Genomic DNA, 57,671 nt, shown 5'->3' on the forward strand with positions numbered 1-57,671 from the left:
ATCTTCTGGGGCGCAGACGAATGCTAGGCATCGGAATCGGATTGTTCTCTTTAACCTCATTCTTTGCAGGCATAGCGCCAACGGCTGAATTCCTGCTTATCTCGCGGGCTCTGCAAGGATTTGCCGCCGCACTCGCCACGCCTGCCGCGCTTGCCTTGCTGTCGGCTACCTTTGTGGAAGCGAAGGAACGCTCCCGGGCCATTTCCATGTACAGCGCCGTATCTGCCGCAGGAGGAAGCATCGGCCTCATTCTTGGCGGATTTTTCACCGATTTTGTCTCCTGGCGCTTCGGCATGTTTATTAATGTACCCATCGGAATTGTTTTGCTGTACCTGGTTTACAAGTTTATTCAACCTACTAGCATCAGATCCGGCCGCTTTGATATAGGCGGTGCGCTGACCTCCGTTATCGGCATGACCTCATTGGTCTACGGTTTGGTTCAAGCGGCGGATTACGGCTGGGGTAATCCTGCAACTTGGATTCCGCTTGCTGCCGGAATTATCCTGTTGGCGGTATTTGTTCTTATTGAAACCAGGGCGGCTGAGCCGATTATCCCTCTGCGGTTATTTGCGAACCGCCAGCGTTCCGGGGCTTACTTGGGAAGATTTCTGATGGTAGGCGGGAACTTCTCTCTCTTTTTCTTCATCCCGCAATATTTGCAAAATGCCCTCGGATTCAGCTCCTTTGAAGCAGGTCTTGCCTTCCTGCCGTTTACCGTTGCGCAGTTCGGAATGATGTACATTATTCCGGGGCTGGTTCGACGGTTTGGCAATATCAAAGTACTGTCTGCCGGGTTAATCATCGCGATTATCGGTACGCTTCTGTTAAGCCGGATGGTCTCCGCGCAGACGCCGTTCTTTCCGGATCTATTTATCCTTCTCGCTATCATGGGCATCGGTGCCGGAATGGTCTTTCAGCCGCTTACGGCGATGGGTCTGACCGGTGTGCAGCCGCAAGACAGCGGCGCGGCTTCGGGTCTGGTCAATGTCGCCCATCAAAGCGGTGCTTCCTTGGGCCTTGCGGTTCTCATTACGGTCTTTAATGCCTCGATCCGCGGGAAACACCCTTCCGTATCGGAGTTTGCGCATGCGGTCTCGAACTCCATCTTGGGATCCGTCTTCTTTATCGTATCGGCCTTGCTGGTGACGTTTATCTGCTTTGCATCCGTTCGGCAGGTGACCCGCAAACGGGCTCTGCAAGCCAATAAATAAGAACAGCAAAAAGGCTGCCTATCCAAGTAGGCAGCCCTTTTTGGCTAAGTATTTACTAACGACGGAAGTTAGTGGATGCGCCGCCGAGGCTTTGCTCAGCGATTTCAACCAAACGGCGAGTAATCGATCCGCCGATTTTTCCGGCATTATAAGTTGTAATATCACCGTTATAACCATCACGCGATAAGGAAATACCGAGCTCTGAAGCCACTTCGAATTTGATTTGATCCAAAGCCTGCGCTGCTTGTGGTACCACTAAAGTATTGCTGTTGCTTCTAGACATTGAAAAGCCCTCCTAATGTGTTGGTTTGTGATGTAATTTTTGGTGCTGAAATTAATTTCTCCAACCGCAACCACATTATGCAAGGTGCCGGAAAACTTTATGAATAGCGGAGCCACACGTTCATTTCGCCGGGCTCCCGGTTGCCCCACAAATAGTAAGGAATCGCTTTGAAACGAACGGATTCTTTCTGCTTGGTAAGCGGCTTATAAGGCTGTCCATCTGCCCAGCCGGCATAATCAATCACAACTCCGTTCCCTTCCACAACGACGCAGCCTCCAAGCAGGTCCGAAGCTTTTCTTGCTGACAGCTCCGGTTCTTCCGCAAGCGACAGGGATGCCAGCGGTTTACCGTTGTCCGCCTCTTCCACGCAGTAGACGAGCGGACCGCGTTGAATGGCGGCTTTTCCGGCATCCGCTCGGATTAACGGATTCGCAGCAATCAGATGCGTCTCGATTGGCAGCAGCCATTCCACCTGATCACCGTCTTGCCATACGCGGTATACGTTAGCATAACCTTTATCAACATGGTAACGGACCGGCTCTCCGTTGACCTTTAACACCGGCTCTTTCGAATTGAACCAATTCGGAATGCGAAGCGCCAGCATAAACGGAATATCGCCTTTATCCTCTTGCATTGACACTTTAAATTTAACCTGGCCGTTCCACGGGAGTTCCGAGGTCTGGCTCAGAACAATTTTCCGGCCTGACGCCTCGAATGCCGCCTCGCTTCCGATAAACAGATGGACATGAACGCTTGAGCCATCTTCCGACACATCGTAAATGTACTCGTCGAGCGAACCAAGCAAACGAGCTACGTTGGGCGGGCAGCAGGAGCACCCGAACCATTTCTGCCTAACCGGCTTCACATGGAACTTATCCGGGCTCTTAGCGCTTGCTTCCGGCCACACTTCAAGCGGATTCACATAGAAGAAATGCTTGCCGTCCTTCGCCATGCTTCCGAGCACGTTATTGTACAAAGCCCGCTCCATCACGTCGGCATACTCGCTTTTGGCCTCCAACTGAAGCATCCGCCGTGCCCAGAAGATCAAGCCGATTGACGCGCAAGTCTCCGCGTAGACAATGTCGTTCGGAAGATCGTGGTCGAACGTAAAAGCCTCCCCGAGATGCGTCGCGCCAATCCCCCCGGTAATGTACATTTGCTTGCCAGTCGTATTCGCCCACAGCCGCTCGCATGCTTCGCGTAGCTTGACGTCACCGGTTATGCGGGCCAGATCCGCCATTGCCGTATACAGGTATACCGCGCGGACGGCATGTCCAACGGCAACCGGCTGCTCGCGAACCGGAAGACGGCTCTGGTAAACCTCGAGATTAGGTTCCCCTTGCGCCCAGATCGTTGTCCGGCCGCGGCGTTCCCATTCTTCGATAAAATAATTGGGCTTGCTGCCGCGTTCGTCGATAAAATACAAGCTCAAGTTCAGATAACGCTCTTCTCCGGTAGCCTGATACAGCTTAACTAAAGCTAGTTCAACCTCCGGATGGCCGCAATAGGCCCGCATCTGCCCCGGTTCCGTACCAAACAGGCTTGCGATAAGGTCTGCAAAACGGCAGGAAATGTCGAGCAGCTTGCGCTTGCCTGTTGCCCGGTAATAAGCAACAGCCGCTTCGAACAAATGACCCGCGCAATACAGCTCATGCGCTTCATATAGGTTAGACCACTCTCTGCCCGGCTCTTGAATCGTAAAATAAGTGTTCAAATATCCGTTCTCATGCTGGGCTTGTCCGATCAGCTCGATGGCTTCATCCGCAATTTTCTCCAGCTCCGGATCGGGCTTACGTTCAAGCGAATAGGCAACCGCCTCCAGCCATTTGTAGAGATCGCTGTCCTGAAAAATCCATCCGCCGAACTCGCCCTTCTCAAGCCCTGCGGCAATCCGGAAATTACGGATCGAATAGCTGGGCTCCGCGTCTTCAATCCGGTCGTTCAACGCCTCCCATTGATAAGGGATGACCGTTTTGCGTACAAGCTCCGTATATTCATTCCAAAAATCATCCTTGATGCTTATCTGCGTGTCCTTCATCATAATCCTCCTTCAGATAATTACCTAATTGCTAAAAACGATAAAAATTGACTCCTTGTAAGTTCGAGTATATGCTTTATTTGTCTGATTCAATAGGAACGGAATGAACTTTTTCTTATACAAAATGACACAGTCAAGGAAGTGAATCGCATTGAGCTTCGTAGAGCTGCAAACTCCACCTCTCCCTTATTACTGGGAGTCTGGCCGCTCCGAGTTTCGAGAAGGCGACCGGCATCCCAACCGCAGAAACTTCGGTATATTCGACCTGATTATTGTGGCGGAAGGAGAGTTATTTATTGGGGAGAACGGACAGGAATGGGCGCTTGGAAAAGGAGATACCTTACTTTTGCTGCCGGACGGAGAGCACTATTCGGTGAAGCCTTGCGAACAGCATACCGTTTTTTACTGGGTTCATTTCGAGCATCTGATCTGGCAATCGCATGCCCATGAAGGAGCTTCGGCGCAATCTTTCTTGAATCCTCACCCCATCCGGATCCCGAAGCATATTTCCCTTAATGATCCCGAGAATGCCTTCAAGCTGATGCGTCAGCTGTTGAATCTGACCGTCGGGGATTCCTTTTGGGAGGAACAAAGCTTGCTGGCACAGCTTCTCGCGCTGCTCGAAAACGAAAGCTTGAACAAAACCAGCACGCCGGCTACGCGTCTCGCGGAAAAAGCGGCCTTTTATCTGCAGCAGAATTTCCAAAAAGACATTACAAACGAGCTTCTTGCCGAAGAATTCCACTTCCACCCCAATTACATCGTCCGCTGCATGAAGAAGCGATACGGAATGACGCCAAGCCATTACTTGCTTGAATTCCGGCTGGACCGGGCGAAGAAGCTGCTCGTTTCCTCCGAATGGTCGATAGAACGAATTGCCGAAGAGGTTGGTTTCCGGTATGCGCCTTATTTCACGGCCTGCTTCAAGCGAAGAGAAGGCATTTCCCCGCTTCGTTACCGCAAATCGGTCCTGCAATAACAAAAAAAGCCGATAAATTATCGGCTTTCTCTTGGCTTAAGCAAGTTGATTATTCGTTCATAGTCGTAAATATTAAAGGTTTTAAAGGCTAATTTATGTTTACTATTGCTTTCTGCGAAATGAAAGATGACATAATCACCATCCCTCTCGAAATCTGTCGAAAGACTATTCTTGCTGATTTCCTTGATGAGCACGGCTTCCGACTCTGCCTGGAACAACGATTTTTTCATGACTTTAACAACGGCATCCGAAATTACAAAGAATCCTCTGAAACGCACATCGTCTATCAGGATCGTCAGATCCTTTATTTTGGTGTCCGTTACTTCAGCAATGGAATCCTCTTCGATTCGAGAAGAAGGTCCTGCATTCTGCGGGATATGATTCGCGTCAAATCTATTCACCAGCTTCTGAAGCAGATTAACGATTTCCGATAAACCTATGAAAATAAAGCCTGCTGTAACTCCCGACAGCCACCAATATAAGGCAATGATCATGTGGAATCCATCATGATCAATCCCTATAATAAGGCCTGCTATAAACCCAATGACGAGCAGCAGTATTCCGATTCCCATCAAACATGTAGAAATAATATTTCTCATTTGTCTATGACCCCTCGTTAGTAAAAAATTTCCTATTGGAATCATAGCAAAATTTAGTAGATTGGACTAGTTATTTCTTCCCAGTCTCTTTAAGTTTGTATATTTATCTATACACTCTTGTAATTTCTTTATTAAACCAGTGAATATAACCACAACGCTCACAGGTCAATATATTCGCAGAACGGTTAGCGAAATCAAGGTTAAGGAAACTCATAAACGCTGTGTTTAATTGCGCATAGCTTTGTTTGAATTTATTATTATGGCAATGCACGCAAAGGACAGTAATTCCGTTAGCGCTATATTCGCCAGGTCCCTTGGCTTCTTTAAGATTTTTGGCAAACAACTTAAAAAATCTTTTCGCACCAGCTATAATCCTTCATCCTCTCTTTGTATTATTTAATTCTTCCTAAACTAACTCCATTCTTTCGAGTAATTAATGTTCCTACAGTAAATCACAGTAAGATTAAATGAATTGTACCACATATTGGAATAGCCCTATCAATCTCGAGGTATTTATTTACATCGAATCCTGCCTGCAACAATTTGCGAAGTACATGCGTCAAAGCTAATGCAACTTGAACGGGGAACATATCCCGACATCCCGAGGAGGTAAAATAAATGAAATTCTATAAATCTATGAAAAAAATCGCGGTGGCTACAGTGGCCGCTGGAACTTTAGTATTGTCTGCCACGGGAGCCGTCCCATCGCAAGCAGCTGCTGCTCAGAGTGCCGCTGCTCCTGTCGATGCACATACGAAAGCGTATGAAACGCTTATGAGCTTCTATAAGCCGGCCCTTAACGGCCAGTTCCCTAATTTCCACGGTTTTACGATTGGTTCAACTACGCATGAGTCGGTTATCAAAGCTATTGGAGAAGCTGAATCTCCAGCAAAGGATTCCGATGGTTTTGATGTATATCATGCCGAAATGGGGCACCCTGGATATGCGATTAGCTACAAGCTAGGTAAAATCAAGGAAATGCGCTACTTCGGAACAAATGTGGAGCGGCAGACTAACTTGGGAGGAATCTCCGTTAAAATGCTGGTTCAACACTGGGGCACTCCGTATGAGTCCGTCCTGATTAAGTCGGGCAAGACCGTACAAAAGAAAATTACTTACGTCCGAGGTAAATACCAACTCGAATTCATCTTTGACGGTACGAGCGGAACAGGCTTAAATCATATTAACCTTGTTAACAAATCCATTAAGTAAACAACACCTTTTCAATAAAAAGGCAGATGGTCACCTAATTGACCATCTGCCTTAATCACTAACTGAGCCTATATCTCACAAGATATAGCGCTCCATTTTATTTGCGTTTTCCAAAGAAAAGTTGACTCACCCGTTTAGAGAATTCTTCAATTCCAAAACTTGCCGTGTCAATCCGGTTATACCAGTTCGTTATCGTTTCCAAGATCCATAAAGGGATCTGTACTCCGCTAATCATAGGATAAAAATGTTTATATGACCATACTAAATGTTCCCACCGATTATCGTTTCCGTCCTTGAGATATTCCGATACGTCAAGAACTTTTCCTCTTCCATCCTGCAGGAGTACATTTTTAAGATGAATATCTCGTGGGTTCATTCCTTGACTTCGAATAAACTCTCGGGCATTTTCTACGTCTTGTATCACTTGCTCTGAAACAGGGATCCCTTGCAGGAGACAATCGTACAATGTAACTCCTTGTTCAAAACTTAACACCAAATAGTTGGATCCGGCACCATAACAATAGGGAAAATAGGGAGAGCCTTGCAAACGTTCATAGATGCCTGCTTCCACGTCTTTTTTTTCTAATGACTGGGCGGTATACACTTTATATGCGTAATTAGGGGTGTCAGAATGATAAAAGACTGCAGCATCCGTTCCAATGCCGATGCAACGCAATTCTTCCGAGAAACGGGCGACGGAAACCGGCTTGTTATTTTCATGTCCAACGACCTCTATGCTCTTTAACGCTTCTTCAGCTTGTCTCCAATCTTTAATCACAACGATCTTCTCCTTCTGATAATGGCATTTCATACGTCATGACTGCGTACAATTCAGAGGAATAAATTTATTAGCTTGCTTCAATCTCATTAGCTTATCGATAATAGTTTTACGTTCATCATACGAAATCTGTTTCAACTATCCTGTTATAAGAAAAAAACCGACTGTGCAATATGCACAGCCGGCTCTTCAACATAGAACTCAATTCATGAAAACATCCTTGTACCAAACCCCTAAAATAAAGAAGATTCCAAACATACACATAAGGACAAAGATCATAATCACCAAAGCTATAAACATCCAAAGACTTGTTCTTAGAATCTTATTTGTTATAGCTTTCACTGTGATCCACCTCATGCAGGAAATGACTAACCCCTATCAAAAGTAGTCCAACCATATTTGATGATCGAATCGTTTGTTTCCCTAAAATGGGTATAAACCCTCCTGCTTCTCATGTTTTCTATCCTTTTCAAAAAACTTTTCCCATACGGATAAACGAAACGTGTCCTCGGCTCCGTAAACAATTCTACGTACATCGGATTTTCGAAAGCATCTCTCCAGCCAACACAGCTTGTAGAATTAATGCTTCGACCTTCACCTTCAAATAATTCTGAGCTATTTAAATAATGGACCCAGTTCCTACTACATTCATTAAAATCGATAAAAACTTCCTCGTGCTGATCATCTATGTAGGATAACCCGTTTGTGGTGATGTTCTTGATTCTGGAATGGTGAATAACGATCAAGTCATCTCCTCCATTCAGTCAGTAACTATATTAAATTACTCCTCAACTAACTTTCCTCTAAAGATAAAGTTGTCGTCGGAAGATATTTCGATACTGGTCTTTCCTAGCTTCTTATTACCTTTGAATGCCGTAAACTTAATTATAGTTTTATATTGCACTTTATTTGCTCCCGTTAAAGGTGACCAGTACATCGTTTCACCTGGCTTAATTTCGGCCTTTTTCCCTTGCGAATTCATTTTTCCATTTGAAGATTTCCAAAATAGCAAATTACCGTCAGAGGAGTGAACTATAATCCGCGTTGCTTCAATATTTGAGACTTTTATCGGGAAACCAGGTACACCGCTCATAAACATCGTGTATTCAGCTAGTGGAAACTCAATCTCTGGCGGATAAAGCTCTTTGCCTTGGGAATCATTTTGAGAGGTAAGAGTTATCCCAATGAAAAGAATTAAGATAAACACACAGACCGCAATAAGAATAGCTAAATCCCTTCGAAATTTAATGCCTTTGTGTGACTGTAAACCATCAAGATTTTTTATTACTTCCATTTCAGTCCATACTCCTATTCGCACCTTGCCATATTAAACGATAACGCCGATAATGCTGAAACCGATAAACAACAATAGCATCCCCGCGCTGAAAAAAAGCGGGTGAAAGCTCCTCTCTTCCGTAACCCTAAAAGCCCTCCTAATGCTGCCACCGCCCAAAGTAACGATTACGGCAGTCAGCAGGACAGCGACTAAATGGGATAAATGAATCCGCCCTACAACGATAAAAACAACGGCGCTGCTGCATACTCCGGCTAAAAACCAATATATATTCTGCCTGTTTGGTCTCAATTAATCAACGCTCCTCACCAAAGAATTTCTTCGTTATTAGCTAAAATATATACGCTTCCAACGATTGGAAAGTTACGTTAACCAGCTCTAAAAATCAAAAAAGACAGCTGGTCTTAATGACCAACTGCCTCATTCTCAGGAATGCAGATCCGATGATTATCAATCGCTTTTCGCCGGTTTCGTCTGCTCTTCCAAGGAATCAGCCTGCTCCACCTTTAACACGTCCAGCATAAACATAAAGATCGGAATACCGATGAGCAGCCCCCAGATGCCCATGTAATGCTCGGACAAAATAAGGATAAAGAACGTGTAAAACATCGGCAGATTTGTTTTGTGCGAATATAATCTTGGATTAAGGAAGTACGTTTCAAGAGCATGAATAAGCAGAACCAGAACGATAACCCAAATGACGGTCTTAAATCCGCCAATCTGGTAGCCGATAATCCCAATTGGCACAAAGGAAACGACTACGCCCGCAACCGGAATAAGACTGAGCAAAAACACCATGATGGTAAGCGCGAACAGGTACGGGAATCCCATAACCCATAAACCGGCTATCGTAAGCGCGGTATTAAATAAGGCAATCATCAGCTGTACTTCAAGCACCTTGCCGAAGGAAGCAATAAACTTGCCGCCAAAATACCGGAATTCGAGATACAGCCAGCCTATTGAGCTTTTGCTGAACTTCTCGGTAAATTGAACGATTTTGCGTCTCTCCAGCAGGAAGAAATAGCTAAGCAAGATAACCAGCAAAATAACTTCCAGCCAGCCGCCAATCATCTTGGCGTAAGCAAGCGCACTGTTCAAAAAGGTTTTGTATTCGATCTTATCAAGCGTATCGACGATCACTTGGGCGATTTGATCGTTTTGGGAGGTCCCTAAAAACTTTTGAACGTTGTTGACAATATCGACAATTTCGTTAATTAGCTTTGGAACGTAATTAACCAGACCGTAAACGAGGCCAACAATAAGCGCGACATACAAAACCGAAGTCACAACAACGGGCGACACCGGAATCACCCTGCGAATTTGCTTGGTCATAAAGCTCTGCAGCCGCATCATTACAAACGTGACCATAAACAGCAGCAGCAGCAAATTCAACATATCGCGGAGACTGTAGAGCAGAACAACAACCAGCAGGATAAACACAATTCTTTTGATAATCGGATGAGTAAAAAAGGTTCTGAGCGTTTCCAAAGATTTCCCCCGCAAAATTGGATTTATTTATTATTCGTTTATAGTTAATAATACCTGTTTTATTTATAAAACGCATCTTTTTATGGTTAACATAAGGTGAAACGGCTACCGCCGTCCTTGGAGAACTCTTAAAATTCCAAAAAAATAAAGCTGCCGGTTTCGGCAGCTTTATTCAAATAAACAAAACAATTTGTTAATCTAACAGCTTATACAAAGCATAAGCCTGCCGTATACGGAAACGGAATCGGGAAAAGTTCCCGGTAGGCTTGCGCTTCAGCGGGCAGTAGTACAGCATCCGTTCCGATACGATCGAATAGGAGTCGGATCAGTTCCTCGTCGTTTAATGTGACGGAAGGTCGCCCAGTAGAATCGGACAATTCCCATCCGCTGTTCTCCATCCTGTTCAACCGGAGGCCGCTCACATCCCCCCGCTTCTCTAGCCAAGGCGATAACTGATCCATTAAAGCTTCACCGCTTAGAATCTTGACGGTACCTGGTTGACCATCCTCGGTTGAAGGAATTGCACTCAACCGCTCATGAATGTCTTTTTCATGCCAAGGTATTGGAATCTCCAAGGATTGCAGGCCGAATCGGTTTACGGCTTCGGCGAACAGCCTTACAACCTTATCGGAATCTCCGGCATACTCAAGAACCGTCCCTTTTGGCTGCGTCTCCGACGTGACGCCAATTACCGCAAAGCTTGTTCCTATCCCCTTGGTTCCTTCTACCAGTACCCGTTGATTCATCCGCATCACGCCTGCCATTGCTTCCGCCTTGAGCAGCGTGCCTAACTCATTGACGCCAACCTGGTAGCGTACCTCCCGGGTTTCCGCAGCCTCCTGCAAGGCAAACAAATCGTCCGGCCGCATCTCCCGGATCTCGCCTTTTGCTTCCGATCCACCCATAAAGGACTCTGCGTGCAGCGCATCCATGCGGTATTTGCTTATTCTTCCGAACAACGCGCAGCCTGCGCGCGTGTACAACGAACGGTCACCGGATACGAGCAGCAAAGATGCACCTGCATCCCGCGTGAATGACTGCACTTGCTCCAACAGCAGGCTCGCGTACCCTTTGCCTCTTGCCGACGGTTCCGTACAAACCGAACCAAGTGAGGCTACGCGCAGCGCAGCCTCGCCAATCCGGATCGTCCATAGGACAACGCCCATAAACGATACCAATTTGCCGTCTTCTTCAAATGCGCCGTAGGATAAGTGCAACGCCGCTTCGGAGAAAAGGAACGGAAACAATTGGCCCATCGACGTCTGATTGCCGTCCCGGAATGTTGCGTCTGACAAGCGGATAGCCTCTTGCATTTCAGCGCCCGTCAATCTTCGGATCTGCACCATTTCCATCCCTCCTTTTCCTCAACATACCTGTTTTTAATGAACTGTAGCCTTGGAAAGAACTTCCGCATCAAATTTCTTCGCCGTTTTACCCGGCAATTCCTTCATTTAACCCACGATGCCCGACTGCTCGAAATTCTCCACAATCCGTTTCTGTACACCGAAGTAAATAATGAGCAAAGGCAGAAGATAGATGATAGCCGCAGCCTGCTTTACCGCATCAAACGCAAATGTTGTAGCACCCGGTACGTCAAACCATGTCCGGACAGCGTATAAAATGTTGTTGACGTTAGCCGGTGCAAATGTTGCCGCAAGCTTAATACTGAGGTACGGACCATCCGGATGGAAGTATCCAGTATAATAAGTATCCCCGTAATTCCATACGAAGGAGAGAATCCCGACCGTCATAATCGCCGGTATCGCATTCGGAATGCCTATCTTCAGAAAAGTCTTATAAAAACCGCAGCCATCGATATAAGCAGCCTCCTCCAATTCCTTCGGCAATCCCTTAAAGAATTGGCGAAAAACGAATACAAACATGCTTTGCTTCACGCCAAAACCTAATAAGGCAATCAGATAAAGAGTATAGGAATGGTTGATCAAGTCGATCGTGCCGCCATTGATAGCCGTGATGATTCCGAAAACATCAAAATGCTTAAAGCTTAAATATTGGGAGATCAAGAGCGATTGAGGCGGTACGACAAACGTCACGATAACGAGAAACATAACGATGTTCTTCCCCCAAAAATCCACCCTGCCAAGAGAATAGCCGGCAATTGCGGAGACGAAGATCTGGATAACCGCTATAATGACCGCATAACCAACGGACTGCAAGAGCGGCATTCCGTTGCCGAATATAAGCCGTATTGCCGCTTTAAAGCTCTGAATGGACAATTCAAGGGGGACCCATATGACATCCGGATTGCCTAGATCCTCCAGATTATTAAACACGGTCGGAAACAGCTTGATGATTGGATAAAGAATCGCAAAGCCTAACCCAACAATTAAAGAGTAAAACAACACATCGAATAGAACACTCCGTATCTTGTTCTTCATGAAATAAGCGTTGAATTCGATCTGCCGCTGTACACGAACTTCACTTTTCGGTATCATACAGCCTCACCACCCTGTTCAGCAGTAACATCATGACAAGCAAATCTAACAAGACATTCACTAAATAAACAACCGATAATGCGGATGCTACCCCGATATTGTTCTTATTAAAGGCAAAATAGTAGATTTCCGTCGAAATCGAAGATTTGAGAAACATATCAACGAAGGTATAGATGAGTGCAAAAACAGAGATGTTCGATAATAAGGGCAGCGTGATCTTCCAAAACACCTCATAGCTGTTCGCCCCTTCAATCTTCGCCACTTCGTACAGCGATTTGTTGATCGACTGTAAGCCGGCAAGAAAGATAAGCGTCTGCACCCCGGTTTGGGAGATCAGCATAAAGATGTTATTGGCAATATCGGATATGAATAACGTGACCTTCATTGGCAGGAACGTGTAGGTAAGAAGGAAATTTAACACAATCCCGTTATCGAACGTATTGGTGACTGCGGCATCCGCCACGTCTCCGCCTGTCGTCACCATAATCAGATCCACGACAACATCCAAACCAAGCACGATCGGCAGGAAAAAGACGACCCTGGCAAGCCCCTGCCCCTTGAATTTCACATTAATAAGGATGGCACAGAACAAGCTGAAAATAACGATGACCGGCGTGTTGATAAAAATACTCGTATTTTCATCCGTAAATACCCGTAAAAACTGGCTGCTGTTACTCGACACCTCGGCGCTAAACAAATTCACGAAATTTTGGAAACCGACGTATTTGAGATTCATCCCTCCCGAGTCGGCAACGCCAACGGAATGAAAGGAATATTTGATCGTGCTGATCAGCGGTGTAAGAAAAAATAAGACGAACCCGATCAGCCACGGCAGTACAAACAGGAAGCCATTGATTTTTCTCCTGTTCTTGTAAGAGATATGAAGTTTTCTGCCTTTGCGCGCCGCGCCTTCCATGGCTAACCTCCTAATGCTTGATGATGTATCCAAGCGCATCCAGGTTGTACCCGGATATCGATACGGGATATTTATTGTAATTCACAACTACCGAAGCTCCCGAAGCGTAAGTCGTTTCGAAGACGTTGTAATCCAGCATGCGATGACCAGCAATCTCCTTCGAACCGATCTCGGACAACCCTTTGCTATAATCGGCGTATACGGTTTTGATGTCTTGAGCGAGCGTTGAATATTCGGTGGAGAAGTAATCGCTGTACTCTGAATTTTTAAGAACATCAACGTTCTCCGCGCTGATCGTAAACTTCGGAATGCTTCCCAGCTCGAACGCCTGAAGCAGGAAGTATTGGCTGCTGTCCGGGGACATGTTCACATTAAGCGTCGTATATTCCGTCAGTCCGTTCATGACCAGCTGCCGGAATGGAATCGAGACGTACATCGTCCCGTAATTGCTGCTCTCCCTCGAGATATTGGCCGCATACTTCGTATAAGGGATTTTATCCATATTCGGATTATCGAGCGCTAACGTCTTGCTTTCCGCCAGTTTCTGCAGATTGTCGTTAACAATGTTGTCAGATACAACCGGATCTATCACGGCACCGGACTTGTAACTGGCATAATAAGTAGAGCCCATGTCATTTACGAAAATATTAGGATAATCCTTGGAGCCCTTAATAAATTTTTGCACCGTATCACTCAGATACAAAGGATTCAGCAGGTATTGCTTCGTGCCGCTTTCGCTAAACATGCCATCCGAATAGTCATATTTCTTAAAGGCAAGAGGTTTGCCGTCAAAACCGTATAAGGCGTTCGTTTTCGGCCAGAAGCCTCCGCTTTTATCGGATACTCTCATAAGGTCGGCATTTATGAATAGCTGGCTGTCTCCGTTTGCAAAATAGTCCATTAACGCTTTGAGGTCTTTCTTGTTGCCGTTAGCGCTAGCGAGCTTCGCTTTATTGGAGATGGAATTATTGAGACCGTTGTTAAACACACCTTTATAGTTCACGATTTTATTGATTCCGTTCAAATCCTTCATAATCGCCAGCAGCTGGTTGTACTTCGTCATCGAATAGCCCTCTTTATAGGGCACGCCAAGCATTCGTTTCTCCAGCGTGAGCGCTCCGATTACATCGAGGAAAAGCTCTGGTTTCGTGTTATAAGTTAACTTAAGATCATATTTCTGAATCAGATAGTTCTGATACGCCTTAGCCATCTCATAGTAGGTCACTTTGCTGCCAAACAGCTTGTAGCGCACCGAGTAATCAACGTTAATTATTCCAGTGGAGGATAGGAAACGAGCATCGTTATCGCTGTACGGCCCGAACACTTTAACCCGCGAATATTGCATGGAATCAAACGAGCTGTACACCTTGTTATACGGCATTCCTCCCGTCGAAGAATCCTTCGTGCCAAGCTGAACCTTAATATGCCCAAGCTCCGCTCCCCGGTCGATAATGCCCATATATCCACGGGACTTCCCTGTGCTGTCGGTGGCGTACATACCGAAGATTGGCATGGTCAGATTTTCAGGAAATTCCGGCATCTCGTAGAGCGTATCGTAATAGGTGTTGTTATACACCGGTCTGTCATATTCCGGATACTTGCCATTAAAGGTATTAAGCTTGAACAACGCTCCGGAACCATCCGGTACGACCATATAGCCATCCTCTTCTTTTTCCGCGGAAGAAAGACCGAAGGCTGGGAGCACCGAGATGTTCTGAACGGTATAGAAGTCATTTCCGCCTTCAATCTCATAGGTCGGAACCTTAACGACGAGATCCCCTTTATCCAATGCCGCTTCCATCGTTACCAGAAATCTTGCAGGCTGCGTAATGGTCACTTGGATGCCGAACTGCTGGCTGTCTGCAATGAGCATCTCCGTCGTATATTCCACCGCTTTAGACAGATTAATCAAATCTTTAACGAGGGAAAGCGGTGGAAGACCCGAGAATTTATTGAAATACAAATCCTTATCTTGATCGAGCTGATACGTAATGTTGAGCGCATCCCGGTACTTCTGTGCTTCGGCCAGGTTGATTTTCCCCTCACCCAGCTTCTCGTCGATCTTATCGAGGAACTCCTTCTTATAGTTGTCGACAGAGATCTTGGCAGGCATATATTCATTCAGGCGGTAGGATTCCGTTTCAAAGAAGTCAAATACGATCCGGACACCGTTATTAATTTTGTCCAGCTTGTATCTACCGCTTTGAATGCTGTATTTGTACGCATCCCACTCATACATGCTGCTGTCTTTCCCAAGAAATTTAATCACAATCGGAGATTTCTCTACATCCCCGCTTTTGGCATCCTGGTACAGACTGTTCCATTCCGTACCTGTTGCCGTATCGACCACTCTCAAATTCAGACTGGCCGTATCGATATACAGCTCTTTGCCTTCATTGCTTGCGAGGAGCACATTCCCCGAATTGCCCGCAAGCTCGCCCGTAGAAGCCGCAAGTCCAGCTTTCTTATACTCAGGTGCAGACTGGCGTTTAATGTTAGCATGCTTAATGAGGGAAGGGCTGTAATAAATTGCCGCAAGGACAAGTACCGCAAGTATTGCTATTAGGATCTCTCTAGCCCCGATCCGTCTTGGTCCTCTTATGGTCACTCCAGTCAGACTTTTGAGCATCTTCAGCATCACCTTTTCATTAATTCAATGAACACGGTATATACGAATCCAATAACCTTGCCTATCAAGGTAAAGTACAGCATAGCGAGAAAAACAATGATAATGGCGGAGCAAAACGATACGAGCAGCGTGATGACGTTCTTTAGAGCCGTAAACTCGTGAACGACACATAACCCGCAAAACAGAAGGAAGCAGAACCACACCGTTCCAATAGCAACAAGAGCATTCAGCAATGCTGCTTCCTCCTGGATGATCGTGTTGCTGAGTATGATTCCTGCGATATCGAAGATAAGTTTCGGTACTAAAGCGTAGCTTATAACGACGTAAATATCGCCTATTGTCCCATTCCCGTCGAACAGAGTGGTAATGCTCCAATTGCTTATCAAGAACAATAGGAACGGAAATAGAGTAGTCAAAAAGATGGTGATGCTGTTCATTTCAAACAAAGGACTATAATTTAAAATAAAACCGGTATACTGATAGCTTAAGATGCCGATTAATCCGCAAAGCAGCATAATGATCGTAGGCAGGCAATAATTTTTCCGCCTTACGAATTTCACATCATAAAAGCCGTCAAACGGATGCATAAGGACATGAAACATATATTTTCCGTCTTCTATCAAATGGGCCATATTGGCGAATCCTACCCTTCCCTAGAGATCAGCTTGTTTATAACCGTTCCTCCTGTTGTATCGATATTCGGAATAGAACAGACCGGCAGCCAGCAGAATAAACGGAATGACGAACCAAATGAAATGGTGTTGAATAAGAAGATTACGATATTCGCTGAAAGCTTTGGAATAGTAACCGCGGCTGTTGCCGAGCTTGAAGTAATACATGGCATCATCGAATTTGTCCTGCATCAAATATTTGCGTCCTACGCCAGTATAGGCAATGTCGTAATTGGCATTTAATTTGAGCGTTTCCTCGAAATCCTTCCCTGCCTCTTCCCATTTTCCGTTAAAATACTGCTTCTCCGCGTCTAGCGCAGACTGGCCGAATGCGGTAGGCTGAAAGATGTAGACGCAGCCGAATTCCTTATCCGCAACGATCAAATTATCTCCGAACCAAGCAATGGCTGTCGGATCTTTAACATTACCCTTTAAATTTCCGGCGGAGTTAAATACATTCATCAGATCTCCCTCGAAATTGTAGAGAAAGATCCTGCCTTTGTTTTTATCTAAAAGGGCATATACGCCGGAATCGGAAACGGCAATGTCGACAAACTGGCTTTTGTTGGCCGTTAATCCGCGTGAATGCAGGTCACCGATAACAGGGAAGTAACCGTTTTGCATGAGCACATTCTCACCCTTCGAATTGAACCGGAACACCATGTTCTGGGCCGAAGGATCAAAGGTGGTTGCGTAAATAAGCCCTTCCGAATCGAAAGTCAAATTGTTGAAGGATGGCGCGAAGGTCTTCTTCATCTTCTGCTTCTGCTGATTCGTCGCGAGTGATTTCCAGAAGAAATCGGTTACGTTCACTTTGGGCTTGTTCAGGCCGAAATACCGTGCGAAGGAACCGTCCCTATTAATCTCGATAATCCCCTCATAGCTTCCTTGAACAACAACGCTGATGAGCCCATCCTTATCAACGATGATTTTGGAAGGCTTAAATTGCGTTGATCCAACCATATTTTGCGGCTTCCCGATAGATCTTTTAAAGGCGTACGTCGCTCCGTCCAGAACGATAATTCTCTCGGATTCCGTATCCGCGATATAAAGCTCCTGATCCGCTTCGCTGAAGAACACGCCTTCCGGCTTGTTTAGCATAAGCTGCTTGCCGGTAAGCTCATCGACGACGATTCTTCCGGTCTCATTTCTAACTACTTTAATAGAAGTGACGAATTTCATGTCCGTACCAAATATATCGATGCGGCTTTCCGTCGTATCCACGAGAAAAATCCGATCCTTGCTTACGAATACGTCGTTGACGCTTCCGATCTTAATCTTGCCGGTATCTTCCGCATCAAGCGTGTTAACCAGTTCGAAGGCCGGCAGGCTTCTCTTCGCATTTCCCCAATAATCATAGGTGTAATTGCTCTCAAACGTATTGGCAGCATGAACTTGGGTCGGTAATAAGAGGCAAAGTATGCTGGTGAAAATGACAGCCCACTTATATCTCATAATGCTGGGCCTTCCTTTCCATTTGTAGATTTTCCCTTATTCTTTAATACCGGAGGTTGCCATCGTCGAAATGACGTTGCTCTGCGAAATAATAAACACGACGACTGGCACGATAAGCATGATGAGCGTAACGGCCGAGGCTACCCCGGTCCTGGCCACCCCTGCATTAATAATCTGCGACAAGGCATAACTGACGGGCTTGAGCTTCTCGCTGTAAATAAAGCCTCCGCCGGTCGTTCCCCATAAGGATTGAAAGGATATTATGATAAGCGTAATCCATGCCGATTTGGATAGCGGCATCATTACTTTCCAATAGACCGTCAGCTCATTGGCCCCGTCCATCTTGGCAGCTTCAATCAGCGCGTCGGGAATATGTACCATAAAGTTTTGCATCAGGAACAGTCCTAGAGTCGAAGCTGCGGAAGGAATAATAATGGCCCAATAGCTGTCGATCATATGCAGCTTGGACATAATGACGTAGTTCGGCAGAGCCGTAACGGTTCCGTTAAACATTAGAGAGTAAACAATCAGTTTGGACATCGTTTTCGAGCCCGGAAACGTATATTTCGCAAGCGGAAAAGCAGCCATTGAACCGATAATTACCGAGCCCGTGGTGCCAAGCGCCGTAAGAAATACCGTATTAAAGATGTACCTCGACATGGGGATCCAGGAATTTCCGATAATGATCGAGAGATCTTGAAAATTGGTTAAGGTTGGGCTTTGCACAAACAGATTAGGCGGGAAAATAAAGATTTCATTCAACGGTTTAAACGCGTTATTAATAATGAAGATAAGCGGCCAGACGCTAAATAATCCGAATATCCCGAGCAATAGGGTGAGCGACATATCCCCGAAGATGCTTCTGTTCCTGCGTTTAAACTTCCTGGACAAGTACGCCTTTCTTATGGCGATTGGAAGACTGCTCACTTCAGGCACCAACCCTTCTTAAAGCTTTCTGAACAATGATGTTGGCAAATACCATGATTAAGAACAAGATGGTTGCAATAGCAGAGGCATATCCCATCTCATATCGGATAAAGCCGTAATCGTAAAGGTGGGTCAAAATCGTGTGGCCGGAGTACTCGACCGACGGGAAGCCTGCAAGCTCCATCGATATTTGCGATACCGACAACGAGCTCGTAATTTGCATCACCGCCCCGAAGAGCAGCTGCGGCTTCATCGACGGGAGAGTAATGAACCAAAGCTCCTGCCAGCGGTTGCTGACCCCGTCGATCTGACCCGCTTCATACAAGGTGCGGTCTACGTTTTGCAAGCCTGCGATGAAGGCCAGGAAGCTGACGCCAAGGCTTAGCCAGAGCTGGACCAGCACCAGAATCGGGAATACATATTCCTTCTTGTCGAACCAAAGAATCGGCTCGTTCAAGAACCCCAGCTTCAATAACCACGCATTAGCGTAACCATACATATCGGATGAGAAAATAAGCTTCCAGATCAGATAAGCATTCCCTGAAATCGACGGGGCATAGAAGACCAGCGTCATAACCGCCCGTACTTTGGGAGAAAGCTCATTGATGAGCCACGAGAATACAAAGCACATTAAGTAACTGACCGGCCCTGTTATAAGCGCGAAGAACAGCGTGTTTTTGACCGCAATGAGAAACACGTCATCGTTAACAATCAGATTGATGTAGTTGCGGAAGCCCACGAACGTTGGCGGTTCCAGCATGTTAAAGGATGTAAAACTGATGACAAAGGACGTAATGACAGGAATGACCGTAAACACTATGAACAGGATGGCAAAAGGCAGGATGAGCAAATACTTGCCTTTATGCTCCTTCCAAATCTGTGCGGCCGTCATTCTTCTCTTCTTACTTGTCTGACTCATCGGCATACTCACAGATTACTCCTCTTTGGATTGATTCTTATTCAGATAAGACAAATGGAACTCCGTTCGTTTCTTGGTTAGCTCCTTGTCTACTTGCTTAATATTCAGGAAGAGCGCCTCCCGCGGATTCTGACCGCTCGTTACGACTGCACGGAATGCATAATCAATCGCTCTCGCCGTCATATAGCCGCCAGGCACTTCGGGCACACCCACCGTGTTCTCGAATTGCTGCGTTAATTGCTCCGAATCGCTCATCGACCAAGGCAGCTGCTTCAGTACGTCAACATTAGCTGTCGGGTATCTTGCTGCTGAGCCCATGACCGCCTCGAGAGCATTGGCATATTGCGTTTGAGTGTCGTTATCCAGCCACCACTGCATAAACTTCCATGCTGCGTCCTTATTCTGCGAAGTATTCATCATAATGCTGTCGACCGTCTCGGAAACAACGGAATGATCGATACTTCCATCCTGCTGCTGCGTTCCAGGCAGCGGAGCAAAGGACCATAGCCCCCGGATTTCCGGAGCAAATACTTCCAGCTGGTTGTAAGTCGTATACGGGGCAATACCGATCGGCATCTGGCCGGTTCTGAACCGGTTCGAGAAGTCGGCGGACACAGGCAGCCTGTAGCTTGTGAAAAATCTGGTAAGCCGGCTGAATGCGTTCATGGCGCTGTCTTCGTATAAACCGCTCTGAATACCGTAATCTTTCCCCGTACCGCTATAGAGATTTCCGCCGTACTGGTACACGATCGACGGGTAGAGAGTCTGGCCGTTCATATAAAAATCGTAATTGTTGGCATGCAGGATCGAAATCGCCTTCTCTACTTCATCCCAAGTCTTCGGAGGCTCTAAGCCGAGCTGGTCCAAAATATCCTTCCGGTAGAACATCATCATAAAAGTCTGCTGCTCGGGCAGACCGTATACACCGTTCTGATAGGTTACGGTACTCATGGCGCTGTCATTGAACTTGCTTGTCATTGCGTCAATCCCGTCCAGCTTGGATAGATCCACCAGCGCATTACGCATGGCGAAATTTACGACCGTAGCTTGAGGCACGGAAAGCGCAACATCGGGTCCGTTGCCTGCCAAGGTTGCGGGAAGAATGACATCCTCCGGAATCAGCTGCAGGTCTATCGGAATATTCGAATTTGGCGTAAAGCTCTGGTCAATCAGATTTTTAATAATTTGAGCCTGATCGCGTCCGGCCGGTATCCATACCTTAAGCGCATCTTTGTCTGAGGATTCGGATACTTTTGTCTCATCGACGAAGAAGGTAGAGAGGAACCTGACGACACCGTTGTAGCCACGATTCCAAATGGAAGGTTTTGCCGCAGGCAGCTTCGCTTCAGGCTTCGATAACGTAAAGCTGTCCAGCAGAAGCGGCATCTCCGATATGGAGGTTACCCATGTCCCCAAGGAGGAGATATTGTTTTCCAGCGTACCCAGCTCATTGATGACGCTTTCAGGTTTGCGGCTTATCCGTTCAGCCTGAACCTGCATCTTCTCGACAATGGCTGTCTTCTCCCCCTTCTCGCCGGTAATCCGCACCAATTCGTCCACTACCGTTTTTAACCGGTCGCTTTCCGACTTGAACGTTTCCGCGTAATTCGGGATTTTGGCCGTAATTTCATAATCGATATATTTGTCCGGCACAAGACCGGTAATTTGTACGGTTTTGCGGTACAGTTCGCTCAGTGCTAGCACACTCTTCTCAACCTCCGAAAGAGGCATGGCGAACTCGCCTAACACGACCTCTAGAGAGATCGAATTTTCCCCTTTTTTCAGTGGAATAAGATACTCCTCCGAACGGTTACCCAGCACATAATTGACGAACCCGGAATGAAACCCGAAAGGCATGGCCATCGCTTCGCGGAAAGGAACCTCCCCGTTAACCTTCAGCTGCCGGTAGGACATAACGCCCCGGTTCATATTCTGTTCCCCTCTGAACGATATCCGGTATAGTCCATCAACAGGTACGGCAACCCGCCAATTAATATAATCGCCCGGTGTTCTCCAGTTAGATCCGCCAATCGTGTTCAGCTTAATTTTGTAAGGATGATAAGGAACAGTGTTAGGGTTGCTGTAATCTGTGGACATGACGATGTCTACGGATGACTTCTCAATATCAAGTGTTTGCTGATCGGTTCTTTCCGCCTGATAGACGAGATTCGCTCCGTCATAAACCTTGTATGTACTCTCCCATTCCTGAATCCTATCGGCGTATGGTTTAATTTCCGGAGCAGCTTTGAGGCTTATGTTGCGAATTTCCATCGGTTCCTTAACCGATTCAAGAGTAAGCGTGTGTGTACCTGAGCTCAGGTAAAATTTATAAGGCTCCAGACTTCTTCGCTGCGAATCGCCGATATAAACAGTCGTTAACTCAGGTTTTTCCACAGCAACAGGCAGAATCTCATTGCCATCTTTCTCAGCAATAGCTTTTCCGCCGCTGTTGTCCCATTTTTTATTGAACGTCAGCTGATTCATGCCATTGAACAGGCTTTTATCGTCAACAAATAACTTTCTTTCTATCTTAGAGTTAGTACCTTCAATAGGAAGATAGGACACGGCAATATTGTAAAAGCCCGCTTCCCGTACGTTCACCTTCCATGTGATCTTCCCGCTGTCACCGGTAATGACCGATTCCGAGACCTTGCTCGCTTCCATGTCGTCTGAAGTTATATAAGATAAAATGTCCAGATTGACTTCGGATGCGGCCAGCTTTCCGCTGTATCCATTACTTGTAAGATAGCTGGCATACGTTTCATCCACATAGTCCGGACTATCCTGCGGTACCGCTGCAGTGCTCGCGTCTACACCAGCTGCTTCTCTAACAGGTATGAAGAAGACCAATATACAGACAATGAGAATACTGCCGGCCAACCATTTCTTCACCCTGATCCCCCCTATGCCTCCGTAATAATTTTTGCAGGTGCTATGACTAGTCATAGCACCTGCAAACTTGAGCTCAATCTGCCGTTTGAAGTTGTTACTCAGCCACCGTTACCTTAATGGCCAGATCTGTCTTATTTCCTGCATAGTCGGTTACCGTGAGCGTTACATCGTATTCCCCTGGAGTAGTCACATCCAGGTTGCCGATATCGGCTGTAATATTGGCTTTAAGGTCAAAGCCGTCTTTGTCTACTGCCTGATCCACGAAATCGTTAGCCCAACTAATGACGGAAGCGTCTTCGTTGACTTTAATTGTTCTGAAGCCTTCCTTCGCTTTAATCGTTGGCGCAGTTTTGTTATCCGGATCGTAGACGATAATAGCGAAGTTGCCTTTGCCTTCGTTACCGGCCGCATCCTTGGCAGATACCGCAAGCCCATTATCGTATTTGCCTACTTCCGCAGGTTTAGCAGCGCTAAAGTCAACGGTCACATTAGTAAACGCAATATCGCCATCGATACCGTCTTTTGCTTTTACATAATCCTCCCACTTCACAGTTGAAAGATCGGTGCCTTTTGCAACCGCAATCGTCTTAAGCGACTCGAAGGTTGGAGGCATGTTATCGACTGTTTTCTCCGAGCTGAGCGTCGTCTCAATGGCATTCATGGAATCCATAATGGTATTCTTCTGAGCGTCGATAGCACCCGCGTATTTCGGCGAACCATTTAGACCATAAAGGGAGTTACCCAGAATCGTATCTGTCCATTGGCCGCCCCATGGCATAATAGTCGCGAATTCATTCGGCTTGCTGCCTGCAATACCTGTGAAAGCCTTCATAATATCTTCGCCCAGCGTTTCATTCGTTACGTCAAAGCCGTAGTTAATCGCTGTATTTTTCGCCTGCTTCGTGAAGAAATCAAGTGCCTTATCGCTGCTCGACAACGTTTTGTAAACGGTCGACCAATAGATCTTATAAGCTTTGAGCGCAAGCTCTGTCTTTTCTTTCGGAACACCCTTCAGAACGGCCATTTGATTGCCAGGGAAAATAACTTGCTCGTACTTCGCATCATCAGCAGCCAAGTCGTCCGGTCTTGGGAAAGGAACAACGCCCATCGACTCCCCGCGTCCGGCAAGCGCCGTACCTGCACCGTTGGACAGCCATGGCACCATGTTCGTAAACACCGTCTCACCGTTGCCAAAGTCGCTGCCATTCCATGTCCAGCCCGGAACCGGAGTGTCATCTCCGTATCTTACGGACATCATCAGTTTCTTCGACATCAGCTCATCAATATATTCAACGGCTTTCTTCGTTTCCGGTGAATCGGCGGTTAATCCGTTTACGCCGTAGACTGCGCCTCCATTAGCGTGGATGGCCTGCAGCGCCGTATATCTGTAGTCCGTTTGGAATGCCTTGATCGGCACATCCGTACGTACTGGCGATTTCTTGTTCGCATAGTATTCATTGACCTTAGTCAAATAATCTTTAAAAGCGGACCAAGTCCATTTGCCTTCTTTCCACAAGTCTGTAGGATAGACGGTTTTACCGTTTTCCTTCAGGGCATCTACCTTATCGAGGTAAGATACGTTATACACGAGAGGCCACGAATTGACGAAATCGAGAATATAGTTCAGGAAGTAATTATGGCCGAACATTTTGTCGCCCATCATCCAAGAGTCATCCGCATCGCTGAAGATGCTTTGATACTCGTCCAAAGGCTGGAAGATGTTTTGTCCGATCAATGTGCCTTGGGAACCGCCCCATAACAAGCACACATCGCAGATTGGAGCATTGGCGAGTACCGATTTGAGGAGCGATTCTCTGACATCGCCAGGGTATTGAATCCATTTAATCTTGACATTTAACTCTTTCTCAACGGCTTCTTCAGCCTTTTGTCTGGCGAGCAGCTGATCTGGAGCCATGCCGGAGGCACCTGTTACAGGGTCCTTCCAGCTAGGGTCATCTCCCGCCTGCCAGTGAGTGCCGAAAATAATTTCTGTCGGCTCACCAGTTGGCGCTTCCGAAGCATCGGCGGTTTGAGTTGTGTTGCTCGACTGCGTAGCTTCACTGTTTGCTGCATTGTTTGTGTTGCTGTTCCCGCTTTTGCACGCACTTAACAAAGTAACAAGAATAAGTACGATAACGATTGCAGAATGACCCTTCCATTTTCTTGCCATACTCTAGACCTCCCGTTAATTGTGTGTTGAGTTAGGAAAAGAAGCTGAATTTACCTTTCTCGATTACAAAGGTTGTGATCGACTCCTTAGGCAGAACATAGTTCCCCGGTCTCTTCACCTCCTTCACAAGCTCAAGATTCGACTGCTCCGATGTTTCATAGATTTTTGTTTGATTCCCTTTAACGTTAGGAAGAGTAACCAACTTCTCCCGATTAGTCGGATTCACCGCTACGATTACGGTTTTATCCTTCTTCGGACTAACGTAAGCGGATACAAGCACATCGCTGTCTTCGCTTTGCGCGTCAATGCGGTGATAGCCTGGTTTAATAAATTTCGAATAATTGCCGAAGCTCCACATCCGTTTGGCCGTACCATACTTTCTGGTAGTAGGATCAACATACACAAGAGCGTCGCGGTAATCCCCCTTGGCTACAGCCAGCCATTGATCCCACTCCACGACATTTAATATCGTCATGTCCTCGTAAATGGTTTTTGCCAGCACCAGGGCTGCTTCCATTCCTGCGGCATTGCCGTTCACCATCTCGCACCATTCGGTCTGGCGGAGCGGCAGCAGGTTATCGAACTGAGAGAAATAGGAGGCGGCGATCTTCTTATCCTTGTCGCTTGACCAATAGGAATGTACGGCGTAAGAATCTAGGGCCTTCGAGAGAACATCGTCAGCCATAATTCTTTTGTACATAGAGAGCGTATAGTTCTGATCATTCCAAGCGCCGGACTCATTAATCATCAACTTGACGGGAAGCTTTCTTCTCTCCAGCTCCAAGGCCACTTTGCTGGAGAGGCTAATCACCTGCTCCGGCTCGTAATGGCTGCCCTCCTGCCCATTCTTCCAATCCCACTGAGGTTCATTAATCGGACTAAGATAAGTAACCGGAATGCCTTCCTTGATAAAAAGCTCGGTAATATCTACGAGATAGTCGGCGAACTGATCCTCGTTCTCGGGCCGCAGGTTTGACTTCCCGGTTTTCTCGCCGGAGGTATAGCCGGAAACGGTGAGTCTAGCAGGCGGACTGTTCGCGTACAGTTCAATGGAAGCCCCGCGTTTAGCCGCTTCTTTCATGGCCTTGATCGCATTGCTGTCTCTATTCAGATCATAGACACCCGGCGACACTTCAATCGTTTCGGTCGTACGCCAAGGATCCGTTGCTATTGCAGGCCCTCCAGCGCCGATATTGTATCGGTAAATATTCAAGCCGATGCCTTTGTTCGAATCGTATAACAGATCCATGATGTCGCTCAGATTATCCCAGCCGCCGACATCCTGTGCCCACCATGCGCCGGAGGCCCCAAATCCGTCTATTGTTTGGTGAATGACGTTATAGTCAAGATTAATATTTTTCCCGGCCGGGACATCTGCAGGGGCATCCTGCGTAACCGAATTATGATTATGTATCATGAGAATGCACGTTACTATAATTACCAATGGAACCAATGTTAGCGCATACTTAAATAATGAGATTCGTATACAATCACCTCTTTACTTAATGGATCCTAATAGCGGGAAATGTGTGCGATGTTGTGAAACCTATTTCATGTAATGGGTTTCATAAACGGCGTGAAGAAAGGAATACTTAATGAAATTTCGATTCTGCTTGCATTGAACTGCCCAGCAGCGCCGTGAAAGTCGAAATCGATACCGTTTAATGAAATGGGTTTCATTAAAGGAGAAGAAGAGATACCTATTGGTGCTTCAAACACGCGCAAGGTAATGTAAGGGCTTTCATCATTTGTTGTTTATTATATTATTCCAGTAACCTATTTATGTCAATAACATCCATGGAAAAATGTGAGAAGTAAATAAGAACCCTACTATCTATCAATGAATATTAACCCGGAAGATTTAGTCATCCGGGTCTTGTTCCATTAAGCTATTGCGAACGGATTTCTTCCCATTACAAATACGAGTAATTTCGATTGATAACCAGCAGATTCACCCGCCATGGCAGCCCGTCGGATGAACGGAAACGAAGCGATAGGCAGCCATCCTTTTTTTGCGTAATCGGAATCATATCCGTCGCATATTTCCCGGCTTTGAGAGGCTTATCCGGCTTCCACTTCAGCTGTCCCGGAATTTCAAGCTCCGTCCAGGAAGGAGCCTCCTCGTCTCCCGTGACAATCAGCAGATCGTATCGCCCTTTTGGCAGCTCGATCCTAAAAACCGCATCGCCTGTTCCGCCAACGAAATCCCTCCTAAGCAGATCAGGTGCTCCACGATCGATTGATGTAATTTGATCCGTCCGCTCCCAGCCCATTCCGCTGTATGTCGTAAAGATCGTATCCGGAGATACTTTTCGAAATGCCTGACCAAGCACCCCCGCAACATGAATTTGGCGAGGCAAGGCTTTGAAATAATTTTTGGCGAGCAGTTCCTCCTTTACGCCAAAATCCAGGCGGTATGCGGCTAGCCGCGATACTCTGCTGTTTCCCGCGTAATAATCGAAGGTAAAATGATCGAGCAGCCGGTAATGCTCCGTGTCCCGGTTTTTCCCCAGAAATACGCGCCGCCTTGTGTGCGCTTCATGAACATGCGGGCTGCTGAAGGCATTGTCACTCCTAATCCCCCTTGTATAAGTCTGCGGCCAATCTGACTTTAAAGTACCACCACCCGCTTGATTAACATAGACGAGATAATCATCGCCTTGAACCGTATCAAAAACTAAACATCCTTGCTCACCGCTATACTTCTCCATCGTCAGGACACGTCCGGACAAGTTCACAACCTTGATATTGTCCTCATCGTCAAACGGATTCCTCAAAACAACCTTTCCGCCGGCTAAGCTTCGTATATGAACCCATTCCGTACGTCCTTCGTTACGTCTGGCACTCACTTCGAAGCCGCCAACAGCCAGCAGTCCACGGAATGAGCAGGCCTCCCATTTGCCATAAATCCGCTCCTCTAACTGATGGTTATACATGTTATTTGACCGTTCCCTTGCCGTGGTTCCTTCCGGAACAGCCGGGAATATTTCGATTACGCCGTCATAGCTTTGCAGCAGCATCTCGTTTACGGCAGCGACAAGCTCGCCGGAGGCCTCCATCATAAACGGATGGTACAACGGTTCGTTGGTTATGTTACAGTAATTCATCCACCTTTCCGTCTCCTCCGCGAACAAGCCGTTGCAACGAAGCGACAAGTCGATCCCTTGCTCGTATAGAAGCCGAAGCGCATCATCTCCTTTGCCTAAACGCGAGGCCGTACAGGACAGCCAGCCGAATTGGAACATGCCGAATTCCGTATTCTCCTCCGCGTAACGAAGCGTATTTTCCGCCTGCTGCCTGAGCAACGGATTCGCATGCCTGTCGATTTCGCCAATCGGATAAATAGGCATTAATAGCGACGGATGCCGCAGAGGAAGATCAGGAGGCGCCCATTCTGAATCGAGCCATACATTCCCGTAACGCGTGGAGTCCGCACCAGGATACGGAGCCAGCCTCCCCGCGATTTCCTCCCATCTTCTCCGCTCTTCTTCCGGCTTGCCAAGCAGCTTGCTTGCTTCTATTGCCATGTGAAATAAATAGCGAACGGATGCCAACGTGCAGGTGGAATTACGCGCAAGCGGTCCTTGCTCCGGCGAAATATCCGGGAAGACGTTGTACAAACCGCTCTCGGCATCAAATAACAATAACCCTTCAAAAAATAGGGCGATCTTTCGAATCAGCGGATACGCCTTTTCCCGCAGAAACGTCTCGTCCACGCTGTACCGGTAATAATCCCATAAAAACTGCGCGCACCACGGCCAAATGCTGTAATACAAGGCATGCGGGTAATCCGCGGCAATCCCGTCCAATCCGTAGAATTGCTTAGCCATCCGTTCAGCGCTGCTAGTATAGGAGAGCAGTCCTTCATTAAACAGGCTGGCCAGCTCCAGATGATTAGCCGTATACAGCGGCCAAAAAGCAGCTTGAATATTAACATCCCAATACCACATGCTGCCCCACTTGGTCGGCTGTTTGATATCCCATAGACCGTTTAGTCCGCAGGCTTGTTCAGGCATGGTACCTCCCCGTCCGCTGCTGCAGGAAAGAGCATAAAGGTTGATTCGGTATAAATTTTCAAGCAGCTTATCCGGAAGCGTAACGGACGAACGCCTCCAGAAGCCCTGCCAATAGGATTGATGCCGTTCTCTCGCCGCGGCTAGTCCGGCAATAGAGTGACGCAAGCGCTCAAGAGCAGCCTGCAGCGGATCCTCTGCCTGCGTCTCCGTAACAACCGTCGTAAGCAAAGTTAGGCTATTCTCGGCAGCATCCAACCGAATTCGAATAGCTCCGGCGCTGTTCACGGTTGTTCCTTTCGCGCCAAGCAGCTTTGTCATTACAACAAAGGAGAAGGGGCGATGACGTTCCTTGTCTTCCCCGTCCGGGTAGAAGGAGCCTATATAATAAAAGGTTGTGTCATCATGCGAATGGTAGGATGCTTTTATATGATCTTCATATCTTCTTAACGGCAGCTCAAGCTCGATTTCGCTTAGCAGAGCGGGGTCCGTTTGATTAATATCCGTGACAATGAAATCCCCATCCTCGGCCACTATCGTAACAACCTCGAGTTTCTTGTCCTCTTTCTCAATTCGCAGCCGGACTTCCGCCTTGATCACGTCAAGCTGCAGTTCGTAATGATCCGGATCCCTCAGCTCTGCTGACGGATAGAGTTTTATCTCTCCGGTCGGATAATGGGAGCTTCCCCCGGGCGGCTTGCCGTATTGCCGGTACATGCTGCTGTCGCTCAGGGCATCTCCATATAGAAAGAACGGCTCTTCTGAAGGGTTGCGGTACATTTCCTGCGCATGCTTCCGAAGCTCGTCAAACGTACGGCCATACTGCAAACGGAAATGTTGTCCCTCCCCTTGCTGGAAGGCCGTGCTGTAACGGTGCAGCTTGCGATAGTACACCTCGTAGTGGTTAAGCGCCATGGTCATCGTCTCATCTTCGTAATAGACCATTCCGCCGAAATGCCCATTGCCAAGCGGCAAGGCTTCGTTCCAGCTGCTTGGCGCATTGTCGTACGTCACCGTTGTCATAGGCTATCCTCCTACCCTTTGATCGCCCCGATCATAACGCCTTTAACGAAATACTTCTGCAGGAACGGATACAAGCAAATTATTGGCAACGTCGACACGATAATCGTCGAGTATTTGATCGTTTCGCCAATGGCGTATTTATCATCGCTGGCCGCACCGGTCATCATCGAATCCGTGCTGTTCGCGATCAGAATGTCGCGGAGCACGAGCTGAAGCGGATACTTCTCTGTGTCGCGCAAATAGACGAGCGCGCTGAAATACGAGTTCCAATGGCCTACCGCATACCATAGAATCATGACGGCGATAACTGGCATGGAAAGCGGAATGACAATCCGGAATAAAATCGTCCATTCGCCAGCCCCGTCCATTCTAGCCGACTCCTCCAGGCTCGCCGGAATCGTCTGGAACGAGGTTCGCATAATAATCAGGTTATACGTGTTGATAGCGACAGGAATAAGCAGCGCCCACATCGTATTCATCATGCCAAGCTTGTTAACGAGCAAATAACTCGGAATCAATCCGCCGTGGAAAACCATCGTGAGCACAATGAGGAACATCAGGAAATGCCGGAAATACAAATTCGGCCTGGACAACACATAGGCGCCGATCGCGGTCATGACGAGGTTAATTGCCGTTCCGAGCAGCACGTATAAGAGCGTATTCTCATATCCTTTCATAATCATCGGGTTGCGGAATACGGCCCTATAGGCGCTTAAATCAAATCCGGCAGGCGCCAGCAGCAGCCCGCGGTTCTGCAGAAAAGCCGTTGCATCGCTAAACGACGCGAACAGTACATACAAGAACGGATAGAGCGTCACCACGCAAAGGCCGATCATCAGAATGACGTTTATCCAGCCGAATACCCTCTCTCCCATCGTTCTTTTCATAGCAAGTCTCCTCTATCACCACAATTTGGTCTCGCTGAATCGCCTGCTGATCTTATTGGCTGCCACAATCAGGATAAAGCTGATTATCGAGTTAAATAAACCGACTGCGGCGGTAAAGCTGTAGCTGGCTTCCAATACCCCTTTACGGTACACATAGGTTGAGATAACGTCTGCCGTTGAATAGGTAAGCGGGTTGTAGAGCAGGAGCACTTTCTCGCTGCCAACGGACATCATATTGCCCATTTGCAGAATCAGCAAAATGATAATCGTCGGCATGATCCCGGGCAGCGTTACGTTTAGCGTTTGTCTCCAGCGCCCCGCTCCGTCGATTCGCGCAGCTTCATACAGCGTTGGGTCAATCCCTGATATCGCGGCCAGGTAAATAATCGATCCCCAGCCCACGCCTTGCCAGACTCCCGAGGAGACGTACAAAAACCGGAACCATCCCTCCTCCTTCAGGAAATCGATCGGCTGGATGCCGAAGGAGGCAAGAAGCTGGTTCACAAGGCCGGTACGGCTAAGAAAATCGACCATCATCCCCGCCACTACAACAATGGAGATGAAATGCGGCAAATACGAAATGGACTGCACGATCCGTTTGAACGAGCTCTTCCGGATCTCATTCAACAGAAGAGCCAAAATTATCGCCGCCGGAAAGCCAAACAGCAGCTCGTAAAGATTGAGCAGAATCGTATTCGTAATTAAACGCCAGAAGTAGATACCGTTAAAAAAGCTTTCAAAATGTTTGAATCCCACCCATGCGCTGCCCCATATGCCATCGGACGGCTGAAAGTCCTTGAACGCGATCTGCAAGCCGTACATGGGGCCGTAATGGAAAATAATATAGTAAGCAAGAACGGGAAGCGCCATTAAATAAACGCCCCAATGCCGCTTCATATCCGTTTTTATCGTGTGCAGCAAAGCTGAATTCCCGACGCATTTGGACATCGATCCTTCCTTCCTCTCTGTTCAAGGTGATGCAATCGCGCTGGTGGAGGCGAGTTCGCTCGCCCCCCAGCCGATTCCGGGATTAACGCTTGGAGAAGCGTTCGAGCGCAGCCTGCTGAATTTGGACGGCATCGTCGATTCCCATGCTCTTAATCTTCTTCACGTAGTTGTCGAATTGGTCGATAGGCTCAACGCCCATAATAAATTTCAACAGCATCTCGTCTTTATAGGTATTGATATCCGTCATAATCGAGGCGAATTTGCTGCTCTCATCCTGCGTTGGCGTCACAAGCGGCATCTTGCGCTCAACCGTTGGCTTGGACCAGATTTCGAGAGCATCCTTCTGCTGCGGGAGAGCGAGATATTGCAATTGGAAATTATCGCTGAGCACAAACGGAGCGCTCCATGTGGCACGGTTATACTTGGCAATGGCCTGCTGGCTGCTGATCCCGTTAGACGGAGTCAATAGATCCTGCTTCAGGACAGCTCTGCCGTTCTCCATGGTATAACTTTCGCCCTCAATGCCGTAGTTGAACAGTAATTCGCCTTGCTCGCCATAGGCATAATCGAGCCATTTAACCGTTTCGATCGGATTTTTATCGCTTGTCGTAATCGCAGCGCCTATTCCGTTAAAGGCAAAATCCTTTTGCCCCCAAATCGGGGTATCCCCGGCGTTTAGCACCGGATAAGGAGCCGCAACAAGCTTGAAGTTAGGATCTTTGTCCTTCATGAGACCGGCATATTTGCCGATTCCGCCGCCGTTATAGGTAGCCGTTGCGCCAAGCAGGTTCGTTGTCATTTTATTGTCCAGCAGCTTGGCATTAGGCGCGGCGAAGTCTTTATCCAGCAGCCCTTCCTTATACCATTTGTTCATTGTCTCCAGGAACGACTTGAATTCCGGCTGAATCGGACCAAACTTCACGGTACCGTTATCCTGGTAGAAGCTGTTGTTAATTCCCCATGCGCCAAGGAATGGAGCGTCTACATTTAACAGGTCTTTGTCCAGATAAAGAGGAATTTCATCCGCCTGCCCATTGCCGTTGGGATCCTTTTCCTTAAACGCTTTCAAAACGTTGTACCAGTCATCGATAGTCTCCGGTTTGCTTAGACCTAGCTTATCGAGCCAATCCTGGCGGATCGCGGGTCCGAAAAACACCCTTACCTTATCGTCGCCGCGGAGGAACGGGAAGGCATAGATACTGCCGTTATCCGTCGTGATTTGCTTCTTCCAGTCCGGATGCTGGTCGAGAAGCTTCTTCAGATTAGGCGCGTATTGATCGATGAGATCGTTAAGCTTGATGATTTTGTTATCCTGTATCGCTTTCTCAGGTCCACCCAAATAATCGTTCCAATTGTATTCAATCACATCCGGAAGCTTGCTGGACACGATCATAAGGTTAAACTGCTCCTTTGCTTGCGCGGGGTCGAGCGGGGGATGCTGGAATTCAACCTTGACGCCCGATTCCTTCTCCCTCTCCTTATACATGCCCATTTCCGCGTAGGTTTTCATTTGTGCTGCGGCCGCGGCATGATTCGCTACCCAATAAGATAGCTGACTGAGCTTTGGCGGCTGCGTTTCCTTGCTTCCTGCCGATTCGGTTCCGCTTGTCTGCTGCTCGGCGTTTCCCTTGCTCCCGTTATTCCCGCTGCTGCATGCCGCAAGCGACACGGCAAGAGCCGATACGGTCAAAATACTGCCGGACCATTTTAAAGTTTTGTTCATGCGTGTGAACACTCCCCCTGAATTAGTGGCCATCGTCTTGCAAGCGCTTACGATTCCAAGTGTACGTGCGGAGGCCGAGGTGCGCCTACGCTCTACTTTTCATCTTCGTTGTATTTTCATAAGATTTCGGCGCAAGCAAAAAACGAGTCAGTTGGATCTTAAAACCGATCAGTACTCGATTTATAAAGGAAAAGACAGTCTCATGGAGACTGTCTTGCTATTCATTCAAGCTAATGGCATCCGGTACAATGGTCTCCCGGTATTTCCCTGGCGTAATTCCCTCAAGCTTTTTGAATCCCCGAATAAAAACAACATCATTGTTGTAGCCGACCAGCTGCGCGATTTGCGCGATCGTCAGATCCTTATTGTCCATCAGCAGCTTTGCGGCCTTCATCCGCTTCTGGGTAATGTAGTCGATCAGGTTTTGGCCCTGATTTTTCTTAAAGAAGGTAGAGATATACGGCGGGGTCATCCGAAAATGCTCGGCGATCATCGCAAGCCCCAGATTTGAATCGCCAATCATCTGCTCCACATAGGCCAGTATGTCCTGAAGCAGCTGGGTGCGATGATCGGAGCGCTCCACGTTGAAGGACCGGGTAAGCGTATCGTACAGCTCCTTTGTCTTGCGCTGCATCCCCTCAGCCGTTGTATAAGTAAACACGGCTTTTATCGGATCGAAGTCCTCGCCAAGCTCCTCCAGCTGATTCATATTGGTGGAGTTCATGATTTTCAGGAACGTACTGATAATATTGAAGAATAAACATTTCCCCATCTCCGGCGTGAAGTGGCTGGACGAGAAATTCATTTCGTAGATTTTGTCCAGCAGCTTGCCGGCATTGTCGGTATCCCCGCTTCTTACGAAGTTCGTCAGCTGAATCTCGATTTCAAGCGGATAGTAATAATGCTGTTTGGTGCTGGCAAGGTCTTGGTAATAAATAATCGCGTTTTTGCCTAAAATCAACCTGTACTCCAACGCGGCCAGTGCTTCCGGATAAGAGTTCCGAATCGCTTTCGGGCCTTCGTGGACGCCTCCGGCCGCGATCGTTATTCCGATTTTGAATCTCTTCGAAAGAATCTCGTAAAGGGATTGCACGATATCGCGAATGACAACTTCCTCGTTCCTCCGCTCCTTATCCAGATTAATCAGGAACGCAAGCCGGTCCCGCTCAAGCTCCACAACATATCCTTTCTGCGGAGACCCGATCAAATCAATGCCAATATTGGTAACCACAAATCTGGCCCTTGCCCACTTTTCTTCGTCCTCGTCCGAGAAAAGATGCACATCTTCGATTTTCACCAGAAATACGGCAAACCGGTCGCTAATAAAGCTCAATTCCATAAGTTGCAGAGACTCTTCATTCTCGGGGGACAGATCCACATCCATATAGCCGTGCAGCAGACGAGACAAGTAATTCGCCCGTATGAACGGTGTCTGCCTGGTCAGCGTATTCCGCAAATGCTTTTCTTCGTGAATGGATCCCTCAAACGTCTGCCTTATGAACTCATATTCATTGTAGAAGGAGCGTCCGTTTATGGCTTTGCCGCGCATAATCGCATGTATGGTGGCATGCAGCGGCTTATAGCTGCGGTATACCCCAACAATAACCGCAAGAAGTCCGGCGATCAGGCATAATAGGAATAATCCAAGCGCCCAGCTTTGAATCTGGTTCACCTGCTTCATGAACACATTATTCGGGGTAATCGATACATAGCGGAAGCCCGCTTTCTGGGAGCTTACGAACGATACCATCTGATCCACTCCCCCCATCTTGTAGGCAAAAGGAGCGTTCGTCTGATCCATTCGCTTCAGCAGGTCAGCCGGGAACAAAGCAGAGCCGGTGCTCATAATCGTCTGTCCGTTGTTACCCAGAATATAGATGTCGCTGTTGCTTGCCGATTCGAGCTGGGCGAACATGGCTTTGATCTCATTCACGTCGATCAGAACGATAAAGTTCCCCAGATGATCCGATGGCGAGCTGACGGGCAGCGTTTGTTCGTACACGATGACATCGCCCGGAATAACCTCGAGACTAGCGAGAGGATTAAGTCCGCGGGAGAGGGAAGTCACCGGCAGATAAGCCGATTGATGCGTGCTTTCCAGCATTCCGGCTTTCCACTGCTCGTAGGATTGATCTTTAAAGGTATAATTTGTTTCGTAAAACGTATGCGAATCGGTAAGCTGATCCGATTTGATAATCGTATCGCTTCGCGAGAAATAGATGAAATAATCAAAAATGAAGCTGCTGGTCATATTCCGGTAACGGGCCAGCTTGTCCCTCATAAATTCGACGAACTGATACCGGTCGGCACTGCTGGGATGCCCTTGTATCTTCAGCATGTAATCCAGCTTGGGATCGAATACAACCTGACGGGCGAGCAAATCCACTTCCGACAATTTATTGTCGAGGGTCAGCCTTAGCTGCTCCAGCATCGCTTCATTGGACCTGTTGGTGCTCTTCTCGAGGCTGGTTTCAACCTTGGTATACAGAAATACCCCCATAGCCAGCGGTATGTGAAGAATGAATAAATTGGAAATGATCATCGTTTGAAGCGCATGGCTTCGATTGCCGAAAAGCCTTTTATACATCCGCAGCTGCAAAGCTAATCACGTCCCATCTTGAATGTGATCACGTACATTTTGCATCGGACAACCATGAGGAAAATCGAGGCATATCGGAGGAAAAAATTTCTTGTCTTACATATTCGACAAGGTTTCGGAAGCTCCTTTATCTAAAGAAACAAAGCCGCTGCATTTTGAAATGCGGCGGCTTTTCTTCTAAGGCGATATTTCGTTAAAAGCAGAATTTCTCCGCTTATTGACGGAACGGAAACGTTTCGTTAATCGGTTGATTCATTGCATTTGCTGCAGGCTGATACGTCTGAAGAATCGTATTGGTTGTCTCTTCCTTCATCGTCGGCACTTGATAATAGCCCATGCGATTCATATATTGCCATACCTCGTAAGCTTGTTCGGCGCAATTCACCGAGCCTTGCTGCAGCATGCGGCGAACCTGAGGATCCGCGCATTCCAAAGCCGCCATCATTTTTTTCGCTGCCGAGTTCTTATGACAGAGCAGCATAGCGGTCGCGATGGCGCGGTCGTCAAACGTGCCTGCGAGATTTGGGCTTTGCGGCGCCGGATGATCCAGACCGTATTTTGGCATTTGATTTTCCATCGTTCTATACGGCGTCGTTTGCCCCGAGCTCTGCTGATTTAACGACTGTACCGCCGTTTGATATTCGCTCAACATCATTTGAGCGTGGCGGTCGAGAATTTGCGACAATTGTTGGTCCGTAACCATGGAACGATATAGTTGAAAGTGGTTAATGCCGTTGATAGCAGAAGTTAAAATTTCATGGATCTCCATCGTTTCGTGAGCGCCTAAATGTGCTGCCATTTCTAAAAATTCCTCCCTTAATTGAATTTGTGACCGGGTTATTATAACCAATATTTCCATGCTCATCCTTGATTGGTTCCGATGTGCAAAAATGAAGATCTTCATTTCTTGTTTAAACTCAAAAATTCCTTTATGGTGTAAGGGAAGGCTGAAGACGGAGCTTTTAGGAAGTTATTAACGACATAGGAGCAATAGATGATCAGAGCTAACGGAGACAAACAATTTCTGCCTTTATACGACGCGCTGGCAAGCGAGGTTAGGTGGAGAATTATGGAGCTGCTCGCCGATGTAGAAATGAACACCAAAGATATTGCCGGCCTCATGCAGCTTAGTCCGTCCATCATATCGATGCATGTCCGCAAGCTAGAACAAGCCGGACTGGTTGGCAGCCGCAGAGTCCGCCGGAATGGCGGAACCCACAAAATATGCTTTCTGACGGAAAGGCATATCGAGATTGAATTGCCTGTCACAAGCAAGCCTCGGCCATTCAGAGAGCAATCCATCCCGGTCGGCCATTATACCGCCTTTGAGGTCTATCCGACCTGCGGGCTTGGAACCCGCGAGATGGAGATTGGCGTCTGGGACGATCCCCGCTATTTTCTCGATCCGGAACGGGTGAACGCCTCTATTCTTTGGTTTGGAAAAGGATACGTGGAGTATAAAACGCCTAACTATTTGCAGCCCGATCAAACGGTCGGCGTCTTGGAGATTTCCATGGAAATCGCTTCGGAAGCACCCGGTCTCAGCGATCATTGGCCTTCCGATATCGCTTTCGCTTTTAACGGAATAGACCTCGGAACCTGGACAAGTCCAGCCGATTTCGGGAGAGCCGCGCGGGGCAGGTACACGCCCGATTGGTGGCATCGCAACGTGAATCAATACGGCTTATGGAAGACAATTCGCGTGGATACGGACGGCACCTTTATGGATAACGAACGAATGTCTGATGTTACTATAGCCGATCTCCGGCTGGCGGAGCCGTTTTGGACGCTTCGTTTTACGGTTGATGAATCCAGTCCTAACGTTGGCGGATTAACGCTTTACGGCGCCGGCTTTGGCAATCACGATAAGGATATCGTTATCCGTGTTTATCCCGAAGACGAGTAGATAAATTCACATGAATATGAATTCAACGAAAATAGTTCGCCGCTTCCCTCTTACACCATTGTACGCATGGCGCTTATGTTGTTTAATTTCCTTATTGGCGCCATTACCCAACATTTGATGAATTAGAGGTAGCGATATGAAATTCAACAACCCGGTTATTAAAGGCTTCTATCCCGACCCAAGCGTATGCAAGGTTGGGGACACTTATTATCTCGTATGCAGCTCCATGCAGTATTTCCCCGGCGTTCCGCTCTTCGAAAGCAAAGATCTCGTGAACTGGCATCAAATCGGCCATTGCCTGACTAGAAAAAGCCAGATTCAGCTGGAAAAAGTCAATAGCTCCGGCGGCGTCTTTGCCCCTACGATCCGCAACCATAACGGACGCTTCTACATGACAACCACCAATGATACCACCCGTCAAAACTTCTACGTGTGGACGGATGACATTTACGGAGAATGGTCCGAACCGGTTTATGTCGATCAAGGCGGCATTGACCCGGATTTATTTTTCGAAGACGGAAAAGCCTATTTCATGAGCAACGGAGCCGATGATTTCGGAGTTGGAGGGATTGCGCAATGTCAGATTGACATTGAAACCGGCCGCAAGCTGACTCCAAGCCGCACGATTTGGCAAGGTACGGGAGGTCGTTTCCTTGAGGCTCCGCATATGTACAACATTAACGGTCTGTACTATCTGGTAGCGGCCGAGGGCGGCACCGAATTCGGGCATATGGTTACTTACGCGCGAAGCGAATCCTTACATGGTCCCTTTGAGGCTTATCCCGACAATCCTGTCCTAACCAATCGCAATTTAGGCGGCTATGAGGTGCAGGCTGTTGGTCATGGAGACCTGATTCAGGATTGTGACGGGAATTGGTGGATGCTTCATCTTGGCTTCCGCCAAAGCGGCCAATGGCTTGCCTACCACCATCTTGGACGGGAAGTCTTCCTTACGCCTGTTACCTTCGGAGAGGATGGCTGGTTCACGGCTGGCCATAACGGCACTACCCTAAGCAGCTTTGAAACCGCTCTGATTTCGGATCAGATTGTTCAAACGGAGAAGACATGTTTTACCTTTGAAAATACGGACTGGGGTATAGATTGGTGTTATCTCCGGACTCCTGAGCCGGACAACTATTTGCTTGAACAGAGCAAGCTGACGCTGAATGGCACGGAGATTTCGCTGGATCAGGCGGACTCCCCGACCTTTATCGGCATCCGTCAAAAGGAATTTATCGCGGATATCTCCTGCGATGTCTCCTTAACCAGCGGAGAAGCGGGCTTAACCCTGTACATGGATGAGAATCATCATTATGATATCGCCATCCGCAAGTATGATGACGGGTATAAGGTAATTCAACGCCTGAATATAGGCGACATAAAGTCAATCGTGCATGATGTGAATTTGAAGCAAATGAATCAGGCGTCACTGCTCATCAAGGCAAGCCATACCCGCTACAGCTTCCATATCGTTACGGACGGCGGGCAGATTGATTTGGGATCGGCACAGACGAAGTATCTCTCTTCGGAAGTCGCCGGTGGATTTACCGGCGTCATTATCGGGCTGTATGCCTTCGGCAAAGACTCTCAAGCAGAGATTTCCAATTTTAAATGTGAGTATCTATATTAAAAATCAAGCCCCACCGGTCGGTGGGGCTTTTTTTGCAAGGTTGTACGCATTATTATTGTTCGCTCCGATACTGCCCCGGCGGCAGCCCCGTTTTCTTACGGAAACTCTTGGAGAAGTGATGAACATCCGCAAATCCGCAATATGCGGCAATTTGTTCCTGGGACAGATCGGTCGTTCGCAGCAATTCGCGGGCATGGCTGATGCGCATGTCAAGCAGGTACTGATGCGGCGTAACGCCATATTGCTCTTTGAACACCGCATTAAATCTTGAAGGGGACAGGTTTGCCCTTTTGGCCATGTCTTCAATGCGGACGTCCTGGTCAATATGCAGGGAAAAGTAGGAAGTAATCCAATTAAGCGTTTGCTGCGAGATGCTCTGCGACGGCCGTTCTGCCAAGTAATCCTCCAGGAGCAGAATCGACAATTCCATCATGCCAGCCTGCGCGCGAAGCTGCATGATCGGGTCGCGGTACTGCCAGTACTCTACGACCCGCAGGAAAGTATCGCGAAATTTCGAACGGTTACGAAGGTTAAGCCTGCATGGGATATCAAGTCCCAGCAAGTCGTCAAGCCGGGGTTGAAGCAAATGCAAATAAGCGGTTAAAACCGTCTGACCCGCCTTCGTAGGAAAGCTTTTCTCCCTCTTGGGATTATAGAACAGATCAAAGTGCGCAAACGGAGTTACCGTATTGCTGAGGCCTTCAAGAGCCGTCAAGCTGTTTGGCTGGATCAGGCAAAATTCTCCCTGCTCGAACAGATAAGGTTTGCCGTCCACCCAAAACCGGCAGCGTCCGTTCTGAATATATACCAGCAAATAATCGAGCAGCCGTCTTTCCGGCATGGACCATGGGGTACGGATTGCAAAATCGGATTCGCGGATAAAAGGCACAACGGGATGATTTGTTATAAATTCGGCAAGCTTGTTCATGAATGACCCCTTAAGCGAAGAAATTGTAGCTCAATTATATCAGATGCGGCGCAAGTATTCTCAGTTGTTTTTGACAAAAAAACCAACCGGTTTTACAAAGAAATTCCCTATTTCCTGCGATACAATGAGAGCGAAATTGACAATCAGAAAGGAGTGGGTACGATCACTTACCGTAAAGCCAATGACGGCTCTTCCTCTGCTCCGCGCATGGAAATTCATCAGGCAAACACACCGGGGTCGCATTACGCAGGATCTGATCCGGACAACCGGGTATATCCAGGCCATCCCCCAATTCGCTCTTACGATTGATTTATCTCATTACGTTCTGGCTGGTGAGTTATCCGCTTTCGATCAGCCCAGCCTTACTTTGATCGTTGCAGCGAACGGCTGTTTAAACGGATCGCAGACAATCTGTGGCAGGAAGTCAAACAGGAACAAGCAACAAAAAAAACTTTAAGGAGGAAATGCAAATGAAGAACGAAGTATCGTACACGCTGGACTCGGAATATGCACTGACCGCGGAACAAATCGCAAGTTATCAGGAGGACGGCCATATCTATCTCAAGAACGTGGCCACGCAGGAAGAAATCGCGGAATATGAGCCGATCATTACGGAATGGGTACAAAAATTGAATTATCATGACAAGCCGGTATCGGAACGCGATACTTACGGAAAAGCTTTCATCCAGGTCGGCAATCTGTGGGAAAAAAGCGAAGCTTGCAGCCTGTTCTCGCTGGCCAAACGTTTCGGCCAAATCGCAGCGGAACTGATGGGCGTGGACGGCGTTCGCATGTACCATGACCAGGCTTTGTTCAAAGAACCTGGCGGCGGCCATACGCCATGGCATCAGGATCAAATCTACTGGCCGTTTGATACGAGCAATACGATTACGATGTGGATGCCTCTGGTGCCGATTCCGCAAGAGGTGGGCACCATGACATTCGCATCCGGCACCCACACACTCGGTTATGTAAGCAAGCAGGAAATTTCCGACGAATCGCATAAAACGCTGGGTCAATATATTGAAGGCAAGCAAATCCCCACGGTTAACTACGGCGCGATGTCCGCGGGCGACGCCACCTTCCATGCAGGCTGGACGATGCACTGCGCCCCGGGCAATCCGACCGACAGCATGCGAAAAGTCATGACGGTCATCTATGTCGCGGACGGTACCCGCATCGCAACTCCGGACAGCAAGCCCAGGGAGAACGATCTGCGCAACTGGCTGCCTGGCTGCAAGCCCGGCGATCTCGCCGCCAGTCCGCTGAACCCGCTTATTTATAGCAATAAAATCTGACAATCGATCGGTTGGATAGAAGGATAGACGGCTTACCTGGACCAATGAAATCCGGTATCAAAACAAGGCGGATGCCCCCGTAGGAGGCATCCGCCTTTAGCTTTTAAACGACTTTTTGTCCATAAGATTCATTATTCATTTTCCGAATTGTTTCACTCGTCCCTCTTCTTACGAGCAGGAAGTAAGCGAGCATGGCCGCAATGCTTGTGATTAAAATAATAATCCCAAGCGGAACAGCCGTATCTTCCCCGGCGATGCCAACAAGCGGGGCAACAACCGCGCCAAGCAGGAATGGAATAACGCCAAGCAGCGCAGCCGCGCTGCCCGCCTGATTAGCCTGACTTTCCATGGCAAGCGGGAATGCTGCCGTTGAGGTAATGCCAATCGAGGCAACAAAGATAAACAGCGGAATAACAAGCGTAAACAGCGGACCTTGAACAAGCGTTACCACTACAACGATGATGCTTGCCAACAAGGCAAGGCAAAGACCAAATAACAACAAGCTGCGTTCAGATACGCGATGCGCGAGACGTCCGACAATTTGGGAGCCGATGATCAGGCTGACCCCGTTAGAGCCGAACAGAAGGGCAAATACGGTCGGCGATACTCCGTAAATATTTTGATAAATAAACGGCGTTCCCGATACATAAGCGAACACCCCCGCGATCATAATGCCTTGTGCCAGCATGTAGCCGACAAACTGGCGATCCCTTAACAGCGAACCGTAGTTGCGCAGCTGCTGCCCGAAATTCGAAGGGCTGCGTCGGTCGACCGGCAGCGTTTCTTTGAGGCTCCATTTTGTCACGGAAAGCAGGTAGATGCCAAGCAGCGCAAGGAAGATAAAGACGCCAATCCAGGAGGTAACCGACAACACTCCGCTTCCGGCAACGGGTGCCACGAGAGGTCCCAAATTACCTACGAGCAAGAGCAGCGAGAAGAATCGGGTAAGCTCGTGACCGCTGTACAGATCGCGAACGATCGCGCGGGAAATAACAATGCCGGCCGAAGCGGCAACGCCTTGAATAAAGCGGAATAGGATCAAAAGAACGATATTCGGCGCGAATGCGCAAGCGAGTGAGGACGCCACGTAAAAGGCCATCGAGATAAGCAGCGGAATACGTCTGCCATAGACATCGCTTAGCGAGCCCATCACAAGCTGGCCGATGCCAAGTCCCAGCAAGCAGGCGGTGAGACTGAACTGAACAAGTGAAGCCGACGAGCCAAGTTGCTCCACGATTTCAGGGAACGCCGGCAGATACATATCAATCGTAAACGGACCTAGCGTCGAAAATAACCCGAGCAGCAAGGCTTGACGAATGAAATTCGATTTTTTGTTTGCATTCATTGCGAGTAAGAATCTCCTATCTCCCTAATGTCTTTTTTTCTCTAACCGTAACAAATGTGATTATACAACCCGGAGTTCACTCCAAGTCAAGAAAAATAAAAGTAAAAAGCAAAGTGTTTAAGCAGCACACGGGGCACAGCCCTAGCGATTATAAGAATCTTAGCTAGCAATAACGACAAAGCCGCCGGTTTAATTAACCAGCGGCTTTTTTAAGGCTGAATCGGCCAAGAAGCTTTTCGATGCCTATACGGCAGCCATGATTGGAGCAATCGTCATGTGGAAATTCGAGAATGGTCAATTTAATATTGCCAACAAAATTGAGTCCATATTCGATACGATTTTTAGTTAACTCACTGCATGGAATAAAGCAAGAAGCTTCCCCGCTGCTTTCTATTAGGAGAAGTTGCGTTTATAATAAGTATAGCGTTTACATTATTTTAGGAGGGTCATTGATGGCTGACATCGGAATGCCCGGCTTTATTCTTCTTATTATAGTTGCATTACTGCTATTCGGACCCAAAAAGCTCCCCGAGCTTGGGCGTGCGCTTGGCCGCACCGTTCGGGAGTTTAAATCCGGCATGCATGGCCTGATGAATGAGGACGAACCAAATACGAAAAAGAACGCAGCAGACTACGAAACTGACCGTCCCAACTCCAAACAGCAACTTCCGGAATGACGGAAGCTGCTGTTTTCTTGTTCAACATAATTGGTCTAATGGCTTAGTTGACAATCTCATAAATACCTATGCAAATTAAGATAACTCCACCGATTACATTGGAATACCTCCCAAGCACGGTATTGGATATTTGTTGCCCGAGATGCGAACCCAATGCAATGGTAATAATCGAGAACGCTCCTACCGAAATCGTTGTTCCCCATGCCGAGACGCCGGTAGCTCCCGCGCCTAATCCGCTGGCAATGCAATTTATCGAAAGAGCAAAACCAAGAGTCCATGTTTCCTTCCACGTTATGATGATATCTCCGTCATGGTCTGCTTTATATGATTTTTGCAGCTTCGCAGGATCAATAGATGCTTTTTTTCTATTAACTCCCGTCAGTGACTTGATTATCGCCCACAGGCCAATGGCCATAATCATGCCGCCGCCAATGGCATTCGCAAAGGTTGGCGACGTATACGTTGCAATGAAATGACCGCATGTTATTGAGATGTAAGCAGATAGCGTTGATAAAGCAGCAATAAGCAAGTTAGAACGAATAGGAATTTTTATACTCCGGGTGCCAAAGGAAAAGCCGATTCCCAAATTGTCAAGATTAGACGCAAGACCGATTCCCAAAATACTAAGCCAATGCAATTTTCTCCCCGTCTCCCCTCTTGCCGACAATAATTAATGATATGCCGGCTTTTCTTTATGGGTTCCTGCCTAGAGCTGGCCGCGGGTAGAGCCGTTCCTCTAAAAAAAGCCCGCTTGCATTACTTGCAAGCGGGCTTGTCGTTTGGAAAATTCAAATAATAGTTACTCGAAAGCCTGGTAATCAAACCAGTCGAAATAAGCCGGAGCGCTGGATCTTGCACCATTGCCTGTCGCATACATCGCAATAAATACGCCGGTGAAACCGCCGGCTACCTCCGTGGCCAGCATTCTGCATTCTCCTTGTCCAAACGGGGTTGGCTCTTCTTCCTCGTTTCTTGCAAAGCCAAAAACGTAATTGGCTTTGTCGGCATATACGCTAAGTACAATCGTGTCAGCCGACCACGGCATCTCGCTTTCTACCTTCCAGAGCGTGCCAAGCCTTCGGCGGAAAATCAGCTTGCGCGCGCCTGCTATTTGCGTGACCGCAATCTCGTAATGGAAGCGTTCGTTCATATACACGGCGATACCCGCTTCTTCCCCATCCCGCTTTGGTGCAAAAGCTAGATGAGTACTTGCCCGGAAGGTAAAATGCTGCTGTCTCCGCCCGACAAAAGACGGAATTCCCGTTTCGTCCAAGGTATCCCCCGAGCCGTATAACGTTAGGCTGCCTTTCTTCCCGGAAAGCGACCAGTTTCTTGGATCCGGCAAGCGAAGGAAATTCCAGCATGGGGCAAGCGACGCGTCTTCAAAGTCGTCTCTTGCCGCAGGCTCCGTCTTGGACTGCAGTGGAAGATTGCCCGCTGGCATGACTGCACCGATCATTCCGTTCTCTCCAATGACAGGCCATGCATCTTCCGTCCATGTAACGGGAGCCAGGAAGGTCTCCCGGCCCAGATAATGATGATTGGGATAACCGGCAGGACGGATGCCAAGGAACACCGCCCACCAGCTTCCATCCGGTGCTTGAATCAGGTCAGCATGCCCCGTCGCCTGAATGGGATTCAGCAGGCTGCGATGGGATAAGATCGGATTATGCGGACAACTTTCGAATGGGCCGTCCGGCTTCCGGCTTCTCGCAATCGTCACCATATGACCGTACTCCGTTCCGCCCTCGGAGATCATCAGATAGTACCATTCGCCAATCCGGTATAGATGCGGTGCTTCCGGATATTGTCCGCCGGTGCCTTTCCATATCAAGCTTATATCCGACAAGCGTTCTCCTGTTGCTATATCGATTCGGCTCTGGTAAGCGCCTTGCCCCTTGGCATCATGGGAAGTCGTATAATAGACGGTGCCGTCCTCGTCGAAAAACAAATCAGGGTCAATACCCGGCTGGTCCACAAAGACGGGATCTGACCACTTTCCTCTCGGGTCGTCTGTGTGGACGTAGAAATTGCCTCCGCCGGACACATTGGTCGTAGTCATGAAGAACGTTCCGTTATTATAGCGTATGGTTGGCGCATAAATTCCGCCCGAGCTTCCGGCTTTGCTTAAATCCAGTTGTTCCGTACGCGTTAGAACATGTCCAATCTGCTCCCAATTGACAAGATCCCTGCTGTGAAATAAGGGAACGCCCGGAAAATATTCAAACGAGCTTGTCACCAAATAATAATCTTCTCCCGCCCGGCAGACGCTGGGATCTGGATGAAACCCGCTAATAACGGGATTGCAGTATGACTTCACTATTTCTCTCTCCTAGGTCGATTTCAATTAAGGTCTATTCATTCCACAGCTTAACGCGGTCCTGAACATACTTCGTAAAGCCTTTTTCCATTTTCTCGACACCTGCATCCAGCAATGCCTTCTGGTAGTTGTCCCACAATTTATCGAAGTCTTCCGGCTTCGCCATGATCATTTGCGGAATCTGCTTCCAAGTGATGTCTTTCATTTTATTGGCGAGGATGGTCACTTCATCGTCACCTGGTACCGCTATATTCCAAGCGGCTCCCCATGCTTTGACCGGGAACTCTTCCTCTTTCGGGAACAGGTCTTTCCAGGTTGTAGCGTTATAAGCCTTGAGCGTTTCCTTATCGGCGCTTGTATACGTGCTCACGATTTGCTCCGGGAAATTTTTCGTATAATAATTGCCCGTGGAATCCTTGACGCCATCACCGTAATGCGCGCCAATATTGGAATAGAAGCCAATGCCGGATTCTTGACTAAAAGCCGTATTATCGTTAATGATGCGCTTCTGAACATCTTCCGGAACTACGCGTTTACCATCCTGGATCGTATAATGCTTGCCTTCAATCCCCCAGTTGTTAAGTACCTGGGCTTGCTCCGATGCCAGATAATCCAGGAATTTAATCGCCCTTACCGGATCTTTGCAGGATGTTGTAATGCCTACTCCCCAGCCTGCCATAAAGCCCGTGGACTGGAAGCGGTTATCTTTATAAGCGTCCGACAACATAACCGAGTAATGCCCGTAGGTTTGGTCAAGCTTGTTGTCAGCTTTCAGTGCTTTTTCGCCGTCCGCATAACCCCAATCCGCGTCGATCAAACCGATTACCCGACCGGAGGCAATCTTCGCCAAGTACTGGTCATTCTTCTCCACGAAGCTTTCTTTATCCAGCAGCCCGATGTTATACATATGGTTTAGCCACTGAAAATACTCTTTCTCGCCTTTCGTACGGTAATGATAGGTAGCTTCATTCGTTTTCGGATCAATATAATACTCGCCGTCGCCCGATTTGCCAGTCGTTTCGGCTGCCGGGTTGGTTACGGTAATATACGTATGCCAGTCATCCCCGTTAAGGGTAAGTCCAATGTTCTTATTCCCGTTTTCATCCGTCGGGTGCTTCTCCAAATAGGATTTGATTATATTCTCGTAATCCTGCAGGGTCTTGATCTGCGGGTAACCCGCTTCCTTCACCGCGCGGTGCTGCAGCTCGAATCCGCCTCCCGCTACGAACGTTTTGCCGTCAACAGCCGAATAGGTCGGAATCACGTAGATGGACGGATCGTCGTTGCTGTAGCGCAAACGATTAATTTGATCGCCAAACAGCTTCTTCAGATTTGGGGCGTACTTCTCGATCAAATCCGTCAGATCAATCATGGCTCCCGCATCGACCAATTTGTTCAAATCCCCTTTGGGGCTGATAAGATCGGGATAATCCCCGCTGGTCGCGATAAGGGCTACCTTCTGTGCAGGATCGCCAACCGCAAACTCGGCATCAAGGGTAACGCCTGTCTGCTTTGTAATTTCTTTGCCTACATCATCCTGCATATTCCTCCAATTCGGATTGCCATCCTCGCTGAAGAACGAGAAGGTAACCGGGGAGGTCTCATTTCCCTGCTCCTTGCCTGTGTTATCGCTTACAACATTGCCATTGCCGTTATTTCCATTTCCCGCACATCCGGCCAACACACCTGCCGCGAGCGTAAAGACCATGCCCAGCTTCGAGATTTCCGCTGCTTTTACCATCCGTATACCCCCATTTTAGATTCGTATATTGTATAAACAGGCTACCCTGCCGATACCGTGGTTAGATGAATCAGCTTTTCACCGCGCCAAGCGTCATGCCCGTAACGAAATACCGCTGCAGAAACGGGTATACCAGTAGAATCGGGACCGTAACAATGATCGTGATCGCCATCTTGACCGATTCCGGAGAAATTTTATTCATCACTTGATTCATGCTCGTCCCATTAACCTCCTGACCGTTGCTGCCCACCTGGGTGCTCTGCAGCACTTTCATTAGCTCGAACTGCAGCGTGGTCAAATGCTCCTTCGAGCCATTGTACAAATACGTATCAAACCAGGAATTCCATTGGCCAACCGCCAGGAACAACGCAACCGTTGCCAGTGCCGGCATCAATAACGGGAGAATGACGCGCCAGTAAATCGTAAAATCGTTAGCTCCGTCCAGCTTGGCCGATTCCTGAAGGGCATACGGCAGCCCGTCGATAAACGAACGGATGATAAATACATTGAATGCGCTTACGATTCCGGGCAGCACATACACCCAGAACGTTCCGATAAGATGCATATCGCGCATCAGGAGGTAAAAAGGGATCAGCCCGCCCGATACGTACATCGTCAGCGCCAGGAACATGGATAAAAATTTACGTCCGTCGAAATCCGCCCGGCTTAGCACGTAAGCCAGCATGGAGGAACTGATAAGCCCCAATACCGTTCCGGCCAATGTCCGCAGCACCGAAATTTTGAGCCCGGTAAGCAGCCCTGCGAACGAGAAAATGAGCGAATAATTGTCAAACGTCAGGTGCCGGGGAAAAACCGTAATGCCTCCCCTTACCGTGTCGGTTGAATCATTAAGGGATATAGCCAGCACATTCAGGAACGGATAAAGGGTACAGACGGCTACCAGCGAAATAACGAGGTAAACGATCACGTCAAAGAGCCGATCCGTCAGTGGGATACGAACGTTCACTATTCAAGCCCTCCTTACATAATGCTTTCCTTGGTCATTTTCTTAAAAATGCCGTTCGCGACGAATAGCAGAATAAGGCTGACAACTGAGTTAAAGATGTTAATCGCTGTTCCGAAGGAATACCTCCCCATTCCCAGGCCGTAATTAAGGGCGTACAGATCGAGCACCTCCGATTTGTCTTTTACCAGATTGTTGCCAAGGAGAAACTGCTTCTCGAAGCCGATGCTTATCAGATGTCCGATCGACATGATCAGCAAAATAATAATCGTGGAACGAATACCCGGCATCGTAATATGCCAGATTTGCCGTATTCGGCTTGCTCCGTCAACGCGCGCTGCTTCATAGAGTTCCGGCCCGATACCCGCGATAGCGGCCAGATAGATAATAGCGTTCCAGCCGGTTTCTTTCCAAATATCCGCGCTTGTCACCACGTACCAGAACAAATTTTCCTTCGCCATGAATGGAATCGGCTCGTTAATGAGATGCAGATTAACCAAAAGCTGGTTAACTACCCCGTTCTCCGATGAGAGCATTTTGGTAACAATGCCCGCAACAACCACCCATGAGACAAAGTGCGGCAGATAGGAAACCGTCTGTACGAAGCGTTTCAGAAACGAAATGCGGACCTCGTTCAAAAGAACGGCGAAGAGAATAGGAATCGTAAAGCTTGCAATGAGCCCCATAAAACTCATCGCTAGGGTGTTTCGCAGCGCATTAAAGAATTGATCGTCCTGAAACAACATCCGGAAGTTATCAAAGCCGACCCACTTCTGGTCGAAGAAGGATTTGCCTACTCGAAATTGCTGAAACGCCATCGTCCAGCCCCATAGCGGTAAATAGCTAAATAAAAAAACAAAAATGACAAATGGGACCGACATGTAATAAAGATATCGCTGTCGGACGATGCGCTGCCAAATGCTTACGACGGACAAATCTGTACCACTCCTCTGCGTTTTCTTGTTTCCTCTAGCATTATAATGGAGCAAAATAGTCCTAATCCTTGATTTTAAGGTCTAAAAATAGCATGATTAGGACATCAGATTGTTTGCGACAGGTTTTAAGAAGGGAGTCTTATGAGAAGCGTCCATTTGAATTGGTTTACCTCCGACGAGCAATTTCTGTTCTATATCGGGTATGGCGGACATGACGAGGACATGTATCTTCATGATCATGTGGATTTTTCCGAGCTTGTTATCGTTTTGAACGGGAATGCCACTCATATCGTAAATACTGATGCATCGTTTATTAAGAAGGGGGATGTCTTTGTTATTGACGGCGCTACCTCTCATGCCTACAAGGACCCCCATGATTTCCGAATCTGCAACATCATGTACCGTCCGGACATCCTTACATCCGCCGGCCCTGACCTGAGAACGTCTATCGGCTACCAGGCGCTTTTTGTTTTGGAACCGTTTTATCGGAATATCCAGTCCTTCAGCAGCAAGCTCAGCTTGCCGATCCCGGGCCTGGCATACGTCTCCTCCCTCGTCGATTTCATGATCGAGGAGTATGCGGGCAAGCTTCAAGGCTATCAGACTATGCTGCGGTCACGGTTCATGGAGCTTGTCGTTTACTTGTCAAGACAATATCAGAACCAGGATCGGCAAGGAATTCAAAGTCATTTGATGCATTTGGCCAATGCCATCTCCTTTATGGAGGACCACTATCTTGAACCGCTTACGCGCGAGCAGATTGCCGAGAAATCGGATATTTCGGTCAGACACTTAAACCGGATTTTTCAATCCTATTATCAAACAACTCCATTCGCCTATTTGCTGCGACTCCGTCTCGAGCATGCCGGCCATTTGCTTAAGACATCCAATCTCCCTATTACGGAAGTGTCTTATCAAAGCGGCTTTAACGACAGCAACTATTTCACCCGCCAGTTCTCCAAGTTCTACGGCATGTCCCCCAAGGTGTACCGCAAGCAAAAAACATAAAGAAGCATGGACGGATAACGTCCATGCTTCTTTATTTAATAGGTCTTACATGCCCAAAGTGGATCGGAGAATTCTTAAAACGCAGGAATTGGTGGATCAGGAACGGAATGCCCCATCCGCCGGAAGTTATGGCCAAGCAAGTTGGGGTTTTGTTGGAGCGAAGTCTTTAAAATAGATGCTCAAGGTTCATCGCATGTACCTCCATAAAATCCAGCAGATCAAGGCGGATATCCAAGATACGAATCCGAAAATGATGACGATCTTATTTTCGCTCCAGCCATATTTCAAACTGAAATGGTAGTGAATCGGAGCCATCCGGAACAATCTCTTTTTCGTTCTCTTGTAATACCAGACCTGCAGAATGACCGATAGTTGTTCTGCTATATAGACTGAAAATAATATCGGAATAAGAATTTCAACCTTTTCGATAACGGCTAAAAAGGTAAGCGACCCGCCAATTGCAAGCGAGCCGGTATCGCCCATAAAAGCTTTGGCCGGATAAATATTGTATAGGAATAACCCGAGCAGACAGCCAATCATGACTAACGAGAAGGTCTTAATTTCTGTCTTGTCCGAAATCATAAAGAAGAAAAAATAAGTTGGGATGGAGACATTAATCAGCAGCCCGTCCAGTCCATCCGTAAAGTTGATCGCATTGGCGGAGCCGACGATAAACAGCATCATCAGAAGCAAATAGACCCACACCGGCAGGTGAATCGCCAAATCATGAAACAACAGAATATCAGGATTCAAATGAAATTGGTTCAACAGAATATAGAGCAATAGAATCGTAAACGCAAACTGGAATACCAGCTTGGTCTTCCCTGAAATGCCTGAAGGATCTTGAAAGGCTGCCTTCTTCATATCATCCATAAAGCCTACCAGGCTAAACAGAACAAACGTTGCCCCCAGAAAAAGCACGAGCGGACTGGGATGAAAATAGAGCGAGGTAAACACGCCGGTAAGCAGAATGAGTCCAGCCATTAGCGGCGTGCCGCGTTTGGCCTGATGATCCGCCGGCAGCTCAACCCGAATAGGCTGAAGCAGCTTCAGGCTGCGCAGTCCCCATATCAAGACAGGAGTAAACACCGTCACAATGACAAATGAAATGCTTAATGCAACAAGTAACGAAGTATCCACCGCAGTCCCTCTCCCTTAACCGCTTACGCATGCATCCAATCCATGCTTATCCAATATTTTACTGGAACATCATTCCATCTGCAATGACTCGTCAATGATAATTGCATTATATATCTTCCAAAACAAAAAACACCGCGCTGTGTACCAGCGGTCGGTGCTTTAGAAGGTTTACTTAAACATGGTGGAGATATATTTGGCGATGCGGACGCTGATCTCGGCTCGGGCCGCGTCGCGGATCATGGAGAAGCGGTCCTCGTAGCCGCGGCAGACGAACTTGTAATGAATGGCTCCATGCTCGCTGTCGCTCTCCTCGAGGAAGACCCGGATATTGCGCTCCTTAAGCGCTTTGCGAACAGCGGTCAGATCCGTGTGAATATGCCCCATTAAGACGCGCGAGGCTTTCATGTACAGCTGCTTCATGGAGTAGAAGGACAGCTCGATGTCCTTGCAATTCTTATCAACGATCGTCAGCATCATGGGGAGCAGCACGTAATCGCGGATAAGCTCAAGCTCCTCTTTGCTTGGAACGGGGACAGGTCCGGAGGCTTTGGGCGGCTCGCGCCGTTCTAGATATTGCTCCCGGTGCTCAGGCAGCATCATGCGGCTGGATTCCCAGCGGCCGTTTCCTTCCAGTTTCTTGCTCATTTGTAGTGTCCTCCAATTTTGACGCTGCGCTCACGGGCCTGGGCTGATTCGAGCAGCGAAGACGCCCGGAGAATCGAGGTCGTTCCGAATTTATGGCGGATCGCGTCCGTGACGCGATCCAGCTTCCTTTCCTTCTCCCTGTTCCCGAACAGGGTAAGCTGATATTGGTCGTCAGGCACCAGCTTCGATAAGGTCACGCCAAGCTTGCGGACGGGAAGCCGGTCCCAATGGGCATAAAACAACGTGCGGGCCGCAGCAAATACTTCCTTCGTAATATTCGTCGGGTCGGGTACCGTCATCTGGCGGAAAAAACCGGTCGGGCGGTCGAAATCCGCGCCTTGCGCGCCTGCTGCAATCACGCTGCCCATATAACCCTTGGCGCGGCTGCGGCGGCATACCTCCTCGCTTAATTCCAGCAGAACAACGTCAATCTCTTGGGGCTTGCTGTAATCCCGGGGAAGCGTCATCTGATGGCCGACGGCTTGCTGCGCGTCATGGGTGCTTGGCTTGACCGGGCTCGGGTCAATGCCGTTTGCCGTCTGCCAGAAAAGCTCTGCCTGAATATCGCTGTTGCGGCCCATCCGCGCCTGCAGCCTGCGCTTGAATTCCGGCAAGGGAAGACAGCCGAGGTCGCCAATCGTTGTAATCCCCATCCGCTGGAAATGCGCGGTCATCCGCGAGCCCACGCCAAACATTTTGCTCACGGGCAACGGCCATAATAAAGATTCCACCTCTGATTTCGGGAGCGTGAACTGGCCGGTATCGTTCTTTTTCGCCCAAATATCGGTGGCCATCTTGGCGAGAATCTTGTTGGAGCTGATGCCTACCCGGGCCCATACGCCGGTGTAGAGCATAATCTTGGTCTGGATCTGCGTTGCAATCTCTTCCGGCGAGCCGAAATAAGACAAGGAGCCGGTAACGTCCAGGAATTGCTCGTCGATGGAGAAGGGCTCCACCAGATCGGTAAACGAACGAAAAATGTCGGTAATCATTAGCGAGACATCGATATAAGCTTGCATCCGCGGTCTGATAATGACGAGCTGCGGACATTTGCCGAGCGCCTCGCCAAGGGTCTCGGCGGTCGTCACGCCGTACTGCTTCGCAAGCGGACAAGCTGCCAGAATAATGCCCGAACGCCTCGAAGGATCGCCGGCAACAACAACCGGATCATTCTTATATTCGGGATGCGCGGCCTTCTCGACGGACGCGTAGAACGACTGGCAGTCAATCAGCATAATGACACGTTCCATAATCCCCACTCCAATACAAATACGAAAGTATGTTCGTATATTATTATATACCGAATGTATGTTCGCTATGCAAGGGATATTTAGAGGTAATTTCAAACAGTTGGTCCGGAAGCCAATCATGCCGTTAAGCAGCAAAAAGAAGCCTGATGTCGCTTCCGTAACCTTAGCATCAGGCTTCTTATTGTTTTCAAAGCTGCTCCTCCTGCCTCAGCTGCTGGGCAGCAAGCACGGCGAGCTCGATCTTATTGAGCAGCAGGCCGTATTCATTCGTCAGCTCGAAGCTTCGGGGCAGCTTCAGCTTTCGGAAATACGGCATAATGCCGTCGGCCGAGCCGAACCAGTCTTCCCGCTTCGCCGTCTCGAGCTTCTGGTTGGCTCAGGCATCGCGAAGCTCCGGGCTGTAGACCGGCGCGGCTCCCGGCAGCAGCTTGCCGCCGAGCAAGCGCTCCTTGTACAGCGCGGTTGGCGGCTCCCGGCGTACCCGGGCGAACAGATGCGGGGCGTAGTCCGCCCTTGATCCGGTGTGGCGCCCTTTCGCCGCGAAGGCCAGCGCCCCTTCCCGCACCCGGGGTACCCCAAACAAAACGGCATACAACGACTTGCCGAATTCAATCCGTTCGGACATATCGTCGAAATCCTCCAAGATTAATCCGGCCAGCCGCAGCTCGCCTTCGGTATGGTAAGGGAACATCACCGCGTTCAGCTGCAGCAGCGACTGCATGCCGAAGAAGAAGGTATCGATCACGTTTTTGCGGAAGTAATCGTCCCGCACGACCCGCTGCTCAATGAAATGCTGCTCGTTCACAATAAGCGCAACCGTCAGCGGCACGGAATCGCGCCGTCGCCAGAACTGCTCCCATACCGGCTTCATGAACCGCGTTACCCCGAAAGCCGGAAGCAGATGAAACAACGGACGTTGCGCGCGGACGCTTTCCTCGTAAAGCAGCAGCTGCGGATAGGCATCGCCGAAAATAAACGTATTCGCATGCTCCAGCAGCAAAAAGACGGACTGGCGTTTATCGCCCGGGAGCAGCTGCGGCAGCCATTCGCCGGCCAGATCCGTCATATTCCATCCGCCGTTGCGGGACACGAGATGGGCCAGCATCGCCCAATGCAGCTCCGGATGGCGTTGATGCATCAGCCGGTAGGCTTCCGTCCGCGTCACGTTATTGCGGTTCAGACGGGAGGTCTCCGCCCGAATCCGTTCCATAATTTTCTCGTCACCGCTCCATGCGCTTGCCGCCGGCTCCGCCTGCTGCTCCTCCAGCTTCCGCCACTCCTCCTCCAGCTCGGCAACCGCATCCTCGGCAAGCTGCAGCGGAGTTGCTTCCGCGAGCATCTCATGCGAAGCCTCCAGGCCCTGCCATTTGCCCACCGCGTAATCCCATGCCGCAGCAGGCAGCGAGAAGAACTGTTTGATTCTGCGAAGCCTTCGTCCGGAGCGGCCGCGCCCTCTTCCCTTGCTTAACATCGACCGCCCTCCTCATGATCCTGGTAACACAAGTATTTGCCGTCAGACCGCCTGTTCATGCATAATAAAAAGCAAAGAACGTACAAGTTGTGTGGAGCTGTGTGTTTGTTTCGCAAAACTCACTTCATTTCCAAAAAACTTTCTGGGAGGACTTGCCATGTGCGGAAGATATACCATCACCGTATCGCTCGAGGAGCTGATGATCCGTTATATGATCGGCGAGACGAAGGTGCCTTACCATCGTCCCAAATATAACGTAGCGCCTGGCCAGCAAGTGCTTGCCATTATTAATGACGGGCAGCGCAATCGGCTCGGCGAGCTGCAGTGGGGACTTATTCCGCCCTGGGCGGACGATCCGAAGATTGGCAATAAAATGCTGAATGCCCGCTCCGAGACAGCCGCCGAGAAGCCGGCCTTCAAGACGCCGCTCCGACGCAAGCGCTGCCTGATCCCGGCAGACGGCTTCTATGAATGGAAAAAGACCGATGGCGGCAAACAGCCGATGCGTATTGTCCGCAAGGACCGCTCCATCTTCAGCATGGCCGGTCTGTACGAGTCGTGGCTTGCGCCGGACGGCACAACAACGGTCAGCACCTGTACCATTATGACAACCTCGCCCAACGAGCTGATGGCCCCGATCCACGACCGTATGCCGGTAATATTGCGCGCGGAGGACGAGCCCTTCTGGCTGGACCGGACCGTGCAGGACCCGCAAGCCTTGCAGCGTCTATTCCTGCCGTATACCGCCGAAGAACTTGAAGCCTATCCGGTATCCTCGGCAGTCGGGAGCGTCAAGAATGACACCGCCGAATGCATTGAACCGGTAACACCCGGAGGCCAGCTTCATCTGTGGTGATTACGGGTAGGACTGTAGAGGGGACCACTTCATTGGATTTCATCCAACGTAAAATGCCGAAGTGGCAGATTACCCGCGCTAGGTTGGATTCACTCCAATAAATATCATCAGGATGAACTTTTTTTCCTCAAATGTCTGAATTATATTGGATGGATTCCAACATAGCTTCAATTACAGGAGCAAAGTGCACCCATCTACTGTATAAACTCCAACGTAGGCAGCAAGTGTCTTCGCCAAACAAAAAAAAGCCGACCGCAAGCGGTCAGCGGAACATCCCCCATAGCTTCAGCAAATGGAAGGTGTTGTTTGGATCTATTTTTTGCGCGAGGACAAAATCGATAATCTGTTCTTCCTGAATATCCGTCAGCGGTTCCTGTAAAATAGAAGTCGCCGATTTCACCAGCTTCCGCACCTTTACCCGGTCCTGCAGATCATACTTCGTGACATTGCCCAGCAACAGCCGCATCCGGTCCTTCACGACCGGATTTTTTAATTTGAATTTGACGCGTTCGACCAATTGCGGCCGAATGCCGTACTTTTGGTAACTCACCAGCCTTACACCTCCATCCGGCATTCCGATGATTCGATCGTTTAACTATATGCCGCAAGAGGGAAGATATTGCTTAGTCGAGCTGTTCCCCTTGAAAAATTTGATCCTTCAGCAGCTGGACACGCGCCCGTTCAAATGCCGGATTCGTCCAAAAATCATCCCGTCCGGCAAGCTCCGCCGCATCGTCGCGGGCAATCTCCAGCATCTCGTAATCCGCCGCCATATCCGCGATCTTGAACTCCGGCAAGCCGCTTTGCTTCGTCCCGAAGAAGTCCCCAGGTCCCCGCAGCTCAAGATCCCGGCGCGACACCTCAAAGCCGTCATTGGTCTCCGTCATCACCTTCATCCGCTCGCGTCCGTTCTCCGACTTCGGATCGGCCACCAGCACGCAGAACGATTGATGCGCCCCGCGCCCGACGCGCCCGCGCAGCTGATGCAGCTGGGAAAGCCCGAACCGCTCCGCATCCATGATAATGATAAGCGTGGCATTCGGAACGTCGACGCCAACCTCAACGACCGTTGTCGCAACTAGCAGCTGCGTCTCGTTCGCGCCAAACGCGCGCATCACTTCATCCTTCTCGGAAGCCGACAGCCGGCCGTGCAGAAGCCCCACCTTCAAATCCGGAAAAGCCTGCTGCATCTGCACGTACAAATCAATCGCGTTTTGCACATCCAGCTTTTCCGATTCCTCGATCAGCGGGCAAATGACATACGCTTGGCGTCCTTCGCCAACCTCGCGCCGGATAAAGCCAAGAACGCGGTCCATCATGTCATGCTTGACCCAATACGTCTTAATCGGCTTCCGGCCGTGCGGGCGCTCCTTGATCGTGGACACATCCATATCCCCGAAGGCCGTAATGGCAAGCGTCCTCGGAATTGGAGTGGCCGTCATCGTCA

The 57,671-nt window shown here is 48.5% G+C and carries 48 protein-coding genes and 1 pseudogene (2 of these 49 running past the window's edge); 11 read left to right on the forward strand and 38 right to left on the reverse strand.

What is annotated here, in order from left to right; all coding sequences use genetic code 11:
* Nucleotides 1–1,211, forward strand: the 3' portion of a protein-coding gene (locus WFK81_RS09550; RefSeq protein ID WP_336786177.1) for an MFS transporter. It extends 199 nt beyond the left edge of the window; 1,211 of the gene's 1,410 nt are visible here — the last part of the coding sequence; its start codon lies off the left edge, out of view; it ends in the stop codon at nt 1,209–1,211.
* Nucleotides 1,212–1,266: 55 nt separating this feature from the next.
* Here the strand turns inward: WFK81_RS09550 and WFK81_RS09555 are convergent, their stop codons facing one another.
* Both WFK81_RS09555 and WFK81_RS09560 read right to left on the reverse strand, forming a co-directional pair.
* Entirely contained in the window at nt 1,267–1,494 is a 228-nt protein-coding gene (locus WFK81_RS09555) for an alpha/beta-type small acid-soluble spore protein (protein WP_127493240.1), read from the reverse strand.
* 97 nt (nt 1,495–1,591) lie between these two features.
* Nucleotides 1,592–3,532, reverse strand: coding sequence for a glycoside hydrolase family 127 protein (locus tag WFK81_RS09560; RefSeq protein ID WP_336786178.1), 1,941 nt, complete (start codon nt 3,530–3,532; stop codon nt 1,592–1,594).
* A 151-nt stretch (nt 3,533–3,683) separates the two neighbouring features.
* On the opposite strand from WFK81_RS09560, the gene WFK81_RS09565 reads away from it, so the two are divergent.
* Entirely contained in the window at nt 3,684–4,511 is an 828-nt protein-coding gene (locus tag WFK81_RS09565) for a helix-turn-helix transcriptional regulator (RefSeq protein ID WP_336786179.1), read from the forward strand.
* Nucleotides 4,512–4,528: 17 nt separating this feature from the next.
* On the opposite strand, the gene WFK81_RS09570 is transcribed toward WFK81_RS09565, so the two are convergent.
* A complete protein-coding gene (locus tag WFK81_RS09570; protein WP_336786180.1) occupies nt 4,529–5,110 on the reverse strand; it encodes a hypothetical protein in 582 nt (193 codons plus the stop codon).
* Nucleotides 5,111–5,728: 618 nt separating this feature from the next.
* Here WFK81_RS09570 and WFK81_RS09575 point away from each other — a divergent pair.
* Nucleotides 5,729–6,322, forward strand: coding sequence for a YjgB family protein (locus tag WFK81_RS09575; RefSeq protein ID WP_336786181.1), 594 nt, complete (start codon nt 5,729–5,731; stop codon nt 6,320–6,322).
* 97 nt (nt 6,323–6,419) lie between these two features.
* On the opposite strand, the gene WFK81_RS09580 is transcribed toward WFK81_RS09575, so the two are convergent.
* From WFK81_RS09580 to WFK81_RS09680, 21 genes are all read right to left on the reverse strand, one after another.
* Nucleotides 6,420–7,100, reverse strand: a complete 681-nt coding sequence (locus WFK81_RS09580; protein WP_336786182.1) for a serine/threonine protein kinase — start codon at nt 7,098–7,100, stop codon at nt 6,420–6,422.
* A 781-nt stretch (nt 7,101–7,881) separates the two neighbouring features.
* Nucleotides 7,882–8,394 (reverse strand): hypothetical protein, encoded by a 513-nt coding sequence (locus WFK81_RS09585; protein ID WP_336786183.1) that lies wholly within the window; start codon nt 8,392–8,394, stop codon nt 7,882–7,884.
* A gap of 33 nt (nt 8,395–8,427) precedes the next feature.
* Entirely contained in the window at nt 8,428–8,685 is a 258-nt protein-coding gene (locus WFK81_RS09590; protein WP_336786184.1) for a hypothetical protein, read from the reverse strand.
* A gap of 159 nt (nt 8,686–8,844) precedes the next feature.
* Complete coding sequence (locus WFK81_RS09595) at nt 8,845–9,882, reverse strand: AI-2E family transporter (RefSeq protein WP_336786185.1); 1,038 nt, start codon at nt 9,880–9,882, stop codon at nt 8,845–8,847.
* Nucleotides 9,883–10,088: 206 nt separating this feature from the next.
* Nucleotides 10,089–11,228: a GNAT family N-acetyltransferase gene (locus WFK81_RS09600; RefSeq protein WP_336786186.1), complete on the reverse strand. Its 1,140-nt coding sequence runs from the start codon at nt 11,226–11,228 to the stop codon at nt 10,089–10,091.
* A gap of 105 nt (nt 11,229–11,333) precedes the next feature.
* Nucleotides 11,334–12,338, reverse strand: a complete 1,005-nt coding sequence (locus WFK81_RS09605) for a carbohydrate ABC transporter permease (protein WP_336786187.1) — start codon at nt 12,336–12,338, stop codon at nt 11,334–11,336.
* Nucleotides 12,322–13,254 (reverse strand): carbohydrate ABC transporter permease, encoded by a 933-nt coding sequence (locus WFK81_RS09610; RefSeq protein ID WP_336786188.1) that lies wholly within the window; start codon nt 13,252–13,254, stop codon nt 12,322–12,324. The genes WFK81_RS09605 and WFK81_RS09610 overlap by 17 nt, the downstream gene beginning before the upstream one ends.
* A 10-nt stretch (nt 13,255–13,264) precedes the next feature.
* Nucleotides 13,265–15,883: a DUF5696 domain-containing protein gene (locus WFK81_RS09615; RefSeq protein WP_336786189.1), complete on the reverse strand. Its 2,619-nt coding sequence runs from the start codon at nt 15,881–15,883 to the stop codon at nt 13,265–13,267.
* 8 nt (nt 15,884–15,891) lie between these two features.
* Complete coding sequence (locus tag WFK81_RS09620) at nt 15,892–16,515, reverse strand: Yip1 family protein (protein WP_336786190.1); 624 nt, start codon at nt 16,513–16,515, stop codon at nt 15,892–15,894.
* Nucleotides 16,516–16,536: 21 nt separating this feature from the next.
* A complete protein-coding gene (locus WFK81_RS09625; protein WP_336786191.1) occupies nt 16,537–18,009 on the reverse strand; it encodes a hypothetical protein in 1,473 nt (490 codons plus the stop codon).
* Nucleotides 18,010–18,045: 36 nt separating this feature from the next.
* Nucleotides 18,046–18,936 (reverse strand): carbohydrate ABC transporter permease, encoded by an 891-nt coding sequence (locus WFK81_RS09630; RefSeq protein WP_336786192.1) that lies wholly within the window; start codon nt 18,934–18,936, stop codon nt 18,046–18,048.
* Nucleotide 18,937: 1 nt separating this feature from the next.
* Nucleotides 18,938–19,855 carry a carbohydrate ABC transporter permease gene (locus WFK81_RS09635; RefSeq protein ID WP_336786193.1) on the reverse strand — a complete coding sequence of 306 codons (918 nt, stop codon included), beginning with the start codon at nt 19,853–19,855 and terminating at the stop codon, nt 18,938–18,940.
* A 15-nt stretch (nt 19,856–19,870) separates the two neighbouring features.
* Nucleotides 19,871–22,747, reverse strand: coding sequence for an extracellular solute-binding protein (locus WFK81_RS09640; RefSeq protein ID WP_336786194.1), 2,877 nt, complete (start codon nt 22,745–22,747; stop codon nt 19,871–19,873).
* Nucleotides 22,748–22,841: 94 nt separating this feature from the next.
* Nucleotides 22,842–24,917 (reverse strand): hypothetical protein, encoded by a 2,076-nt coding sequence (locus WFK81_RS09645; protein ID WP_336786195.1) that lies wholly within the window; start codon nt 24,915–24,917, stop codon nt 22,842–22,844.
* 31 nt (nt 24,918–24,948) lie between these two features.
* Complete coding sequence (locus WFK81_RS09650; protein ID WP_336786196.1) at nt 24,949–26,334, reverse strand: glycoside hydrolase family 30 protein; 1,386 nt, start codon at nt 26,332–26,334, stop codon at nt 24,949–24,951.
* Between the two features lie 496 nt (nt 26,335–26,830).
* On the reverse strand, nt 26,831–29,953 hold the full coding sequence (locus tag WFK81_RS09655) for a glycosyl hydrolase family 95 catalytic domain-containing protein (RefSeq protein WP_336786197.1): 3,123 nt from the start codon (nt 29,951–29,953) through the stop codon (nt 26,831–26,833).
* Nucleotides 29,954–29,964: 11 nt separating this feature from the next.
* Nucleotides 29,965–30,840, reverse strand: a complete 876-nt coding sequence (locus WFK81_RS09660) for a carbohydrate ABC transporter permease (protein ID WP_336786198.1) — start codon at nt 30,838–30,840, stop codon at nt 29,965–29,967.
* A gap of 15 nt (nt 30,841–30,855) precedes the next feature.
* The gene (locus WFK81_RS09665; protein ID WP_336786199.1) at nt 30,856–31,788 is read right to left on the reverse strand and encodes an ABC transporter permease; all 933 of its coding nucleotides are present in this window, start codon (nt 31,786–31,788) and stop codon (nt 30,856–30,858) included.
* 82 nt (nt 31,789–31,870) lie between these two features.
* Nucleotides 31,871–33,511, reverse strand: a complete 1,641-nt coding sequence (locus WFK81_RS09670; RefSeq protein WP_336786200.1) for an ABC transporter substrate-binding protein — start codon at nt 33,509–33,511, stop codon at nt 31,871–31,873.
* 217 nt (nt 33,512–33,728) lie between these two features.
* Complete coding sequence (locus WFK81_RS09675) at nt 33,729–36,053, reverse strand: helix-turn-helix domain-containing protein (protein ID WP_336786201.1); 2,325 nt, start codon at nt 36,051–36,053, stop codon at nt 33,729–33,731.
* A 271-nt stretch (nt 36,054–36,324) separates the two neighbouring features.
* Entirely contained in the window at nt 36,325–36,909 is a 585-nt protein-coding gene (locus WFK81_RS09680) for a spore coat protein (protein WP_336786202.1), read from the reverse strand.
* 195 nt (nt 36,910–37,104) lie between these two features.
* Here WFK81_RS09680 and WFK81_RS09685 point away from each other — a divergent pair, with 195 nt between their 5' ends.
* Together WFK81_RS09685 and WFK81_RS09690 are read left to right on the forward strand one after the other, a co-directional pair.
* Entirely contained in the window at nt 37,105–38,016 is a 912-nt protein-coding gene (locus WFK81_RS09685) for an ArsR/SmtB family transcription factor (RefSeq protein ID WP_336786203.1), read from the forward strand.
* 136 nt (nt 38,017–38,152) lie between these two features.
* Nucleotides 38,153–39,646, forward strand: coding sequence for a glycoside hydrolase family 43 protein (locus WFK81_RS09690; protein ID WP_336786204.1), 1,494 nt, complete (start codon nt 38,153–38,155; stop codon nt 39,644–39,646).
* A 52-nt stretch (nt 39,647–39,698) separates the two neighbouring features.
* Here the strand turns inward: WFK81_RS09690 and WFK81_RS09695 are convergent, their stop codons facing one another.
* Nucleotides 39,699–40,574, reverse strand: a complete 876-nt coding sequence (locus WFK81_RS09695; protein ID WP_336786205.1) for an AraC family transcriptional regulator — start codon at nt 40,572–40,574, stop codon at nt 39,699–39,701.
* Between WFK81_RS09695 and WFK81_RS09700 the strand changes: the two genes are divergently transcribed.
* On the forward strand, nt 40,573–41,031 hold the full coding sequence (locus WFK81_RS09700; RefSeq protein WP_336786206.1) for a hypothetical protein: 459 nt from the start codon (nt 40,573–40,575) through the stop codon (nt 41,029–41,031). The two genes, WFK81_RS09695 and WFK81_RS09700, sit on opposite strands and share 2 nt — an antisense overlap.
* 13 nt (nt 41,032–41,044) lie before the next feature.
* The gene (locus WFK81_RS09705; protein ID WP_336786207.1) at nt 41,045–41,872 is read left to right on the forward strand and encodes a phytanoyl-CoA dioxygenase family protein; all 828 of its coding nucleotides are present in this window, start codon (nt 41,045–41,047) and stop codon (nt 41,870–41,872) included.
* A 103-nt stretch (nt 41,873–41,975) separates the two neighbouring features.
* Here WFK81_RS09705 and WFK81_RS09710 read toward each other — a convergent pair whose 3' ends face one another.
* On the reverse strand, nt 41,976–43,217 hold the full coding sequence (locus tag WFK81_RS09710; RefSeq protein WP_336786208.1) for a multidrug effflux MFS transporter: 1,242 nt from the start codon (nt 43,215–43,217) through the stop codon (nt 41,976–41,978).
* Between the two features lie 452 nt (nt 43,218–43,669).
* Here WFK81_RS09710 and WFK81_RS09715 point away from each other — a divergent pair, with 452 nt between their 5' ends.
* Nucleotides 43,670–43,894 carry a twin-arginine translocase TatA/TatE family subunit gene (locus WFK81_RS09715; RefSeq protein ID WP_336786209.1) on the forward strand — a complete coding sequence of 75 codons (225 nt, stop codon included), beginning with the start codon at nt 43,670–43,672 and terminating at the stop codon, nt 43,892–43,894.
* 43 nt (nt 43,895–43,937) lie between these two features.
* Here the strand turns inward: WFK81_RS09715 and WFK81_RS09720 are convergent, their stop codons facing one another.
* From WFK81_RS09720 to WFK81_RS09740, 5 genes are all read right to left on the reverse strand, one after another.
* Nucleotides 43,938–44,513, reverse strand: a complete 576-nt coding sequence (locus WFK81_RS09720) for a manganese efflux pump (RefSeq protein WP_336786210.1) — start codon at nt 44,511–44,513, stop codon at nt 43,938–43,940.
* 180 nt (nt 44,514–44,693) lie between these two features.
* Entirely contained in the window at nt 44,694–46,214 is a 1,521-nt protein-coding gene (locus tag WFK81_RS09725) for a glycoside hydrolase family 43 protein (protein ID WP_442956038.1), read from the reverse strand.
* A 34-nt stretch (nt 46,215–46,248) separates the two neighbouring features.
* Nucleotides 46,249–47,955 carry an ABC transporter substrate-binding protein gene (locus WFK81_RS09730; protein ID WP_336786211.1) on the reverse strand — a complete coding sequence of 569 codons (1,707 nt, stop codon included), beginning with the start codon at nt 47,953–47,955 and terminating at the stop codon, nt 46,249–46,251.
* 70 nt (nt 47,956–48,025) lie between these two features.
* On the reverse strand, nt 48,026–48,922 hold the full coding sequence (locus WFK81_RS09735) for a carbohydrate ABC transporter permease (protein WP_336786212.1): 897 nt from the start codon (nt 48,920–48,922) through the stop codon (nt 48,026–48,028).
* A gap of 14 nt (nt 48,923–48,936) precedes the next feature.
* Nucleotides 48,937–49,800 carry an ABC transporter permease gene (locus WFK81_RS09740; RefSeq protein ID WP_336786462.1) on the reverse strand — a complete coding sequence of 288 codons (864 nt, stop codon included), beginning with the start codon at nt 49,798–49,800 and terminating at the stop codon, nt 48,937–48,939.
* A gap of 195 nt (nt 49,801–49,995) precedes the next feature.
* Between WFK81_RS09740 and WFK81_RS09745 the strand changes: the two genes are divergently transcribed.
* Together WFK81_RS09745 and WFK81_RS09750 are read left to right on the forward strand one after the other, a co-directional pair.
* On the forward strand, nt 49,996–50,862 hold the full coding sequence (locus WFK81_RS09745; RefSeq protein WP_336786213.1) for a helix-turn-helix domain-containing protein: 867 nt from the start codon (nt 49,996–49,998) through the stop codon (nt 50,860–50,862).
* 89 nt (nt 50,863–50,951) lie between these two features.
* A pseudogene (locus WFK81_RS09750) lies at nt 50,952–51,032 on the forward strand (TetR-like C-terminal domain-containing protein); the annotation flags it as partial.
* 16 nt (nt 51,033–51,048) lie between these two features.
* Here WFK81_RS09750 and mraY read toward each other — a convergent pair.
* From mraY to WFK81_RS09775, 5 genes are all read right to left on the reverse strand, one after another.
* Nucleotides 51,049–52,002, reverse strand: a complete 954-nt coding sequence (gene mraY / locus WFK81_RS09755) for a phospho-N-acetylmuramoyl-pentapeptide-transferase (RefSeq protein WP_336786214.1) — start codon at nt 52,000–52,002, stop codon at nt 51,049–51,051.
* Between the two features lie 168 nt (nt 52,003–52,170).
* Nucleotides 52,171–52,647 (reverse strand): hypothetical protein, encoded by a 477-nt coding sequence (locus tag WFK81_RS09760; protein ID WP_015845308.1) that lies wholly within the window; start codon nt 52,645–52,647, stop codon nt 52,171–52,173.
* On the reverse strand, nt 52,644–53,897 hold the full coding sequence (locus WFK81_RS09765) for a DNA polymerase IV (protein WP_336786215.1): 1,254 nt from the start codon (nt 53,895–53,897) through the stop codon (nt 52,644–52,646). Before WFK81_RS09765 ends, WFK81_RS09760 begins: the two co-directional genes overlap by 4 nt.
* 187 nt (nt 53,898–54,084) lie before the next feature.
* Entirely contained in the window at nt 54,085–54,213 is a 129-nt protein-coding gene (locus WFK81_RS09770; RefSeq protein ID WP_336786216.1) for a hypothetical protein, read from the reverse strand.
* 60 nt (nt 54,214–54,273) lie between these two features.
* Complete coding sequence (locus WFK81_RS09775; RefSeq protein ID WP_336786217.1) at nt 54,274–55,368, reverse strand: DUF2515 family protein; 1,095 nt, start codon at nt 55,366–55,368, stop codon at nt 54,274–54,276.
* Nucleotides 55,369–55,525: 157 nt separating this feature from the next.
* Between WFK81_RS09775 and WFK81_RS09780 the strand changes: the two genes are divergently transcribed.
* The gene (locus tag WFK81_RS09780; protein ID WP_336786218.1) at nt 55,526–56,224 is read left to right on the forward strand and encodes an SOS response-associated peptidase; all 699 of its coding nucleotides are present in this window, start codon (nt 55,526–55,528) and stop codon (nt 56,222–56,224) included.
* 262 nt (nt 56,225–56,486) lie between these two features.
* Here the strand turns inward: WFK81_RS09780 and WFK81_RS09785 are convergent, their stop codons facing one another.
* Complete coding sequence (locus tag WFK81_RS09785; RefSeq protein WP_336786219.1) at nt 56,487–56,774, reverse strand: stage VI sporulation protein F; 288 nt, start codon at nt 56,772–56,774, stop codon at nt 56,487–56,489.
* Nucleotides 56,775–56,847: 73 nt separating this feature from the next.
* Nucleotides 56,848–57,671, reverse strand: partial view of an ATP-dependent DNA helicase RecG gene (gene recG / locus WFK81_RS09790; protein ID WP_336786220.1) — the 3' end only. The gene runs 1,231 nt beyond the window's last position; 824 of the gene's 2,055 nt are visible here — the last part of the coding sequence; the start codon falls outside the window, past its right edge; the stop codon is at nt 56,848–56,850.

It is taken from the genome of Paenibacillus sp. MMO-177 (assembly GCF_037147795.1).
Lineage (GTDB): Bacteria > Bacillota > Bacilli > Paenibacillales > Paenibacillaceae > Pristimantibacillus.

Excerpts from the sequence above, each read along its gene's own strand:
- WFK81_RS09645 (WP_336786195.1), bottom strand. The coding sequence starts at position 24,917 with ATGGCAAGAAAATGGAAGGGTCATTCTGCAATCGTTATCGTACTTATT.
- WFK81_RS09730 (WP_336786211.1), bottom strand. The coding sequence starts at position 47,955 with ATGGTAAAAGCAGCGGAAATCTCGAAGCTGGGCATGGTCTTTACGCTC.
- WFK81_RS09625 (WP_336786191.1), bottom strand. The coding sequence starts at position 18,009 with ATGAGATATAAGTGGGCTGTCATTTTCACCAGCATACTTTGCCTCTTA.
- WFK81_RS09610 (WP_336786188.1), bottom strand. The coding sequence starts at position 13,254 with ATGGAAGGCGCGGCGCGCAAAGGCAGAAAACTTCATATCTCTTACAAG.
- WFK81_RS09780 (WP_336786218.1), top strand. The coding sequence starts at position 55,526 with ATGTGCGGAAGATATACCATCACCGTATCGCTCGAGGAGCTGATGATC.
- WFK81_RS09695 (WP_336786205.1), bottom strand. The coding sequence starts at position 40,574 with ATGAACAAGCTTGCCGAATTTATAACAAATCATCCCGTTGTGCCTTTT.
- WFK81_RS09775 (WP_336786217.1), bottom strand. The coding sequence starts at position 55,368 with ATGTTAAGCAAGGGAAGAGGGCGCGGCCGCTCCGGACGAAGGCTTCGC.
- WFK81_RS09675 (WP_336786201.1), bottom strand. The coding sequence starts at position 36,053 with ATGATCATTTCCAATTTATTCATTCTTCACATACCGCTGGCTATGGGG.
- WFK81_RS09560 (WP_336786178.1), bottom strand. The coding sequence starts at position 3,532 with ATGAAGGACACGCAGATAAGCATCAAGGATGATTTTTGGAATGAATAT.
- WFK81_RS09605 (WP_336786187.1), bottom strand. The coding sequence starts at position 12,338 with ATGATACCGAAAAGTGAAGTTCGTGTACAGCGGCAGATCGAATTCAAC.
- WFK81_RS09570 (WP_336786180.1), bottom strand. The coding sequence starts at position 5,110 with ATGAGAAATATTATTTCTACATGTTTGATGGGAATCGGAATACTGCTG.
- WFK81_RS09690 (WP_336786204.1), top strand. The coding sequence starts at position 38,153 with ATGAAATTCAACAACCCGGTTATTAAAGGCTTCTATCCCGACCCAAGC.
- WFK81_RS09710 (WP_336786208.1), bottom strand. The coding sequence starts at position 43,217 with ATGAATGCAAACAAAAAATCGAATTTCATTCGTCAAGCCTTGCTGCTC.
- WFK81_RS09670 (WP_336786200.1), bottom strand. The coding sequence starts at position 33,511 with ATGAACAAAACTTTAAAATGGTCCGGCAGTATTTTGACCGTATCGGCT.
- WFK81_RS09715 (WP_336786209.1), top strand. The coding sequence starts at position 43,670 with ATGGCTGACATCGGAATGCCCGGCTTTATTCTTCTTATTATAGTTGCA.
- WFK81_RS09615 (WP_336786189.1), bottom strand. The coding sequence starts at position 15,883 with ATGCTCAAAAGTCTGACTGGAGTGACCATAAGAGGACCAAGACGGATC.
- WFK81_RS09655 (WP_336786197.1), bottom strand. The coding sequence starts at position 29,953 with ATGACAACGGTGACGTACGACAATGCGCCAAGCAGCTGGAACGAAGCC.
- WFK81_RS09760 (WP_015845308.1), bottom strand. The coding sequence starts at position 52,647 with ATGAGCAAGAAACTGGAAGGAAACGGCCGCTGGGAATCCAGCCGCATG.
- WFK81_RS09585 (WP_336786183.1), bottom strand. The coding sequence starts at position 8,394 with ATGGAAGTAATAAAAAATCTTGATGGTTTACAGTCACACAAAGGCATT.
- WFK81_RS09705 (WP_336786207.1), top strand. The coding sequence starts at position 41,045 with ATGAAGAACGAAGTATCGTACACGCTGGACTCGGAATATGCACTGACC.
- WFK81_RS09770 (WP_336786216.1), bottom strand. The coding sequence starts at position 54,213 with ATGCCGTATTTCCGAAAGCTGAAGCTGCCCCGAAGCTTCGAGCTGACG.
- WFK81_RS09575 (WP_336786181.1), top strand. The coding sequence starts at position 5,729 with ATGAAATTCTATAAATCTATGAAAAAAATCGCGGTGGCTACAGTGGCC.
- WFK81_RS09685 (WP_336786203.1), top strand. The coding sequence starts at position 37,105 with ATGATCAGAGCTAACGGAGACAAACAATTTCTGCCTTTATACGACGCG.
- WFK81_RS09600 (WP_336786186.1), bottom strand. The coding sequence starts at position 11,228 with ATGGTGCAGATCCGAAGATTGACGGGCGCTGAAATGCAAGAGGCTATC.
- WFK81_RS09555 (WP_127493240.1), bottom strand. The coding sequence starts at position 1,494 with ATGTCTAGAAGCAACAGCAATACTTTAGTGGTACCACAAGCAGCGCAG.
- WFK81_RS09650 (WP_336786196.1), bottom strand. The coding sequence starts at position 26,334 with ATGATACATAATCATAATTCGGTTACGCAGGATGCCCCTGCAGATGTC.
- WFK81_RS09700 (WP_336786206.1), top strand. The coding sequence starts at position 40,573 with ATGAATGACCCCTTAAGCGAAGAAATTGTAGCTCAATTATATCAGATG.
- WFK81_RS09680 (WP_336786202.1), bottom strand. The coding sequence starts at position 36,909 with ATGGCAGCACATTTAGGCGCTCACGAAACGATGGAGATCCATGAAATT.
- WFK81_RS09765 (WP_336786215.1), bottom strand. The coding sequence starts at position 53,897 with ATGGAACGTGTCATTATGCTGATTGACTGCCAGTCGTTCTACGCGTCC.
- WFK81_RS09745 (WP_336786213.1), top strand. The coding sequence starts at position 49,996 with ATGAGAAGCGTCCATTTGAATTGGTTTACCTCCGACGAGCAATTTCTG.
- WFK81_RS09620 (WP_336786190.1), bottom strand. The coding sequence starts at position 16,515 with ATGGCCCATTTGATAGAAGACGGAAAATATATGTTTCATGTCCTTATG.
- WFK81_RS09665 (WP_336786199.1), bottom strand. The coding sequence starts at position 31,788 with ATGTCCAAATGCGTCGGGAATTCAGCTTTGCTGCACACGATAAAAACG.
- WFK81_RS09635 (WP_336786193.1), bottom strand. The coding sequence starts at position 19,855 with ATGAGTCAGACAAGTAAGAAGAGAAGAATGACGGCCGCACAGATTTGG.
- WFK81_RS09740 (WP_336786462.1), bottom strand. The coding sequence starts at position 49,800 with ATGTCGGTCCCATTTGTCATTTTTGTTTTTTTATTTAGCTATTTACCG.
- WFK81_RS09660 (WP_336786198.1), bottom strand. The coding sequence starts at position 30,840 with ATGAAAAGAACGATGGGAGAGAGGGTATTCGGCTGGATAAACGTCATT.